Genomic DNA, 56662 nt, shown 5'->3' with positions numbered 1-56662 from the left:
CACCACCCCCCATTCAAAAACCCGCGGACACAGGCTGTCTGCGGGTTTTTTTATGCCCGGTGGCGTCTTTTGCGAGGGGCAGGTGAGGGGGGCTGACGGAGGAGGCTTCAAATCTCCCTTGCATCGCCCGCGCTTTCGCGTCATCTCAAGGGAACCTGCTCGTCACCACCACCTTGGCAACCACCGACTCCTCCCGTACACTCGTAGCCATTCCTGCCCGCTGGGGTTCCACCCGCTTCCCAGGCAAGCCGCTCCACCTCATCGCCGGAAAACCGCTGGTGCAGCATGTGTGGGAGCGCTGCCAGGAGTGCAAGCAGATCGACGATGTGATCATCGCGACGGATGACGCGCGGATCGCGGAGGCGGCGGCGGGATTTGGGGCGAAGTATGTGCTGACGGCGCCGGAGCACCCGAGCGGGACGGACCGGATCGCGGAGGCGGCGAATTCATTTCCTGAGCACCGGGTGATCATCAATGTGCAGGGGGACGAGCCGCTGATCTCGCCTGCTTTGATCGACGAACTGGCGAGGACGCTGAGGGATGATCCGGGGGTGAAGATGATCACGGCTGCGGCCCCGATCCAGGATGCGGCGCAGATCAGTGATCCGAACGTGGTGAAGGTGATCTTCGACACGCAGGGGGACGCGCTGTATTTTTCGCGTTCGCCGCTGCCGTACCAGCGGAACCCGGAGGCGTGGCCGAGGAGCTACCGGCACCTGGGGATCTATGGATTTCAGCGGAGCTTTCTTTTCCAGTTTGTGGCGTGGCCACCCTCGCGGCTGGAGCAGACGGAGTCTCTGGAGCAGCTGCGGGCGGTGGAAAACGGCACGCGGATCCGGGTGGTGCTGACGGACGAGCTTTCGCCGGGGGTGGATACGCCGGAGCAGGTGGCCGCAATTGAAAGGCATCTTGAAAAACAATCTTCTTGAACTGCAGCCCGACCCCCTCCAACCGAGAAACAATCACATGAAATACATTTTTGTCACAGGCGGTGTCGTCAGTTCACTTGGCAAGGGCCTTGCGGCCTCCTCCCTGGGCACGCTGCTGGAGCTGCGGGGCCTCAAGGTCATCATGCAAAAGTTTGACCCGTACCTTAACATCGACCCGGGCACGATGAACCCGTACGAGCATGGCGAGGTGTATGTGCTGGATGATGGTGCGGAGACGGACCTGGACCTGGGGCACTATGAGCGCTTTACCCACACGAACCTGTCGCGGCTGAACAACATCACGTCCGGCCAGGTGTACCAGAACGTGCTGGACAAGGAGCGTGCCGGAAAATACCAAGGGCGCACGGTGCAGGTGATCCCGCATGTGACGAATGAGATCAAGGCGCGCATGCACGAGGTGGCGGAGAAGATGGGCGGTGATGTGATCATCACGGAGATCGGGGGTACGGTGGGCGACATCGAAGGCCTGCCATTCCTGGAGGCGATCCGCCAGTTTGGCCATGAGGTCGGGGTGGGGAATGTGCTGTTCATTCACGCGACGCTGGTGCCATACATCAAGGCAGCGCAGGAGCTGAAGACGAAGCCTACGCAGCAGAGCATCGCCAAGCTGCGGGAGATCGGCATTGCGCCGCATATCATCCTGTGCCGGACCGAGCATCCGCTGGACCTGGATGTGCGTGAGAAGATCTCGCTGTTTGGGAACGTGCCGATTGATTCCGTGGTGGAAGTCCGGGACGTGAAGCACACCATTTACGAGGTGCCGCTGAAGCTGCATGAAGAGAGGCTGGATGACAATGTGTGCCGTCTGCTGAACCTGACCACGCCGCAGCCTGACCTGAGCCGCTGGCGGAACTTTGTGCAGCGGGTGATCCATCCGACGCATCACGTGCGGATCGGAGTGGTGGGCAAATACATCGAGCTGCAGGATGCGTACAAGAGCATCTATGAGTCGCTGACGCACGCGGGAGCCTCACACGACTGCAAGGTGGACATCATCCGAGTGGATGCGGAGAGCATCGAGAAAGCCGGGCCGGAGCTCTACCTGACGGGGCTGCAGGGCATCCTCATCCCGGGGGGCTTTGGCGACCGTGGGACGGAGGGGAAGGTGACGGCTGCGCGGTATGCGCGTGAGAAAGGAATCCCGTTCTTTGGCATCTGCCTCGGCATGCAGATCGCGGTGATCGAATTTGCCCGCAATGTGTGCGGTCTGAAGGGGGCGACGAGCACGGAGTTTGACAAGACCACGCCGCACCCGGTGATCAGCCTGATGGAAGAGCAGAAGAAGGTGAAGCAACTCGGGGGGACGATGCGACTGGGCTCCTGGGTGACGGATCTCGTGCCGGGAAGCAAGGCCTACGAACTGTATCACAGCGCGACGATCACGGAGCGCCACCGGCACCGTTTTGAGTTCAACTCTGAGTACAAGGAACTGATGGAGGAGAAGGGGCTGCTGATTTCCGGCACTTCACCGAAGGGGGACCTGGCGGAGATCGTTGAACTGCCGTCCCATCCTTACTTTATTGGCTGTCAGTTCCATCCGGAGTTCCTGTCGAAGCCGAACAATCCGCATCCGCTGTTCTTTGGCTTTGTGAAGGCTGCCATGCAGCACCATGCGGCGGCTGATCCTGTCTGCTGAAGGCGGGAGGGCTGAGTGCCTATATGGGGCCCGAGATGGCTCCGTTGCGAGGTGGGAGACGTGGTCAATTGAGTCGAAGAGGCCGATTGACCAACCCATGGTGTGTCTTGTAGGTTGTGATTGAAATCAGACTTATAAATCATGCGATCCTCCAATCCCACCCTTAACGATCAGGTCTTTGAACGTTCACGTTCCGGCAACCCTGCCGATGGCGTGATGACGCTGAACGGAACCGTTCTCAAAACAGCCATTCTGACGCTGCTGCTGGTCACCTCTGCCAGCTGGAGCTGGAAGATTCTGATGAGCGGGAGTGCGCCGGCGTGGTTTGGTTCGGCGCTGACGTTTGGCTGGATCGTCCCAGTGGTGCTGGCCCTGATCATTTCGTTCAAGCCGACCACGGCACCTGCGCTTGCTCCGGTGTATGCGCTGGGCAACGGTGTGATCGTCGGCATCATTTCCGCGATGTATGAGAAGGCCTTCGGCGGCATCGTCCTGACTGCGGTGATGCTGACCTGCGGCATTCTGTTTGCCCTGCTGGCGGCATATGCGACCGGAATGATCAAGCCCTCGGAAAATTTCAAGCTGGGGATTGTGGCTGCGACCGGGGGAGTGGCTTTGTTTTATCTCGCCACGTGGGTGCTGGGCATGTTTGGGATTCATATCCCGGGTCTGTTTGGCAATGGCTGGGTGGGAATCGCCTTTTCCGCTTTCGTCGTCATCCTGGCGGCGCTGAATCTGGTGCTTGATTTTGACTTTATCGAAAACGGCTGCGAGGCCGGAGCGCCGAAGCACATGGAGTGGTACGCCGCCTTTGGCCTGCTGGTCACGCTGGTGTGGCTGTATCTGGAAATCCTGCGCCTGCTGGCCAAGCTGCGCAGCCGTGATTGAACAGCCTGCCGACTGAAGGACTCCAACCCCATTCCAATCATGAAAATCCCTGTCTTTCTGAGCCTTTTGATGGCCGGTGCCACGCTGGTGCATGCCAATCCTGAAATCGCCACGATCATTGATCAGGAGTACGGTGCGGCCACTGCGGAGGGTGTGGTGTTGCTGCAGTCTCCCGCCAGTCCGTCTGACCCGACGCAGTGGTCTGTGTATGCGCGTGACCCATTCCGCCCGGGTGAGCTGGTGCGAGCCACGATCAGCGCCGAGAAGAGCGGCTGGGCCCCCAAGGTGAGCGGAGCTGGTACGAAGCTGCTCTCGCGGGTGCCGCCGCAGGTGATTGCCTTCAACCGGATCCGATTCCGTTCGTCGGATGTGCTGAAGATCGCGCAGCAAAATGCGGTGCTGGCCAAGGTCAACTTTGTCAGCGCTGCGTATCAGCTGGCGGCCAATGCCACCACCGGAGCTCCTGAGTGGGGGCTTGGGCTGAATGGCACGGATGGCCGTGAAGTGGGCTTCATTGTGATCTCCGCCGAAACTGGCGCGGTCATTCACCAGCAGTGGAACAACGGTCTGGCCAGCTATGGGCCTGAACCGGTCTCTCCGCCTGCATCCAAGGGCGAGAAAGCGGCTGACGACGTGAAGCGTGCCGCCCGCCGTGCCTGGGAATGGACTGGAGACACGGGCCTCGAAGTAGGCCACTTCTTCAAGCGGCTGTTCAAGAGCGGGAACTGAGAATGACTGCGGGCGGCCCCAGCCCGCAGTGAAACGAGTCAAAAGAGGGTGCGGGCAAGAGTGCCCGCATCACTTTCTTACAGTTCGACGGCCTGATTCATGACGGCAATCTGAACCTTGCCTTCGGTGTGTTTGGCATCTAGGGCGGTTTTGAGTGCTGCGGAGCGTTCGGGTTCGCCATGGACGAGGAAGACATTTTTCTTGGGGCCCTGAACGCGGTCGAACCAGCCGAGGAGTTCGTCATGGTCTGCATGGCCGGAGAAGGAGTCGAGGATCTCGATCTCTGCATGGACCTCAAATTCATCGCCGAGGATGTTTACGCGCTTTTGGCCTTCGCGAAGCTTCCAGCCGAGGGTGTTCTGGGCGCAGTAGCCGACGAAGAGGATGATGTTCTGCTCGTTGCCGACGTTGTTGCGCAGGTGATGAAGAATGCGGCCTGACTCGGCCATGCCGGAGGCGGAGATGATGACGGCGGCACCTTTGAGCCTGTTGAGGTTTTTGGATTCGTTGACGTCGCGAACGAGCTGGAGGCCTTCGAAGCCGAAGGGGTCGTTGCGCATGAAGGCGGCTTCGCGCACGTTGGGTTTGAGCTCGTCCACATGAAGGCGGAAGATTTCGGTGGCCTTGACGGCCAGAGGGCTGTCCACAAAGGTGGGGATGAGCGGGAAGCAGCCTTCGTGACGAAGCTGGTCGAGCGTGTAGAGGAGCTGCTGGGTGCGCTCCACCGCGAAGGAGGGGATGATGAGCTTTCCCTTCTGCTGAAGAATGCGGCGGATGATCCGGCAGATGTGCTCGTTGGAGTCTGTGGCGAGTTCGTGGTGCCGACCGCCATAGGTGCTTTCCATGATGACGTGATCGACGTTTTCGCAGGGCTCGGGGTCTGCGAGGAGATCGTTGTTGGGACGGCCGATGTCACCTGAGAAGAGGAGGCGCGATTTTTTGCCGGTCTCGCGGTCATTGATGTCGAGGACGACCTGTGCGGAGCCGAGCACGTGACCGGCGTCGATGAAGGTGAGCTGGACGCCGTCTGCGATGAACATGGGGCGGTGGTAGCTGACGGAGACAAACTGCCGCATGCAGTTTTCGGCGTCTGCCATGGTGTAGCTGGCCTCCAGGAGGGGGAGGTTGTCGTTTTTGCGATGGCGGTTGAGCCAGTTGATGTCGGACTCGTGAATGTGGGCGGCGTCTGGCAGCATGATGCTGCAGAGGTCGCGGGTGGCGGGGGTGGCGAAGATGTTGCCGGTGAAGCCGCGCCTGCAGAGGTGAGGGAGATTGCCGCTGTGGTCGATGTGAGCGTGGGAGAGGACCACGACATCGATCTTGGCGGGGTCAAAGGGGAAGTCGCGGTTGCGCTCGAAGGCTTCGCTGCGCCTGCCCTGATAGAGGCCGCAGTCGAGCAGGATGCGCTGGCCGTTGACGGTGATGAGGTGTTTTGAGCCTGTGGTGGTGCCGGCTGCGCCGCAGAAGGTCAGTTTCATGGTTGGTTGAAAGGGGTGGGCCAGGTGGTTTGCAACTGGCTGGCATTTGGTAACGCGGTGCTACTTCGTATGATACGCCTCGACCTCGGTGGTGAACGCAAAGGTGTTTGGGTATTCGCCGGAGAGCTTGTCATGGTGGTCCAGGTAGCTGATGCGGATGTAGCGGGCGTCGGCGTCGGGGAAGGTGAGGCTGGCACGCTCGGGCTTGCCGAGTGTGAAGGCATGGCGGCCCACCTCGCGGAAGGTCTGGCCGTCGGTGCTGACAGACACGGCCACCGTTTTGGTGGAGCCGACGGCAGGCACGCTGACACAGACGAGGTTGACTGTCTTTGGCTGCTTGAGATCCACGGTGACGTGCTTTGGAAACTTGTCGCTATTGCTGGTGGCGTAGCAGTTGGGTGGAAATTCGACCAAGGAGCCGTCTGTGAGGCCGGTGTCCCAGCCGTAGGTGTTTTTGTCGCTGCTTTCCCAGGTGCAGCCGCGGGCGAGGTTGTCTCCCAGATCCGGGTCCACGGGCCAGTGGGTGTGGAATGCGGTGGCGGGCAGGCCTTCCTTGTTCATGAGATTGGGGATGGCGATCTTGCTCCAAGCAAAGCGGGCGCGGCGGGGAGCAGGCACAGAGGCGGAGCTGATGAGGATGCTGCTGCCATCGATCTTTGCCTCGGCGGGATGGAAGATGCCGTCCTTGCCGGCGATTTCGAAATGGGAGAGAGGCTTGCCATCACGTGATGCGAGGCCGGCGCCTGCGTGGTCAAATTTGGCGCGAATCGAGCCACCTTCCACCGCATAGCCTGAGTAGAGAGGGCCGTTGGGGTCGATTTCGTTACGGCCGTAGTTTTTTGACAATGCCCAGAGGGACAGGCGGCGGGCCACCTCTTTTTTATGAGCGGGGTGGATGTCTGCCACTTCACCGATGTCCGAGATGGCGGTCATGCCGGTGTTGGGGATGTTCAGGCATTCGCGCTGGGCCTGCCAGAACTGGGGAAGGATCTCGCTGTCTTCGGCTCCGTACTGCCAAGGGGCAATCTGCACAAAGTAGAAGGGGAGGTCTGGCTGCTGAAAAACGCTGCGCCAGGAGGACAGAAGCGCCTTCGTTTTTTCGGTGTAGGCGAAGCTTTCGGTGTGGTTTGACTCTCCCTGGTACCAGATGATGCCGCGAAAGGCGTAGGGCACCAGGGGATGGATCATGGCATTGTAGAGCGTGGTGGGGCTGACCTGATTGAGCGGCAGGGCTGCGGGCTGCGCTGGCATGGGTGGCACGGCCTGACTCCGGGCCAGGGCAGCACGTGCTGACTGAGTCCAGCTCTCGATGGCGGCGAGGTGCTTTTCATTGGAGGTGCGGTAGGTTTCGCTACCTGGCAGCTTGCTGCGGATGTCGGCGGTGAAATCCTTGAGGGCTGGCACGGCTGCAAAGCCCTCCAGGCTCGTCCAGGGCTCGATGCGAGTGCCGCCCCAGGCGCTGAGGATGATGCCGACCGGGACTTTGAGCTCCTCCTGAAGACGCAGGCCGAAGTAATAGCCAATGGCGGAAAATGAGGCGGCGCTTTGCGGTGAGCTGCGGGCCCAGGCGGTTTTGACATCAGCCTGCGGTGTGAGTGCTACGGTCTTGGGAACCTCGATGAGGCGGAGGTTGGGATGGTTGGTGTTTGGGATGTCGGCGGTGCTGTCCGGCTTCATCTGCATCTCCCATTCCATGTTGGACTGGCCGGAGGCGAGCCAGACTTCGCCGACAAGGACGTCCTGAATCGTGACAGTGCCTGCTTTCAGCACCCGGGGCTCGGCGCTGGCGGTGAGGGGATCCAGCCTGACCATCCAGCTGCCATTGGCATCTGCCCTGGCTGTTTTTTTCTGCCCTGCAAACTCGACGGTGACCTCCTCGCCGGGGGCGGCCGTGCCCCACACAGGCACGGGCAGATCGCGCTGGAGGACCATGTGATCGGTGAAGATGGAGGGCATCTGCACTGCAGCGTGAGAGACCGTGATGGCGGTGAGAAAGGCGCAGAGAGTCAGCTTCTTCATGGTTGTGTGCGAATTTTGGCAGGCTTGCAGATTTGCGCCAGCAAAACGGTGGAATGAATGCGTACTCATTTTCCTGCTTGGCTTTCGCCGGGCCGTCCTTCATCGTCCCATTTCACACCATGCGCCTACTCCTCACCCTCGCTTTGCTTGTTCAATCCGTCTCTGCTGCCGAATGGACCATCTCCACCTTTGCTGGAAATGGGACCCCGGGTGGCAGTGGCGATGGCGGCCCTGCCACTGCGGCACAGATCGACAATCCTTTTGGCGTGGTGCGTGGTCCGGACGGAGCGATCTGGTTCTGTGAGTACACGGGCCAGCGCATCCGCCGTGTGGCTGCGGATGGAACGATCAGCACCATCGCGGGCACGGGAAAAAAAGGCTACAGCGGAGACGGAGGTCCGGCCCTGCAGGCCACCTTCAATCTGCCGCACGAGCTGCGCTTTGACGCCAAAGGGGACCTGTACGTGGTGGACATGACGAACCATGTGGTGCGCAAGATCGACATGAAGACGAAGATCATCACCACCTTCGCAGGCACGGGTGTGGCAGGCTACAGCGGGGATGGCGGGCCTGCGGCCAAGGCTCAGTTCAAAAGCCCGCACAGCATTCAGTTTGGGCCTGATGGCAGCCTGTATGTGTGCGACATCGGAAACAACGTCATCCGCAAAATCGACATGAAGTCCGGCGACATCAGCACCTTTGCCGGCACGGGCAAACCTGGGGTGACGCCGGATGGTGCGCCCATCACGGGCACGCCGCTCAAAGGGCCGCGCTCATTGGACTTCGACAAGGCGGGCAATCTCTGGCTGGTCACCCGAGAGGGGAACCAGGTGTTCAAATTTGACCTCAAGGCCGGCAAGATTCATCACGTGGCGGGTACGGGTGCCAAGGGGTTCACGGGCAACGGCGGTCCGGCGAAGCTGGCGACGCTGAGCGGGCCGAAAGGAGTCTCGATTGATGCTGAGGGGAATGCCTGGCTGGCGGATACCGAGAGCCACAGTGTGCGCATGATCGACGCCAAAACCGGCAATCTGGAACTGATCGCCGGCACGGGGGAGAAGGGTGATGGCCCTGAGGGTGATCCGCTGAAGTGTAAGATGGCGCGCCTGCATGGCATCTTCTGCGATGCTGACGGCACCGTGTACATCGGTGACAGCGAAACGCACCGTGTGCGGCTGCTGAAGCGGAAGTAGGCTGGTTAGGAGCGGTGGAAGGCGGAGATGGAGAGATTGGCCTGCCGGAGGCGGGAGGCGATTTCGTGGGTCATTTCCTGAAGCAGAGTGATCTTCAGGGCCGGGTTGCGCTCATTGAGGGAGTCAAACCAAGCTTTGGAAATGACGACGCATTCGACGGACTCCAGAGCGACCACGTCTGCGGAGCGTGCGGAGCCGTCCAGAAAGGCCATTTCACCGACGGTCATGCCGGCTGTGAGCACATCGATGCGTTTGCGGGTCAGGTTTTCGGTGGGGATCTGGACTTCCACGTTGCCGCTGACCATGACGAGCATTTCGGTGGCGAGGTCGCCAGTGCTGATGATGGTCTGGCCGCCCTCGTAATGACGCCGGGGGAGCTCGCTTTCGAGGAAGGCGATTTCAGCGTCGCTGCAGTTGCGGAAGAGGGTGCATGATTTCAGATGAAGCGGGACGTGAGGGCGCCAGGAGGCACCGGTGACTTCGAGGAGGAGCGAGTCTTCGCAGTGCTCCAGGGCGGCGTCCATGGTGGTGAAGATGTCTGCCTCGGGGATGCCGACTGTGCGCAGGGCGGTCATGAGCCGGGCTGGCTGGCAGAAGATGACGCGTACGCCCTGGGGGGCAAGCCGAGTGCCGAGATTGGCCAGGAGGATGAGGCTGACGGAGTTGGCGTTTACCACGGCGCGCAGGTCGAAAATGATGTGCCTGCACTCGGCGCTGAGAGATGTGGCGAGGCGGATGACGGGCTCGATGGTGGTGAAGGTGAGGCCACCCTGGAGTTCCATGACCTGGATCATGGTGCCGTTTGCGCGCAGGAGATCGCGCGTCTGAGGGGGGAGGCGCCTGCGGGAGACGACCTCGCCGCCGTGGTATTTGAGACGGATGGCGGAGCGCGGTGTGGCGGTGGGGTTCATCATGTGCAGGGCGAGCTCGCGCGAGAGATCCATGCAGACCTTGATGCCGCGGTCGCTGTTTCCCTGCTTGTCCAGCGGAGGCGAAAAGATGCCGATGCCGAGCTGCCCCGGGAGGACGGCGAGGATGCCGCCGCCGACACCGCTTTTGGCCGGCAGGCCGACGCGGTAGATCCACTCGCCGGACCAGTCATACATGCCGCAGGTGGCCATGACTCCGAGGACATTGTCCACGTATTCGGCGGCGATGGCCCGTTTGCGTGTCAGGGGCTGAATGCCCTGATTGGCGATGGTGGCGCCCATGAGCGCGAGGTCGCGGCAGGTGACCTCCACAGAGCATTGCTGGAAGTAGGTTTCCAGGGTTTCGTCCGGGTCTTCGTCCAAGATGCCGAAATTGCGCAGCAGCCAGCCGATGGCGCGATTGCGGTGGCCGGTCTCACTTTCGCTGCGATAGACGGACTGGTTGATGGTGAGGTCCCGCCCGGCGAAGCCGCTGAGGTACTCCACCACGCGCTCGATGCGGCTTTTGCCGTCTTTTTTCAAAATCTGACCGGCAGTAGCGATGGCCCCGGCATTGATCATGGGATTGAAAGGAGCGCCGCTGCCCTCCCTGAGGCTGATGGCATTGAAAGCCTCCCCCGAGGGCTCAACGCCGATGCGTGACAGGACGTGCTCTTCGCCGCGATCCTCCAGTGCCAGGCCGTAAACCAGGGCCTTGGAAATCGACTGGATGGTGAAGGGGTGCCGGGTGTCGCCCACCTCATAGACGTGGCCGTCACGTGTGGCGATGCAGATGCCAAACAGGCGGGGATCGGCCTTGGAGAGCTCCGGGATATAGTCTGCGACATGGCCCTCCATGCTGGAGGCGTAACGAGAATGCAGCTGTTCAACGTACTCTTGGATGGGAGAGAGCATTCCTGACCTAAAGCAACAGGCATGCCGGGTGAGTGTATTTCTGAAAAACGGTTTGTTTTGCCGGACGAATATCGGTTGGAAAAAAACCGGAGTTCATGAAGTATTTCTCTCCCATACCATGACTGCACTCCGAACCAGCCTGCTCGCCTTGATTCTGCCGTTGATCGCCAAAGCGGACCAAATTGTTTTGGTGGCCGGAGGCGGGACGCAGGATGCGATGAACATCGCGGCGACGGATGCTGTGCTGAAGGAGCCCTTTGGCACGGCCTTTGACTCCGGCGGGCACATGTGGATCGTCGAGATGGTGTCCGGCAACCGGCTGCTGCAGGTGGACGGGGGCGGGACGATCCAGCATGTGGCGGGACAACTGAAGCCCGGAGACAGCGGTGACGGAGGGCAGGCGCTGCGTGCGCAGTTCAACGGGCCGCACAATCTGGCCATTCTGCCGAATGACAATGTGCTGGTGGGGGATACGTGGAACGGGCGGGTGCGAGTGGTGGATGTGAAGGCGCGCATCGTTTCCACGCTGGAGGGCTGGCGTGCACCGGCGGGCAAGGAAAAGGGCAACGGCCCGTACTGCATCACGCTGAATTTTGAAGGGACGAAGCTGTACATCGCGAACCTGCTGCAGGTGATCGAGCTCGATCTGGCGACGCACCAGAGCCGGGTGATTGCAGGCAATGGCAAACGTGGCAGGCCTGAAGATGGGGCTGTGGCCACGGAGGCGCCTCTTTCAGACCCGCGTGCTGTGGCGCCGGACCGGCAGGGGAATGTGTACATCCTCGAGCGTGGTGGCAATGCGCTGCGTGTGGTGGACAAAACGGGGCATATCCGCACGGTGGTGAATGCGAGCGGCGCCAAGGGGGGGGAGGGGGACGGTGGCCCGGCGCTGGCGGCGACGATGAACGGCCCCAAGCACCTGTGTGTGGACAAGGATGACAGTGTGATCATTGCGGATGCGGAGGCGCATCTGGTGCGCCGGTATGTGCCGAGCACCGGGATGATCGAGCGCATCGCGGGTACGGGCAAGCAGGGCAGCGCAGGCGTGGGTGGCGACCCCAGGCAGTGCCAGCTCTCCCGCCCGCACGGGGTCACCATTCAGCCGCAGTCCGGGGAGCTGTACATCACGGACAGCTACAACAACCGTGTGCTGAAGGTGGTGAAGCAGTAGGGGGACAAGGTTAAAGGGCGGCGCTGCTGTTTATCTGCGCGTTTTTGTGATGGGCTCTGGGCTGATTTTGAGCACCAAGGGGCGGTGGTCGCTGGCTTTGTAGAAGTCGCGATCAGTGTGGATGCCGGAACTGCGGATGTCGATGCAAGGGCGGAGAAGACGGCTGGTGAAGCAGTAGTCGAGGCGTGAGTAGATGTCTGCGGCGTCCCAGAAATGGGTCCAGACTTCGCCGTTTTCATCGCGGAGGAGTAGGTCCTGCATGGCGGTGTCTCCGCTGCGTGGACTGCCGACGATTTCGGCCACGGCGGGGTCGTTGCGCTGAGCATTGAAGTCGCCGTAGGCGAGGATGCAGGCACCGGGCTCACGCGCGAAGATGGAGTCGATATGCAAGCGCAGGAGACGGGCTTCATTGCGGCGCATTTCGGCCTGGTCGGCCTCAGGCACGGTGCGCATGGACTTCAAATGGACGCCGAGCAGATGGAGGTCAAAGGTGGGAGTGATGGAGAGGGTGACGTCGAGGATGCCACGCTGAAAGGGGAGGGACTGGGCGCCGACCTGATAGGTGAGGGTGGTCTGGGAGTTGCGCGTTTTGATGGGGAGCCGGGAGAGGAGGGCCAGACGGCGGGAGGGGTCGCCGCCATGAGTCAGCTCGGTGTAGGGCAGGTCCACCCCGGCCTGAAGCAGGCGCTGCTGAAGCTCGGCCAGATCTTCCGCGGTGCCGATTTCGCAGATGCCGAGGATGTCCGGGTGGATGGCGGCGAGCATTTTCACCGCCTGGGCACGCTCCTTTTCCGGCTTGGAGGCGGGGGGCTGGCCGGGAGCCCGCTCCATGGTGAGCCAGTTTTTGAGGTTGTAGGAGCAGAAGGTGAGGGGCCCGGGCTCTGCTGCGTAGAGCAGTGAAGCGCAGGCAAAAAAAACGGCGGGTCCGAAGACCCGCCGCGAGAACTGAAGGAGTGGCAGCATGCCAGCGAGGGTGATCCGGCTAGGAATCTTCGACGTTGGCGACGGGCTGGCGCTTTTCCTGAGGCGGGGTGATCTTCGGACGCTCGACTTCTTCCTGGGCGTTCTGAAGCTCCTGCTCAAACTCTGTGCGTGCCTTTTTGAACTCGCCCATGCTCTTGCCCAGGCTGCGGGCAAAGGTGGGGAGCTTCTTCGCGCCGAAAAGCACGAGGATGAGGATGCCGATGATGATCATCTCGGGGGTGCCGAGAGGACCGATTGCGAGGATGGATGAGGGATTCATGATGGTACTAGGTTTGCATTGTTCGCAGTGACGTGCAACGCGGACTTTCAGTCGTTCCCAGTGGGGCCATTGTCCTTCGCGCGGGTGAGGAGATACGCCGGGCTGTGACGCCGTGGTGCTCTCTTCAATGCACTAAACGCAAGCCGAGGCTGAGAGTTAGCAGTTTTTTGAGGTTTTGAGCAAAAATGCCGGGGGTGGCTTTTTTCAAAAAGCTGGTCCCATTCCCAAACCAGACTTTGGCGATTGCACAGGGAGCCTCGGCGCGTACCAATGGGCTACCATGATTCACAACGTTTATTTCTGGCTCAAGCCCGACCTCACCGCCGAACAGCGCGCCACCTTTGAAGCGGAACTGCAGCAGCTCATCAAGATCGACTATCTGGCGCTGGCCTTTGCAGGCAAGCCTGCGGACACCGAGAAGCGGCCGGTGACGGACCATTCCTTCAGCTACTCGATCGTGCTGAAGTTTCAAAACATGGCGGACCATGAGTTTTACCAGAAGGACTGCCCGCAGCACAAACGCTTTGTGGACACCTGCAAGACCTTCTGGGAGCGGGTGGTGGTGTATGACAGTGCAGCGCTGGTCTGAATTTCACTCTTACGTTCATGTCCTACACTTTTCCAAAATCCGCCGAACTTTATGCCCGCGCGCAGCGCAGCATCGCGGGAGGCATCAACAGCGGCATCCGCAAGATGGAGGCACCGGTGCCCCTTTATTTTGACCACGGCAAGGGCTCGCGCCTGTTTGATGTGGATGGCAACGAGTACATCGACTTTCAGATCGGCCAGGGGGCCATCCTTTATGGCCATGCACCGGAGGGGATGGCAGATGCCATCGGTGCGCAGGCGCACAAGGGGACGCACTGGGCGGCACAGAGCGAACTGGAGATCGATGTGGCGGAGCGGCTGCAAAAGATGATTCCGGGTGCGGAGCGTGTGAGGTTTAACAACAGCGCCACGGAGGTGGTGCTTTCCGCGCTGCGGCTGGCGCGTGCGCACACGGGCAGGCCGATGATTTTGAAGTTTGAAGGCCACTACCACGGCTGGGGTGATGAAGGACTCGTGGGCTACGCGCCGCCGCCGGGACAATGGGGGTCGGAGGATGATCCGACGCGGCTGCACCCGAGCAAGGGGGTGATCCCGGAGGTGCTGAGCACGTTTGTGGTGGCGCGATGGAATGACCCGGCGCACCTGCGCCAGCGAGTGGCGGAGCATCACGACCAGATCGCGGCGATCATCTTTGAGCCGGTGCTGTGCAACACGGGCTGCATGCCGGCGGTGCCGGGGATGATCGAGACGATCCGCGAGCTGTGCGATGAGAACGGGATCGTGATGATCGCGGATGAGACGATCACGGGTTTCCGCTTTGGCGCCGGCTGTGCGCAGAAGTACTACGGCTTTACGCCGGACCTGACGATCCTGGGCAAGGCCATCGGAGGCGGGGTGCCGTTTGCGGCGCTGGCGGGCAAGGAGAAATTTTTTGCCAAGATCATGAGCGGCGAGGTGGTGCATGCGGGAACTTTGAATGCGAACCCGCTGTGCCTGTCTGCGGCCAAGTGGTGCCTGGATCAGGTGATTGACCTGGGGGATAAGCATCCTGAGGGGATGATCGCGCTGGGCGAGCGGCTGATGGCGGGTCTGAGCCAGCTGGCGGCGGAGAACCACATCCCGCTGCGTCCGCAAGGGGCCGGGCTGGTATTCCATGCGACGATGCTGAAGCCGGGCGCGCCGGAGGGGCCGATCACGAACTACCGAGACTATGTGCTGCGCCAGGATGCGCCGCGCTGGGCGCACCTGCGCCGCTGCCTGCTGGAGGAAGGGGTGCGTGCGATCGAGCGCGGGCTGTGGTTCATCAGTCTGGCGCACACCGAGGCTGACATCGACGAGGCGCTGAAGCGAGCGGCGCTTGCTTTTGCGCGTCATGCAGCGGATTGGAAGGCCTGATGCTGATCTCCGAGACGTTTTACTCCGTGCAAGGCGAGGGCTCGCTGGTGGGCGTGCCCTCGGTCTTTGTGCGGACCTCGGGGTGCAATCTGCGCTGCACGTGGTGCGACACGCCGTATGCCTCGTGGAAGCCGGAAGGTGTCGAGATGAGCGTGGAGGAGATCGTTGCCGTGGTGCAGCGTGAGCCGACGCGTTTCGTGGTGGTCACCGGAGGGGAGCCGATGGTGGCGAAGGGGATGCCGGAACTGCTGGCGCGGCTGCGTGAGGCGGGAAAGCATATCACGATTGAAACGGCAGGGACGATCGCGCCGCAGGGTGTGGCGTGTGATCTGGCCTCGATCAGCCCGAAGCTGGCGCACTCCACGCCAAGCGAAGCGAAAGCGGGCAAGGCGTGGGCGGAGAAGCATGAGGGGCTACGTCTGCAGCCGGAGGTGCTGAGGGCGTGGTGTGAGAGCTATGACTACCAGCTCAAGTTTGTCGTGGCGACGGAGGCCGATGTTGATGAAGTGAGGGCGGTGGTGGCGTCCATCGGTGTGCCGGTGCCGCCGGAGAAGATTTTGCTGATGCCGGAGGGGATCACGCAGGAGGCGCTGCGGGCGCGGCAGATGTGGCTGGTGGAGGTGTGCAAGCGGACAGGCTGGCGATACTCCCCGCGTCTGCACATCGATCTGTTTGGAAACAAACGCGGCACATGAAACGACGGTCAAGGGGTGCGAGAAGCCTGTGGATGCTGCTGTGGGTGGTCGTGGGGCTGCTGCAGTTCTGGCACCATTACCTGGAGAAATCGCCGCAGGCGAGGCCAGAGGCGAAGAACCGGTTTGTGCAGATTGCCGATGCCCGGCTGGTCGCGGATGCCAACAATGACGGGGACAGCTTCAAGATCTCGTATGAAGGGGGGGAGCAGGTGCTGAGGCTGTATTTTGTCGATTGTCCGGAAAAGCGGCTGTACCCGCTCATCAAAAACCGGATGAAGGATCAGGCGGCCTATTTCGGCGGGCTGAGCATTCCGCAGACGGAGAGCCTGGGACTGGAGGCGAAGGCCTTCACTGAAAAGCTGCTGAATGGCCAGCACTTCACGATTCAGACCCGCTGGGAGCGCGTGTTTGACAGCGCCCGCTCGTATGCGCTGGTGTTCTTTGACGATGGCGAAGAGCTTTCCGAAAAGCTGGTGAAAGCGGGGCTGTGCCGCATACATACCAAGGGAACCTTTATGCCGGACGGACGCCGTGAGCATGATTTTGAAAACCATCTGCGTGAACTGGAGCGCGAGGCGCGAAAGGCGCATCGCGGGGCATGGGGCAGGCCGCTGCCGGTGGAGTGAGATGCTGACTCTCATCTGCCAGTGCGATGAAGATGTGAGGGGTCGGTGCCGCTGAGAGTCGGGCGGTTTGGTGCAGAGGATGATAGAGCAGCCGCAGGCCTTGGACGCCAAACACACCCAACTTACGGGGGGAGCGCTGGCTACGCCAACGCAGCGAGCAGCGGTACGTCCGCCGGGGCGAGATTGTAGGAGGGCAACAGGGGGCGCTCTGCCCATGCCAGGGCGGTGTGCTCGTGGGGGTGCGGCTCGGGGCTGTCCGGGGTGAGCTCGCAGATGAAGGGGATCAACTCGATGCGGCCCCAGTCGTAGGCGTGAACAAAGGGGGCGAGTGTCTGAGTGATGCTCACAGTGCAGCCGAGTTCCTCCTGAAGCTCGCGATGGAGGGCGGCTTCGGGCGTTTCACCGGGTTCGACCTTGCCGCCGGGGAACTCCCACATGCCACCAAGTTTTTTCCCGGGCGGGCGTTGCGCGAGCATGATGTGCGCGTCGCGCTGAATGATGGCGCAAACGACGGGCACTGGGGCAGGGGATTCCATGAGCGGGTTCAGGAGGCAGCGATGGCGAGGGCCGCTTTAGCGGTGCGGATGGCGGCATCGGGCATGCTGATCTTGGCCATGCTGGCGCGCATGCGGCGGCCCACGGCGCTGTTGTTGGTGAGGATGCTCCCGACGGCTGCGGCCGTCTCTGCGGCGCTGTTTGTGACGATGCCGCCATCGTGCTTGGTGATCATCTCGGCATTGCCCTCCTCCTGGCCGGGCACGACGTAATCGATGACGGCGGGGATTTTTGCGGCCATCACCTCGTGGAGGATGGCTCCGCCGGCCTTGCAGATGACGACGTCATGCGTGCGAAGGAATTCCGGGATGCGCTTGGTCCAGCCGATGATCTCCAAGGTGTCCGGCGGCATGGAGTCTGTGAAGCGGCGCAGGACGTGATAGAGGCGCCGGTCATGCTTGCCGACGGGCAGCGTCATCCTGACGCCGCTGCGGAAGAGGGGCTTCAACGCCTCGAGGGTGGCGGCGACGCGACGTCCGGTGGTGGAGGGCAGGTAGAGGATGCGTGCGCCGTGGTGCTGGGGCTGCTCTGGCAGCGGCTCTGTGAAGGCGAGATCGACCGGGAAACCGGTGACGCGGATTGTGGACTCGGGCACGCCGAAGCCGATGACGACTTTTTTGGTCTCCTCATCGGCCACGCAAAAGAGGCTGCTGCCGGACATGACCCAGACGCGATTGACGCTGATGGAGTCTGTGATGACGGTGCACAGGGGCGGCACGGCCTGCTGTTTGGAAAGGGTCTCCAGCAGGATGGCGTAGAGCGGGTAGGTGCTGATGATGAGGCGTGGCTGCTGCGTCTTGATGCGCTCTTTCAGGGCGTTTACCATGGCCGTCTGCCAGAGGGCGTCCGGCCCGGTGACGGAGGGGCGGCCCATGAGATCATAAGTCATGCGCCAGCCGGCGGGCCAGTGAGTGATGGCGAACTGATAGAGGCTTTTGCAGATGCCGGAGATCAAAGGCTGGGACTCGCTGATGAGGTCGCTCATCTCGATTTTCTCGTCAGGGCACAGGCGTGTCAAAGCCTCCGCCACAGAGCGTGCGGCGGTGTTATGCCCATCGCCAAAACCTGCGGTTAGGATCAAAATCACCGCGCATCGCTGGCTGAGAAACGGGTGAAAACAAGCGAAAAGGGCGGGCAAACTCGTGGGTTGACAATATTTCGGAAAAGTTAAATACTCAGAGTTATTCATGACCCGGCAGCGCGCCAGAACCGTCAGTCAGACGCTCGCAGCCACCGTGACACTCACGGTGGTGCTGATCATGCTCACGCCGCTGCGGCGAGGCCCGGTGGGAGGCAACCCCCGCGAGGCGGGGTGGACGCCGCTGCTCAATCTGGGGGGCATGGCAGACAGTGATGCATTCAGCCGCCTGGACACGTCGCGTGCCCATTTTGCCGCGAGTGCTCAACCTCTCTTCCGCCAACCTTCTGCCAGTGAGGTGCCATGAGCGGCCGCTTCAAGCCTCCGGGGCAGTGTCCGGTGTGTGGGGAGTGGGTGCCGCGCGGAGCCGCCGCGTGTGATGACTGCGGAGCGTGCGCCAAATCCGGCTGGAGCGGTGACACGCATGAGGACGGTCTGGATCTGCCGGATGAGGAGTTTGACTATGATGACTTTGTGGCGCGCGAGTTTGGTGGAAAGTCCTCCAAGCAGAGCCTCACCACCCACGTGTGGTGGTGGGTAGCTTTGGCGCTGCTGCTGATCCTTGTGCTGGGGGCGCTGGTGCCTGCGTTGCGTTAGGGTGTGCAGTGGCATAGGAAGCTACTGCGCTGCATGCTCCCAGCTCTTGCCGTTGAGCACCGCTGTCATCGAGATGTCCAGCATGAGCTTCTGCACGTTGCAGCCGGAGGCCGCAAAGCTCTTCTGCATGTCTTCCAGTGTCTGCGGGCCATAGGCCAGGGGCTGCTGCTTGACGAAGTGATTGAACATCTGGCGGATGAAGGCGCGGTGCCCGTAGGGGCTGCCGGAGACGTAGTTCACGATGTCGCGGGGGCCGGTGAGGTGCACCTTGCGGCCTTCGTCGTCGGCGAAGTCGCCCACGGCGTTTACCGGCTTGTTGTTGTCCTGGGTGCGCCAGCGGCCGATGGCGTCGTAGTTTTCCAAGCTGAAGCCGAGAGGGTTGATGGTGGAATGGCAGGACATGCAGGCGTTGTTCTTGGTCAGCTCGGTGATCTTTTCGCGCATGGTCAGCTTGGGATTGAAGTGGCTCTCATCAAACGTGACCGCCATGGGCGGTGGGCGCAGGGAGAGGCCCACGATGTTGCGGGTGAGGAAGACACCACGATGGATCGGTGAGGTGGCGCGGCTGGTGGCCAGAGAGGCCAGCAGGTAGGGGTGGGTGACCACGCCTGCGCGCTGGTTGGGATCAAACGTCACGCGCTGGAAATCGCTGCCCTGCACGGGCTTGCCATAAAATTTGCCGAGACGGTCATTGAGCAGCAGGTAGTCTGCCTGCAGGAGCTGGCGGTAGTCCGACTGCGGACTCCACACCACCTGATCGAGGAACTCAAAAAGGGACTCCCGCAGGTCTGCCAGCACGCTTTCGTCAAAGCCGGGGAAGAGCTTCATGTCCTTGATGTTTCCCTCGGCGCGCTCCAGCTCCAGCCACTGATGGAAGAAGCCGTGAAGTTTTGCTTTTGTGCGCGGGTCCGACAGCATGCGCTGCGCCTCGGCGCGGATCTGCTCAGGCGTGCGCAGCTTGCCTGCGGCGGCGGCCTGGATCAGCCGCTTGTCAGGGATGGAGTCCCACAGCGTCAGCGCCAGGCGGGAGGCATAGGCGAAGTCGTCCGGCTTGTCGGCCTCGCGCAGCTCAGGGTAGAGAAACTGAGGTGACTTCAGGGTGAAGAGCACGACGCGCTTCACGGCCTGCTCGGGTGTTTTGGCGCTCCTGAACTGGGCCTCGATGTAGAGCTGCTTTTGCTCCTCCGTCAGTGGGCGGCAGAAGGCGGCCTCCATGAAGGTGAAGGCAAACTTGCGCAGCTTTTCCGCGCGGTCGGGGGCTCCATCCTTGGTGCCCGCCAGTTCGTTGAGGTTTTCCACCACGTCTTCTGAAACCGAGATGGCCGCCTCCGTGGCGGCCTGGTCCCAGGCCTTTGAGATGGAGGTGCCGCGCTCATAGCCCACGCTGCGGTCATCTGCCGGGAAGCTGGTGCGAACGATCATGAGCTCGCGCGGGCGCTCGGTGCGCAGCGCATGCTGAGGGATGATCTCTGCGGTGCCGTGCGGGGGCTTCCACCACAGCTCGATGGAGGCGGACTGCTCCTTGAATTTGAAATGGTCCAGCCGCAGGGCGTAGGCGCGCCCGCCCAGCAGGTAGAGGCTCTTTTTTTCCTCCCGCACCTTCGGTCCGGCGCTCACCCAGGCGTCGATGAGGGCGTCGTTTTCGCTCATGTCATTGATCCACAGCCGTGCGCCGTTTTCGGTCTTGATCATGAACTCATACACACCCGTCTCCTGCGCCACGACACTGCCGCTCCACGAGTCCTGAAACTGCTCGGCCTCCATCTTTTCCTTGTCCGGGCTGTCTGCTCCAAAGTGGAAGGCCACCTGCGGGTCCACACGCTCCAGCTTGTAGTTGGGGCGCTTGGCCTTGATGCCGTTCTTGGGGGTGGTGTCCACGACTGGCTCGCCGGGCTTTTGCAGTTCGACGCCGCGATAGGTGGCCTTGAGTCCGGTCTCGTCCTTCAGCGGACGGTCAAAGCCCGGGCCCATGCGGAAGCGGCCGATGATGTCCATGACCGAGGCGCGATACTGCGCGATGGTAAGGCGGCTGAGGTCCTGCTCCGGCGGGTGGCTGCGTGCCTGAGCGGCGGCTGAATAGAAGGACTCGTAGATGTAGGCGGCGACATTTTTGGCGTCATCGCCCACGCAGGTGCCCTCCTTGTCCTCAGGCATGGTGCGCTCGATTTTGCGCGCCAGCGCCTCCAAGGTCAGATCTCCGGTCAGCGGATCTTCAAATTTGTCCTTCACGCCTTCTCCTTTGGCACCGTGGCACTCCTGGCACATCTTTTTGTAGATGACGGCACCGGGATGCTCAGCGGCAGAAGCGTACGCCGTCAGAAGCCCCAGCGCGAGCGAGGCAAAACGAAAATGGGGGGATGTCTGAGCCATGAAAGGGGGATTTGTCTGGCAGGAGGAATAATCTCCCTGCCACCCCCGTCTTTCAAGAGGCTTCGTTTCATTCGTCTGTGCCTCTCCGTGCCCTCTGTGGTCAAACGGTGGCCATTCCCTACCATAGAGTCCGAACCGAGAAGCACAGAGGAGTTAATGGATCCATCGGCTCCTTTTCTTACTTCCTTGGCCTGTGGCTATGGAGAACCTGAACAGCCGACTGATTCAGCAACTTCCACACCCGCCGCACCTCTTTGAACTCAGCCTCTTCTCGATCTCAACTGAGGTGGGAGTAACCGCCAGTCCGCCGAGGGAGGTGCAGCGGTGCTCGCGGGGCATCCTGGCGGCGACGTTTTTGGCGGCGTCGATGACTTCATCCAGCGGGATGAGGGGATCGAAATCGGCCAGGGCCATGTTTGCACAGGAGAGGGCGTTGCTGGCGGCCATGACGTTTTTGCCGAGGCAGGGGGCTTCGACGCGATTGGCGATGGGGTCGCAGATCAACCCAAGCATGCTCTGAAACGCCATGGATGCTGCGGCGACGGCCTGATCTCGTGTGCCGCCTGCGAGTGTGACGAGTGCGGCTGCGGCCATGCTGGCTGCTGCGCCACCCTCTGCCTGACAGCCGCCTACCTCCGCCGCAAAGGTCCAGCGTGTGGCGATGAAGACGCCGATCACTCCAGCGGCAAGCATGGCCTGAGCCATGTCCTCCTCGGATTTTCCCATGGCCTCCGCCATGCCGATGACTGCGCCGGGCAGAGCCGCGCAGGCGCCTGCGGTGGGCGCGGCGACGATGACGCCCATGGAGCTTTTCACTTCCATCAGCGCGGTGACGTAGAGGACGATGCGGTTGAGCGCGCCGCCATCCAGGAGCGTGCCGGCCTGCATCAGTTCGTTAAAGCGCCCGCTCTGATATCCGAGCACGCGGTCTTCATACTGCGTGCCCGCGATGCCGCTGGTGATCGACTTGCGAAGGATGCGGACAATGGCGATCATTTTATCGATGACTTCGCGTTCGGTGAATTGTCCGCGTGCCATTTCATACTCGACGGCTAGTCGCCAGAGCGGCGTGTGGCGCCCGGCATCGTGGCAGAGCATCTCAGTGCAGCTTGTGAACGGCAGGCGCATGTCTTTGCGCGAAGGCACGGGGAGGACGGGGGAGAGTCGTTTGACGGCAATGACGGGCAAGTGATCGGTGGCTACAAATGCCGATGACTTGACCTGGAGGATGTGGCATTCGCCTGCGTCATGATGCAGGACTTCATCGGCCTCAAATTCAGCGGAAACGGCCTTCGGCAGCCAGATGAGCGTCTCATGACAGCCGCCGTCCATGGGCATGGGGACGTCATCCATGCTGAGCACCTCCATCATGCCGCCGCCGGTTGAGATGGCGACGAGGGTGTGCTGCTCATGGGCATTGCGGAGCGTGAGCCGGTAGGTGTTTGGATGCGGATCACCGACGTCCACGGTTTCGATGCGCAGATTGATCCCGGCATCTGCGAGCGCCTGCGCGGATTCTGGCAGGCGTTCATCATCGGCGTCCCAGCCGAGCAATCCGCCAAAGAGGCCCATGTCACTGCCCTGGCTCTCGTGCGTGGTGGGAAGGGAGCCGGAGCGGTCAAACTCTACCAGCACCTCCGCGATGTTTCCATCCATGAGTTCACGCGCCAGACGCCCGATGCGCAGTGCTGCGGCACAGTGGGAACTGGAAGGCCCGCGCATCACGGGGCCGATGACGTCATTAAAGATGGAAACGGCGCTCATGGTTGCGGCGGAGTGGTGCTGCGGCCTTCGCGTTTGGACTGCTCCAGGAGGGCCTTCAGCTCTGCGGCGATTTCCGGGTGTTTGAAATAAAGGTTGGTGGTTTCACCGGGATCGCTGGCGAGATCGTAAAGCTGGCCTGGTGCTTCAGGTGCGATTTCGGGCAGTGCGAAGGGTTGAAGCTCGGGGCTGGTGTAGTTGTTTCCGCCGGAGCTGCGATGGTCGATGTACTTCCAATTTGCGCGCCTGATGGAAAGCGTGCGCTGTCCGCCGAAGGCCTGCATAAGCAGGCAGGGGCGGACTGGTGCCGTTGCTTTGCCTTCGAGCACGGGCAACAGATTAAAGCTGTCCTCTGCGGCATTGATTGGCAGTTTTGCGCCGGTGATGGCGGCGAGCGTGGCCATCACATCGGTGAGACTGGCGAGTTGATCGCTGGTGCTGCCACTTTTGACATGACCCGGCCAGCGGATGATGAGCGGTACGCGGTGGCCGCCCTCCCATGCATCTCGCTTCATGCCGCGCCAGGGGCGCGCGCCATCATGATCATAGTCGCTGCGCATGTGCACGACGCTGGTGGTTTCGGGGCCGTTGTCGCTGGATAACAGGACGATTGTTTTGTCCGCGATGCCGAGCTTTTCCAGCTCCTGCAGCAGCGCGCCCACGATGTGATCGAGCTCTGCGATGAAGTCGCCATGCGGGCCTGCCTGCGTCTTGTTTTGAAACTCCGGGGCTGCAAAGGATGGCAGATGAACAGCCTGTGCGGCATGGTAGAGAAAGAAGGGCTTTTCAGGAGCTGATCTCATATGCTCCTGCATGAATTCGCGGCTTTTTTTGAGGAAGAGCAGGTCCACCTCCTGCATCGGGAAATCCGGTGCGATGATGCCTCCACGGCAGTCGTTGGCATACGGGTGTTTGGGGAGCTTTGATCTGTCCAACGGGCCCTGCGGCGGCACCGGAATATGGTCGCCATCGATGAAGGCGTAGAGCCAGTCTGTCGTAGGGCAGCAGGCGGTGCCAAAGAAACGCTCGAAGCCATGGTCCAGCGGGCCGCCTTCGATGCGGCGGGTGAAGTCGATGCGCCTTACGTCTTCGAGTCTGCCCTGGTGAATGGCTTCGCCGAGCGAATCGCGAAAAGTCAGGCCCACGTGCCATTTGCCCACAGCGGCGGTGGCGTAGCCCTGCCTTTTCAGCATGGATGGAAGCGTCAGCCGGCCGGGCGCGATCAAGCTGGGGCCGCCTGCACCTTGAAACACCGTGCCGCCACCCGGCACACGAAAGGCCATCTGCCCGGTCATGAGGCTGTAGCGCGACGGGGTGCAGACGGTGGCCGGACTGTGCGCGTCTGTGAACCGCATGCCCTCGCGTGCGAGGCGGTCGATGTTTGGCGTGGGCACCTTTGACTGCGCATTGTAGCAGCGCAGATCGCCGTAGCCGAGATCATCGGCCAGGATGAGCAGCACATTTGGGAGCTCGGCCGCCAGCATGCTGCCGCAGCCGAGTGTGATCAGTGTGAAAATGAGCCCCGGTGATTTCATGTCATGAGGTGCGCTATTTCTCCAACTCCTGACGTGTGGCGATGGGGACGTAGCCAATCTCCAGCCCCTTTGGCGGCGTGAGGATCAGGGCGGGGTCTATGTCTGCCAGCGTACCAAAATCGGGTGGGGTGAGGTAGTCGCGGTCCTTCGTCCAGGTGCGGTGCAGTTTTTCAACGCGGGCCTGGACCTGCTCGCGCTCCGCGTCGCTGAGGTCGGCGTTAAGCATTGCGGGCTGGTCGGCAAAGCGATACCAGTAATACGTCACCACGCTGCCATCGCCGAGGCGGGCTTTGAAGGGGCCGGCCACCGGTCCTGGTTTTTTCCAGCAGCTTGTGGCATCTTCAGGTGTGGTGCGTGGCTCCTGAGGCTTTTCAGCGGGTGTGATGAACTGATGCTGGGCCAAGCCTGACTCGGTGGGCACATCCTTTGGCGGCAGTACATTCCACTGCGGCCTTTTGCCGTCGGTGCCGAGCGTGAAGTACTCGGGCAGGGTCACGAGGCCCGCGCCGCTGCGCGTCAGCTGTGAATCCCACTTGTAGGCAAAGGTGTTTGGATTGGGTGCGAAGGAGGTTGCAAAGGATTTCCATGCCAGCGGCACCTTTTCCTCACGCTTGGTGCCGGGCGTATAGATGCTCCAATTTGAGCCACCACCTGAACGGAAAGGGTGAATCACGGCGGCCTCTGCCTTGATCGCACCATTGGCCGTGGGGCCACCGGCAAACCACTTTTTCACATCGTCCCACAGCGCTGCTTTTTTATATGCGGTCAGGCGATGCAGAACGGTGGAGGTGCCATCAGCACCGATGGGAAACGAGGTGGGAGCCACCCGCGCAAGCTCGGTGCCAGAGGCATCTTTGCCGAGCATGGCTGGCACGTGCTGGGTCTCCATCTGGATCGGTTTGTTTGGGCCTGAGGGGCGTGTGTCCAGCAGCATCTCCGCCCACTCCGGGTGATCGATCTTGGACTGCGACCAGAAGAATGGCGTGAAGAAAGCCGCCGGTCCTTTGAAGTTTCCGGTGTTGAGAAACAGCGTCCAGCATTGATTGCCAGTGGGGACGTTTTTGCCTGCCGTGGTGGTTTTCGGATTGGTCAGCGGCAGGGGCAGATAGCCGTAGCCAAAGAGTTCACCGCGGGTGCCCTGCTTGAGGTTCAGGCCATCCAAAGGAAAGAGCAGCCAGGGGCTGAGCTGTGCGACGCCATACTGGCCGCGCGGCCTTTCCCAGGTGCCTGCGCCGTAGCCGGGACCGTTGGCGATGAAGGTGAAGTTTGGCCCCACGCCGCCCATGATGAACTTGGGGGTGGTGGTGGGGAAGTGTGTGTCACGCCACCAACCGAGCCCGCCTTCGATGTCTGTGTAGCATTTGCCTTCCGGCTTTTTTCCCTCTTCATACTGTGGATGCATCCAGGTGCCGCAGAGTCCGGTCTGAAACTTGTGCCCTGGATAGGTGGCTACGAGCGGCCATGCCGCTGCATAGAGGGAGAAGCCGGCATTGAACTCTTCAGGCACTCTTTCCGTGGGGGCGAAGAGATAGCCGGCCATCTCGCCCTCTTGGAACTCGTCGGGGGAGGAGGACAGGAGTGTCCGCGCTCCCTTCATCTCTGATGGCTGCGGCTTAGCGGGAATAACAGACGCTTGTGTCGCGGACATCATCGAAAGACTGGCCTCGGCGAAAGCGCGGCCCATGAGGGCGAAGGTTTTGGCGCAGCCGAGGTAGTGGTAGCCGGCATTGGATGCGCCACGCTGCCAGAGGGAGAGTTCGGCAGGAGAGATCAATTTGGCTTCATACTGCTTTAGATAGTCGCGCTTTTGCTCCTCGGTCATGTGGCCGTCGGCATTGGCGTGGCCTTTGTTTTTCGAGTTTAAATAGAAGCCCATCTGGCGGACTTGAGCCCGCTTGTCGTCAATGGCTCCGAGTTCCTCAGACCAAAAGGGTGCCGTTGGTACGGCCACGACATTTCCTTTGAACTCGGGCAGGAGGGAGGGCGCGGTCATGGCCTCGCGGAAGGCCACGATTTCCTGATTGGCCTTCAGGCCGCCGACGCCCATGACACCGATGACGAAGGGCATTTTTGGTGCGTGGAGGTCTTTGCGAACATCGCGGATGAACTTGGCGAGTAGGTCGCTGTAAACCGCATATCGCCCGGGTTTGCCGCGATCAGGGTAGGTGTGGCCGTCCACCATGTCGTTGAATCCCTGCAGCCAGACGAAGCCCGCGATCTCGTAGCCCTGTGAGGCGTCGTAGGCCGGGCACACGCGCTTTGGATCTGCGAGCACACGTTTCACATGCTCGACCATGTAGCGGTAGAAGCGCCCGGTTTCCCTTTTCTTCTCCGCGAACCATTGATCCATGTCCTTCGGAACACCGTGGCCGGGCGGGCCGTAGTAGAGCTTCTTCTGGTAGTCGTTGAGTTCATACGGGCCCGCGCTCGGCGGGCGGAACTCGGTGTTCAGGCTTCTGCCGCCCCAAGCGGTCTTGATGATGAGCACCGGCTCTTTCAGCGCGGCATCCATGGTGAGGCCGAAGGTGAACTCCGGTCCGATCTTGCCGTTTGGCTTCGTCGCGTCGTCCCGCGCACCAAAGCCAGCGGTGAGCTTTCCGGTACCCTCTCCATTCGCGCTGCCGTCGTATTTGCCGGTGCAATAGGAGATCCAGGTATGATCGCATACCGTCGGGTTGCCATCTGCTGCGCGCATCTGTTTGAGCAGCGGAGCTGTGGCGGGATCATCGCCGATGTAGTCAAAGGTTTCGATCTTGGCATGACCTTCCATGTTGGACTGGCCTGCGAGGATGAAGACTTTCAGGGGCTTGGCATAAAGCTGGGAGGCCAGGAGGAGGGTGCCGAGCAGGATGGTTTTCATGAGACAAAATTTGAAGGCGGCCAGGGAGGATTTCACGAGTTGGGTCAACGGTTGTCGATGACGAAAGCAGGCCGGGAAAGAACGCCCTTGGAGAGTTTTCCATAGTGATCCGAACGCCAGAATTTATCCAAATCGCTGGAGGTGATGAGCTGGATTCCCGGGGTGGCGACGGCGGGATTGCAGAGGATGTAGAGGTTCTCATCTGCAATATAACCGCAGACGTTGAGCGTGTGGCCGGCGCTGCCGCCGGGATACTGAGGGCCCACGTACTTGAAGTCCACGACTACAGGGCGGCCGGCATCGAGTTCGGACTTGAGCATGGCCGTGGCGTGCGCAAAGCCCCTGTCATCTGGCGTGAAGGTGACGAGCGCCCACTGCTGCCCTATCTTTTTTGAAGCCTCCAGCAAATGTCCCCAGTCGGTGCCCGTGCCAAGGGGCGAGGGGCACAGTCGTTTAAAGTCCCAGCCGCCGATCTCGCTGCCTTGGAAGCGGGCGAAGATGGCGCATGCGGTGGAGCCGCAGTTGTTGTAGCCTTGATGGATGTGCGGCAGTGGAACGAAGGCAAACTTTCCGGGTTCGCTTTTGCGGCGCCGGTAGTCCATGAGCTTGAGCAGGTCCGCCGCCTGCTGGGCCGAGCTGATGTCAGACGGCTGCGAAGGATGCCCAGTAGCCCCCGTGGGGTGAAGCTTGGAAGCCCTGGTCCAATTTTCCTTCGCGGCCTCGATTTCACCTGCCTGGAAGTGCATTTCGCCGAGCAGCACCAGACCCGCCGGATTGTTCAGCTCTGCGGCGCGCTCCGCCAGGCGGCGTGCCTTCAAGGCATCCTGTTTGACTCCTTCGCCGGAATGATAGGCCATGGCTGCACTGGCAGCAGCCCGGCCATGCCCACGCTCAGCCGCTTTTTTCCACCACTCGAGTGCTTTCTCACAGTCCTGCGCGGTACCCTGGGCTCCGTAGTAGCACTGGCCCAGGTTGAATGCCGCCTGGGCGGATTCATCTGCCGCCGCCTTGAAATAAGCGAAGGCGAGTGCGGGGTTGCGCTTCACCACTGCGCCGCGCAGATACGCGGCGCCGACGAAGTCCATCGCCTCGGCGCTTCCTGCATCTGCTGCACGGTGCGCCCAGCTCATGGCATGGACGTCGTCTTTGAGCACGCCGCTGCCATCGCGAAAGCGCAGGGCGAGGTCGAGCTGCGCTTTGACATCGCCTGCAGCAGCCGCGTTGAGAAGTGTTTTCAGTGTTGTCTGAACATCGGCGGAGTGAAGAGACTGGATCATCAGGAGCAACGTGATGAGTGGGCTGAAGAGTTGCTTGCGCATCAGGCGGTAGCTTTTCGCAGGGATGGGGTTGCCGTCTTGAGCCTTCTGCCTGGCAGATCTGACAAAAGCAGCACAATGACGGGACGCGTGACGTAACCTGTGGCATCCTTTCTCTGCATGAAAATGGCCGCTTCAGCATTTCCTGGCATCTTATCCAATGAGGGCTCATTGCTCGTGGATGCGCGTGTGATCGAGCAGATGGCGGATCTGATGCATGACACGGCCTTTTTCATCAAGGATGCCGCCGGCCGCTACCTGGTGGTCAATCAATCGCTCGTGGAACGGCATGGACTCAGGGACAAATCCCAGATGATCGGCAGACGGCCCTGCGATGTATGCCCCGGTGACTATGGGCGCATACCCACAGAGCAGGATGAGCATGTACTGCGCACCGGGCAGCCCATCGTGGAGAGGCTGGAGCTTTTCTGGCGAAAGCCGAACGTGCCTGAGTGGGGCCTGACCAGCAAGCTGCCGGTGCGCGACGCCCAAGGACGCGTGGCGGGCCTCATCGGCATTTCCAAGGATCTGGCGGCACCGGTGAGCCGTGACGATGTGCCGCCCAAGGTGGCCCGTGTGCTGCGCTACCTGGAAACCGCCTACGACGAGCCGGTCAGCCCGTCATCACTCGCACGCAAGGCGGGAATGACGCCTGCGCGCTTTGCGCGTGTGATCAAGCGCATTCACGGCATCAGCCCCATGCAACTCATCACCCAAACCCGCATTTCTGTGGGCAGCCGGTTGTTGTGTGAAACTGATGATTCGGTGGCCGAGATCGCGCTAGAGTGCGGCTTTGCCGATCACAGTGCTTTCACACGCGCCTTTCGTGCAGTGACGGGGGAATCTCCCACTGAACACCGGCGGCGCTCACGGCAGGGGTGAAAGCCGGATGGCTCAGGGCTGTGGCCTGGCTCCCCAGAGTTTGGTCAGCAATGCGAACATTTCGGGATCGTGCTGCTTGAGCTCTTCTTTGGTGAAGGGGTAGAAGTCATTGCGAGTGAAGAATGACTCGCTGCATTCGGCGAAGTATTCACGCGCATTCGTCATGGCATAGGCTTTGGCGAGTCGTTTGCGACCTTCAGAGTCCTGGCGTTGCACCTTGTCGTATATGCCGGCGGCTTTGGCATGCTGGAAGGCGGCTTCGATCTCGGTATTGTCGAATCCGAGCACGCGGTCGTGATAGGCATGTGCGAGTTCGTGCAGGGCGAAGTTGGGCATGCGGCGGGTCTCCGCCTCGAAGATGCTCACGTTGGTGAACTCCACTGCTTTGGCCATCACGGGGTCGCGGCCGTTTTCCTTGAGCCAGCCGGCACCGGAGTGGTACTCCGCACGCGGGTGTGATTTGGGGTATTGGGGATTGAAGTAGAGAGTCACTTTGCGGAGTTCGTCCACCGCTTTTGGCGGAACCACGCGCACGATTTCCTGAAGCTGCTGGGTCAGCAGATGCAGCGCCTTGCCGGTCAGCTCTGCATCCTTCGTCAGCAGTTCGCGGCTGATGCTGACCTGCCAGCCTTCGATGCTGCGGATCTCGCGTGCGGTGTTGGCGTCCGCATCGCGCTTCTGGGCTTTGGCTTTGATCAGCTCCCGGGCCGCCTGCATGGTGGCAGGCCAGGTGAAGGCGGGGGCTTTTGCAGGATCATAGCCTGCCATGTGGCCGGTGAGGCGCGTGGCTGGTTTGGAGTAGTGCAGCTCGGTGTCGCCAAAGACCTCACGGCATAGTGCAGCGAGGCCGGGATCGTACTCGATGAGCTGGGAACGCAGATGGACGTGGTTGTGGTCGTGGTCGTTCACGCGGTTGTCGTCAAACCAGCTCTGAACGCCCTCGGCCCAGTATTCGTGGTGGTTCACGCTGGCATATTTGCCGCGCCATAGCCCGGTCTTCATGGCGGCATCGTAGGCGGCTTTGAGACGTGTGTCGAAAGTCGGGTCCACGTTCAAAAGGCCGCGCAGGTGGATGTTGTGTGCAAATTCGTGAATGACGATGCATTCCTTGGCATAAGGATCTCCGGGAAAGCCCAGCACATTCTCCTCGGCACAGGAGCAGAAGGGGTCTGTCTGGCTGCCGCCGAGGCCGCGTGCGCGTGTGTCCCAGTAGGTTTTGGCGGGGAGGTTTTCAAAACCCTTCACGGGCTCGTCGGCCAGGCGGGAGAATTCGGGCAGGTCGGTGGTGTACTCATCATGCGCCATGATGATCATGCGTGCGCCGCTGTCGATCATGGCCTGCCGGACGTCCGGGCGGTGGTCGAGCATGAGATTGAGCAGGTAGGCCACTTCCTTGAGTGCATAGGGATTCGTCTTGGCCGTGGCGACGATGGGGAAGCCATGGGCGCTCTCGCGCTGCGTGTAGCAGGCAGGTACGCCGTCCTTGGCCTGCGGGTCATAGCGAAAGCCCTGTATGCGCACCTTGCAAACCACCTCGGTCTCCTGCTGCTGATCGACGATGACAAAACGATGCCCCAAGGAGGTACCAAGAATGTTGTCTTTGCCCGGGGCAATTTTTCCATTGGGCACACGCCCGCCGTCGGGCTTTACCCAGAACACCTCCACCTCTCTGGGGGCGGCATTGATGATCTGAAGTCTGGGGCGGTCCAGCGCGAGTGTGGTGGTGGTGATGAACCCAAGTGCGATGATCAGTGTTTTCATAAAAAGCGGTCGGGTGACATCAGGTCGAGGGCAACGGCTGGTTTTTCTCCGTCGAGCAGATCGCTCACGATCTTTCCGGTGGCTGGTGCGAGGCTGAGGCCCATCATGGCGTGGCCAGTGGCGATGGTGAGATTTTTCCAGCGCCGGGTGCGGCCAATGTAGGGCATGCCGTCGGGGGAGACCGGGCGCAAGCCGCTCCACGGTTTTACCCCGGCGAAGTCGCTTTCTTCGAAGGCGGGGAAGTACTGGGGAAACGCACGCGTGATGCCGCGTACGCGGCGGTGGGTGATGGTCTCATTGATGCCTGCCATCTCCATGGTGCCGCCCACGCGGAGCGCGCCATCCATGGGAGTGACGGCGAGGCGTGCCTCGGTGCAGATGGTGCAGAGCTCTGGGAGCTGACGGGGGCTGGGAAGAGTGAGGCTGTAGCCTTTGCCTGCCTGCATGGGCAATTTGAGATTGAGAGAGCTGGCCAGTGCTGACGACCAAACGCCACCGCAGAGCACGAATTCGTGAGCACCGACTTGCCCAAGCGAAGTGCTGACTGAGTGCAGGCGTCCGTTTTCGGATTTGAATCCGGTGACTTCGGTGTCCCAGAGGAACTGGACGCCGAGGCGGGTGAGTTCGCACTCGAGGGCGGCGATGAAGCGGGCGGGGGGGAGGTGGCAGTCTTTGGGGAAGTAAACGCTGCCGCAGACGTCCATGGTCACGCCGGGGTCGAGTGCGGCGGTGGCGCGGGCATCGAGGACTTCAGCGGGGATGCCGAGGGCATTGGCCTGAGCTGCGGCGCGGGCTTCCTCGTCGAGGGTGTGCTGCTCTTTGCAAAGCATGAGGAGGCCGTTTTTGACGAGGCCGAAGTCGAGGCCGATGTCTTCAAAGCACTGGCGGCTGAGGAGGCTGAGGTCGCGGAGAATGGGAGCGGCGGCGGAGACGCGCTGCCTGGTGGCGGCTTTCCAGAAGTGGAGGCCCCAGGTGAGGAGATCGGGATCGAGACGGGGCTTGATGTAGAAGGGGGATTCGGGGTTCCACATCCACTTGAGGCCGAGGCTGACCATGCCGGGTGCGGCGAGGGGGATGAAGTGGCTGGGGACGACCATGCCGGCGTTGCCAAAGGAGCAGCCGTCACGTTGTGCGGGACTGCGATCAATGACGGTGACCTGCATGCCGCGCCGGGCGCAGTAGAGCGCCGTGCTGAGGCCGATGACGCCTGCGCCGAGGATGGTGACGTGGGGGGGCATTGAGGCGAAAGACAGAGGGGGCTGAGGGACTACTGGGGATGTGGGTGTGACGGGGCGGTTCCTTGTTCCGCAGGAACAAGGCTACTTTATGGGCGCAGATGTTTTACGAGGAACTCCATGCGGAGGCGGGAACCGTAGGGTGTTTCGGCGGCGCCGTGGCCGGTGCCGATGATGGGCATGAAGTCGAAGGTCTTGCCGGCTTTTTGAAGGGCCCCGACGACCTGAGTGGTGGAGGCGGGATCGACGTTGGTGTCGAGTTCGCCGACGATGAGGAGGAGGTGGCCTTCGAGTTTGTGGGCGTCGTCTTTGTTGGAGCTGCGGGCGTAGCTTTCATCGACCGGCCAGCCCATCCATTGCTCGTTCCACCAGATTTTGTCCATGCGGTTGTCGTGGCAGCCGCAGTCGGCGACGGCGACTTTGTAAAAGTCGTGATGGTCGAGGAGGGCGCGCATGGCGTTCTGTCCGCCAGCGCTGCCGCCGTAAATGCCGACGCGGGTGAGGTCCATCCAGGGGCGGGTCTGGGCTGCGGCTTTGATCCAGAGCTTGCGGTCGGGGAATCCGGCATCCTTGATGTTTTTCCAGCACACGTCATGGAAGGCTTTGCCGCGATGATTGGTGCCCATGCCGTCGAGTTTGACGATGATGAAGCCGAGCTCGGCGAGGATGTGATGGGTGAGCAGTCGGCCGAAATCCTTGGGGGCGAAGGCGCTGTGAGGACCGGCGTAGATGTCTTCGACGACGGGGTATTTCTTGGCGGGATCAAAGTTGGAGGGCTTGATGAGGATGCCGTGGATGTCGGTGGTGCCATCGCGGCCTTTGGCGACGAAGCGCTCGGGCATGGTCCAGCCTGCGGCGAGGAGATTTGTGGCGTCGGCTGTTTCGAGGGTGCAGACGAGGGTGCCATCGGTGCTGCGGCGGAGCTCGTGGACGGGTGGCAGATCGGCGCGGGAATAGGTGGCAGTGAAGAAGTCGCGGTTGGGGGAGAACTCGATGTGGTGATTGCCATCTCCTTCCGTGAGCTGCTGGAAGCCGGTGCCGTCGAAATTCACGCGGCAGAGGTGGAGGTGGTAGGGGTCTTCTTCTTTGCGAAGACCGCTGGCGAGGAACCAGAGCTGGCGCTTGGAGTCATCGACATGGAGGACTTCGCGGACGGGCCATGCGCCCTTGGTGATCTGGTTTTTGACCTGGCCGGTTTGGGTGTCGTAGAGGTATAGGTGGCACCAGCCGTCGCGCTCGCTCATCCAGAGGAGTTCGTGGGTGGCATGCAGCCAGTGACGCCATGTTTTGTGGGTGTAGTCGATGAAGGTCTTGGAGGTTTCCTCGACGATGATGCGCACGGTGCCGGTTCTGGGATCGGCGGCGAGGATGCGGTAGAGCTGATGGCCGCGCTGGTTGTAGTCGAAGTAGATCTCGCGGCTGTCGGGGGACCAGGTGACGGGCAGCTTGCCGGACTCGGTGAAGGGGTTCTCATAGAGATCCTGCAAGACGCGGATGGTGCGGCCGTCTTTATGAGTGATGATCATCTGCGGGCGGGGCAGGGGATCGCCGGGCTTGGTATAGTCGAGGACTTTGAGCTTTGGCTGCACCTGGCCTGTGGGAGTGGAGTCGACGATGGTGATCTGGCGCTTGGTCACTTTGTCCGCCTGGCTGGTGACCACGCAACTGCCGTCTGGGGCGCGGTCTTTGGGTTCTGTTTTGGGGCGTTCTTCTTTGGAAGGAGTGAGGCCTTTGCCGTCGATGATCAGCGTCTGCTCCTGCGGCCCTGCCTCGATGATGGCGAGGTGCTCTCCAGTGCGGCTGGTGATGAGCCAGACGTGGCCGTCATAGGTGTGCTGCTCGCGCTCGGCTCCGGCGCGGACGCCGCCGTAGCGGATGTGTTTGCCATCCTGGCTGATCCAGAAGAGATCGACGTCGGCGTCGAGCTGGTTGATGAATTTGAGGCCGGACTCTTCGCCGGTGCGTGTGGTGCGGCGGAGTTCGATTTTGGCGGTGGAGGATTTGAGAGCTTCCTTTTCAGGCAGGCCGAGATCTTTGAGAGATTGTGCGGTTTTGCGAGTGCCGGTGGCGGCGTCGATGAAGACGAATTCGTGGGTTTTGGGGCCGGTTTGGACGCGATACCAGAAGGTGTGATTGTCTGACAGCCAGTTGGGCTTGAGGCGGTCGCGAAAGACGAGGTTTTCGGTGCGCTTGGGGAGTGAGAGGGCGTTGTCGAAGTCTGCGGCCAGGGCGGTGGTGGAGAGCAGGAGAAAAAAGAAGAGCTTCATTGATTTAAAGGCATGGGCTCGGTTTCCAGATTCCGGCTAAAGCCTGTACTACAAAACCTGCGCTGGGTGATTTTAGATTTGAGGGATGAGAAGATTTCAGAGCGGGCTAAAGCCCGAACTACGTACTCAGAACGGGCTGCCGATGCCGAATCGAAAAGGGTCTTTGGGATCAAACAGGAGTGTGGTCTCTGCGGTGATGAAGGCGGTGCCGGTGATGGTGGGGATGATGGTGGCGTCTGCTGCCGGGGTGTAGCTGGCTTCGAAGACGCTGCCGATGATGCTTTCCTGACACCAGATTTCGCCGGGGGCGAGTTTGCGGTCGGCGGCGAGGCAGGCGAGCTTGGCGCTGGTGCCGGTGCCGCAGGGGGAGCGGTCGTATTCGGCACCGGGACAGAGGACGAAGCTGCGGCTGTGATTGGCGGGAGAGTGTGGAGGAGCGAAGAGCTCGACGTGATCGACCTCGGGGTAACCTGCGGCGTGGACAGCGGCGCGCATGGCGAGGGCAGTCTGGGTGAGCTGGGGGATGTTTTCTCGGGTGAGGTCGAGTCCGTGGTCGGATACCAGAAAGAACCAGTTGCCGCCATAAGCGATGTCTCCGGTGAAACCGCCTGCGTGCACGGAGGTGGCTTTGCGGTAGGAGGGGACGTTTTGGATGCTGACGCGACCGTCTTCGAGCAGCGTGGCGGTGACGATGCCGACGGGGGTTTCGATGCGGTGCTCGCCTGGAGTGATGCGGCCGAGGTGGCGGAGTGTGATGATGAGGCCGATCATGCCGTGGCCGCACATGCCGAGGAGACCGATGTTGTTGAAGAAGATGACGCCTGTTTCACAAGCGGGGTCTTTGGGAGGGACGAGGAGTGCGCCGACGATGACCTCGTGGCCGCGGGGTTCGCAGAGGATGGCGCGGCGGTAGGTTTCGAGGGTCTCAGGGGTGACGCCGCCGAGGACGACGCGGGTGGGCTCGCCGCCGGTGTGGGAGTCGATGATCGGGATGCGGAGCACTGGGGAGTTGGAAGTTTAAAGTTAAAGGTTTGAAGTTGGGGGAGGTGCGGAGTGGTGGGTGATGGCGGGGGCTGCGCAGGGGATTGCCTTCGGCTGGCTTCGCGTTGTGCGGACCACTATGCTGGCGCGGGTGCCGGGCGGTGAGGGTGTGCGGAGAGGGTGTGCGGGCAGGAGTGCCCGCATCACTTTTGGGGGGAGGCGTTATGCGGGGCGTTTGGCAAGGGAGTCGCGGATGATGGTGAGGACTTGGTTGCGTTCGGCTCCGGCGAGGGGGAGGCGGGGGTCTCGGCACCACTCCTTGCCGAGGCCGGTCTCCTGGCAGAGGAGTTTGATGTATTGGACGAAGTGGATGTGGGTATCGAGCTTCATGAGGGGCTGCATCCAGCGGTAGAGGGTGCGGGCTTCATCCCACTTTCCGGCGCGGGTGAGGTCCCAGAGCTTTTGATTTTCCTGAGGGAAGGCGATGCCGCTGCCGGCGACCCAGCCGTCGATGCCGAGGATGGAGCATTCGAGGATGAGGTCGTCCACGCCGGTGAAGAGCTGGTAGCGGTCGCCGACGAGATTGCGCAGCTCGGTGATGCGGCGGGAGTTGGCGCTGCTTTCCTTGATGGAGGTGAGGTTTGAGATGTCGGCGAGCTGGGCGAACATCTCGGGGGTGACGTCGGTGTGGTAGCCGACGGGGTTGTTGTAGAGCATCCAGGGCAGGGGGGTGGCCTTGGCGAGGGTGCGGAACCAGTGCTCAGTCTCGCGGGGATCGCTCTTGTAAACCATGGGTGGCATGACCATGAAGCCGGCGGCACCGAGCTGTGCGCCGTCCTGCATATACTGGATAGCGGCGCGGGTGCTCATCTCGGCGACACCGGAAAGCACGGGGATGCGGCCTTTGGCGGTGTCGATGGCGCACTGGAGGACGGCACGTTTTTCATCGGGCTGGAGGCACTGGTTTTCGCCGAGGGAGCCGCAGACGATGAGGCCGGAGATGCCGGACTGGATGAGGGCTTCGAAGTGACTGGCGGAAGATGCGAGGTCGAGGGACTGATCCTGGTGCATCTGGGTGACGACGGCGGGGAAGACGCCGGACCATTTGGGGAGAGAGGGCATGGGGAATTTATGATTTAAGATTTATGATTTGCCCAGAGCAGGAGGTCGAGGGCGGTCGGATGGGTCGACTGAGGATGATGGGAAAGGGGCAGAGGGTCTTGATTGCTTTTTGGGCGGGAGGCTGCCAATTCAGTCAAAATGATGGAGACGGGAGGGACATTCTCTGAGCATGGGACGACGGAGGCGCTGTTTGATGCGCTGCCGGATGTGGTGTTTTTCATCAAGGATGCGGCGGGGCGGTATGCGCGGGTGAACCAGACGCTGGCGGAGAGATGTGCGGGTGGGGATAAGGCGAAGCTGATTGGGAAGAGGCCGGAGGAGGTGTTTCCGGAGGCGCTGGCGGCGAGCTATGCACGGCAGGATGAGGCGGTGCTGAAGACGGGGAAGCCGGTGGAGCATCAGCTGGAGCTGCACATTTATCCCGGGCACAAAGCGGGCTGGTGCCTGACGACGAAGCATGCGCTGCGCGATGCGAAGGGGCTCATCGTAGGTGTGGCGGGGATCTCGCGGGATCTGAATGCGCCGAGCGACAAGGCGGGTGGCTTTGCGGAACTGGCGTCGGCGCTGAAGCACATGCAGCAGCACTTTGCGGAGAGCCTACGGATCGAGGACATTGCCAAGAAGGCGGGGCTGAGTGTGTATCAGTTTGAGCAGCGGGTGCAGCGGCTGTTTCAAATGAGCCCGCTGCAACTGCTGCACAAGCTGCGGCTGGATGAGGCGACACGGCTGCTAAGGGAGACTGAGCGCACGCTGGCGGACATCGCGATCGAAACGGGGTGGTGTGACCAGAGTGCGTTTACACGGCACTTCAGCCGGTATGCGGGGATGGCGCCGGGGAAGTACCGGGGATTGAAGAAGCAGTGAGTTTCCAGATGGTGCCTCTATCCGATGGCTGTCGGGTAAGGACTTATGCCTGCGAGGGGGATTTTGGCCCCTCACCCCGGCCCTCTCCCCCAAGGGGTCGATGCGTGTTTGACGATTGATTTGAGTGGGGAGAGGTAGCGGCACGTTCGGCGCGCTGATGATGGGGAATTTTTTAGACTCGACGAAAGCGGTGTTGGCGATGAGGGGGGCAAGTGATCCCCTGATGCGATGAAAAAGGGTCTGAAGGCGGAGGCATGAGCCAACGGAGGGGGATCATCTTGATCCCCGCACCTGCAGCGTGTTCGTGGATGTGCGAGGGCGCTGGGCGATGCGGAAGCGTGTGGGATCGGGACGATCCCACTCCTCCAGAGTGCTGGCGCGGCTGCGTGAGTGGTCAGGCCATGAGGGCTTTGACGGGCTTGGCGGGATTGATGCCGATGAGCTTTTGGTCGAGGCCCTGGAACTTGTAGGTGAAGCGGTCGGCGTTGTAGCCGAGGAGGTTGAGGACGGTGGCGTGGAAGTCGCTGATGTGGAGCGGGTCTTTGACGATGTTGTAGCTGAAGTCGTCGGTCTCGCCGTAGATGGCGCCGCCTTTGGCACCGCCGCCGGCCATCCACATGGTGAAGCAGCGGGGGTGGTGGTCGCGGCCGTAGTTTTCTTTGGTGAGACCGCCCTGGGAGTAGATGGTGCGGCCAAATTCACCGCCCCAGATGATGAGGGTGTCGTCAAACATGCCGCGCTGCTTGAGGTCCTCGATGAGGGCGTGGCAGGGCTGGTCGATGTCCTTGCACTGGCTGGGCATGCGGCCGCCGACGTTGCTGTGGTGGTCCCAGTTGTTGAGGTAGATCTGGGTGAAGCGGACGCCGCGCTCGGCGAGGCGGCGGGCCATGAGGACGCTGTTGGCAAAGGTGCCGGGCTTCCTGGCTTCATCGCCGTAGAGCTTGAAGATGTGCTCGGGCTCGCTGTTGATGTCTGTAAGCTCTGGCACGCTGGCCTGCATGCGGAAGGCCATTTCGTACTGCTGGATGCGGGTGTGGGTTTCGGGGTCGCCGACTTCTTTGAAGTTGATCTCGTTGAGGGCGTTGAGGCCTTCGATGGTGCGCTTGCGCACGCTGCTGGGTACTCCGGCGGGGTTGTTGATGAAGAGGATGGGGTCGCCTTTGCTGCGGAATGAAACGCCTGCGTGCTCGCCGGGCAGGTAGCCGCTGGACCAGAGGCGGGAGGAGATGGCCTGCTCCTGCTCGCGATTGGTGGGCGTGGCAATGAGGACGACGAAGGTGGGCAGGTTGGCATTCATGCTGCCGAGGCCGTAGGAGGCCCAGGAGCCGAGGCAGGGACGGCCGGTGATCTGATTGCCGGTCTGCATGGCGCAGATGGCGGGTTCGTGATTGATGGCCTCGGTGTGCAGCGAGCGCATCCAGCAGATGTCGTCGGCGTTTTTGGCGAGGTGGGGGAGGAGGTCGGAGTTCATCCACATACCGCACTGGCCGCGCTGGGCGAAGTTGAACTTCGACGGCGCGATGGGGAATCGCGCCTGACCGCTGGTCATGGTGGTGAGGCGCTGGCCGTTGCGGATGCTGGGCGGCAGATCCTTGTCATACCACTTCTGCATCTCGGGCTTGTAGTCGAAGAGGTCCATCTGCGCCGGGCCGCCGACCATGTGCAGGTAGATGACGCGCTTGGCCTTGGGGGCGAAGTGAGGGCCCATCGCTCCGCCGGATGATGCACTGGCGAATGATTCGCCGAGGAGTGATGCGAGTGCGGCGCCGCCCAATACATTCTTACCGCGCGAAAAAAGCTGGCGGCGGGTTTGGTAGAGGTCCCATTCGTGGAGGATATTCATGGCAGTGTGATTACTTGTTCAAGACTTCGTCCAGATTCATGACTTCGTTGCAAAGCATGGTCCAGGCGGCGAGTTCGGGTTTGGGGAGTTTGTCGTCGGCTTTGGATTCGCCGACTTTGAGGAGGGACTCGGCTTCGGCGGCATTGGCGGTGTAGAACTTGCGCATGTCGGCGAGGCTGGCGTGGAGGATGGGTTTCTCGGCGTCCTTGAGGGGGCGGCAGAGGAGGTGCTCGTAGATGGCGGAGAGCCTGGCGGTGTCGTCTCCTTTGACGTTTTGGAGAGTGTGCTGGGCGAGGTTGCGGGCGGCTTCGATGAACTGGGGGTCGTTCATGGTGACGAGGGCCTGCAGCGGGGTGTTGGTGCGGTCGCGGCGGACGCAGCTCATTTCGCGGCTGGGGGCGTTGAAGATGTCCATGTTGGCGGGCGGGGCCATGCGCTTCCAGAAGTCGTAAAGGGTGCGGCGGTAGAGGTTTTCGCCTTTGTCCTGCACGTACTTTTCCGTGCCCATGCCGACGACCTCCCAGATGTTTTCCGGCTGGTAGGGCAGGGTGCCGGGGCCGCCCATGCGGGGAGAGAGGGTGCCGCTGGCGGCGAGGGCGTAGTCACGGATCATCTCGGCGTCCATGCGGAAGCGCGGGCCGCGGGAGAGGAGGGCGTTGTCGCGGTCCTTTTCCAGCTTGGCGGGGGTGATGACGGCGGCCTGACGGTAGGCGGCGGAGGTGACGAGCATCTTGTAGAAGCGCTTCACATCCCAGCCGGTTTCTTTGAACTCGACGGCGAGCCAGTCGAGCAGCTCGGGATTGGAAGGGGCGGAGCCCATGATGCCGAAGTCCTCGCTGGTCTTGACGATGCCGCTGCCGAAGAGTTCCTGCCACATGCGGTTGACGGTGACACGGGCGGTAAGGGTGTTGTTGTCGCTGACGAGCCATTGGGCGAGGCCGAGGCGGTTCTTCGGAGCATCGGCGGGGAGCTTGCCCAGGGCGGCGGGCACGGCGGCCTCCACGGGGTCTCCCACCTTGTCATACTGGCCGCGCATGAGGATGTTGGCCATGGGCTTGGTGTCCATCTTTTCCTCCTGCACATGAGTCATGGGGCTGCGGGCCTTGATGGTTTCCTGCTCGGCGGTGAGCCTGGTGCTGGTGGCGAGTGCGGTCTGGTAGGCTGCATCGCGGGTGGTGAGGTAGTGCTCAAAGAGCGCCTCCTGCTGCTTTGGCCCCGGCTTTTTGGCAGCGAGCATGGTGCGCAGAGGGCCCACTTTGGAAAGGGTCATGACTTCCGCTGCGCTGAGCTGGCGGTCGTAGATGCGCACGTCCTGCACGCCGCCATCGGTGAAGTAGGAGCCGTGGCTGCGCTGGCCGATGCGTGTGGGAGTCGTCGTTTTGATGCTGCCTTTGAGTGCGTTCACGTCCGGGCGGATCTGCGCCTCCACGCCATCCACAAAAATGCGGACGCCGCCAGCCTTGCCTTTGCCGTCGTAGGTCACAAACACATGCTGCCACACGTTGGGGCGCAGGGCGGGTTTGGCGGTGCTGACCTTGATGGCGTCGCCTGGCCAGTTGCTGACGATGTGCACGGAGAGCTTGTTGTCGCTCTGGAAGAGATCCCAGCCGCGATGGCCGTTCTTTTCATCCATGCGGCTGAGAATGCTGCCTGCGATGCCGGTGACCTTGCCCGCGCGAATCCAGGCACCATAGCTGAAGGCGTGATCCTTCTCGTAGTCACCCACGTCGCCGATCTCGAAGGTGCTGTTCGGTTTCATCACAGGCGCGGGGCCCAGTTTGCCATCGGGCTTCCAGGTGACTTCGCCAGTGGCCTTGAAGGTTTTGGCGCTGCCGCAGGTGGCGTTCACTTCGCTGCCAGCGCCTTCATTGAGCGGCAGGTGCGCGGTGATGCCCTTGGTGGGCACATCCTTGTCGAGGTCTTCTGGCTTGGCGGTGGTGAGCCAGAGATCGAAAAGAGGTTTTGCGGTTTTGCGTGCGGCGTCCTGCTTGGTTTTCGCCGCGGCGATCTCCGTGGGCAGTGCGGTCCAGCGCGGGCGGTCCTTGTCCGTGGGCAGCACGAGGATGGGGCCCAGGCCGTCCTTCACGTTGCCGTCCTTGGGCTTCTGCGTGGTGTTGCGGAAGAAGGCGGCCATGGAGTAGTAGTCCTTCTGCGTGATGGGGTCGAACTTGTGGTCGTGGCACTGAGAGCAGTTGGTGGTGAGGCCAAAGTAGACCCAGCCCATGGTCTGTACGCGGTCGGAAGCGTAGTTGGCGAGGTTCTCTTCATCGATGGTGCCGCCTTCATTGGTGGTGATGTTGCAGCGCTGGAAACCGGTGGCGATGAGCTGGTCTTCGGTGGGCTTGGGCAGGAGATCGCCGGCGATCTGCTCGACGGTGAATTTGTCGAAGGGCTCGTTGTTGTTGTAGGCTTTGACGACCCAGTCGCGGTAGGGCCACATCTCGCGGGGTTTGTCAAAGTGGAGGCCGTGGGTGTCGGCGTAGCGTGCGGCGTCCAGCCAGTAGCGGGCGCGGTGCTCGCCATAGGCGGGGGATTTGAGGAGCTCGTCCACCAGCGCGGAATACTTCTGGTCGGTGAGCGGGAGGTAGCGTGTCATCAGCTCCGGGGAAGGCGGCAGGCCGGTGAGGTCCAGGGAGACACGGCGGATGAGCGCGTGATCCTCCGCCTGGGTTGCGGGAGTGAGTCCGATTGCTTCCAGTTTGGAAAGAATGAAGCGGTCCACTGGAGTCTTGATCCAGGCGCTGTCCTTCACGGCAGGCAGAGGGGCTTTCCTGGGCGCGATGAGGGACCAGTGCGGCTGCCAGGGCGCACCCTGGGCGATCCATTCTTTGATCAGCGCGATCTCTGCGGGCTTGAGCGTCTTGTGTGACTCGGGCGGCGGCATGAGGTCGTCCTCATCCTTGGTGATGAGGCGCTGGAAGAGGCTGCTGATCTCCGGCTTGTTCTTGATGACGGTGGGCTGTTCGCCCTCCTTGGCGGTGAAGAATCCGGCCTCGGTGTCGAGGCGCAGTCCTGCTTTACGCGTTCCCGGGTCCGGGCCGTGGCAGTGGAAGCAGGCGTCTGCGAGGATGGGGCGGATGTCTTTGTTGAAGCCGATGGGCTGCGCAGCAGTCGCCACAGAGGCGAGAAGCGTGAGGAGCAGGGTGAGGTTGATGCGCATGCGTGAGTGGGGAGGTTGTATGGAAGTGTCCAGGACTGGTATGAATGTGCTTACGGTGGCTGGGTGACTCATATTGCGGTCAATCAGGCGAATTTTAGGGCGGATGCTGGCGTCAGACCATGGCGCTACACAAAGCCAGGCGCTCGGCTTCTGGGAGGCTGCTGGCAGTGATGCCATGCCAGGCGGCATTGATGTCGATGCGGCTCCAGATGGCGGCGAGGCAGGCGCCCAGGCACTGGCGTTCTTTGGATGCCCTCATGTGGGTGAGGAGATTGAGTGCGAGATCGGGGCGGTGGTGTTTGACGATGAGGATGAGGTCTTTTAATTCGTCGTCACTGAAGGAGGCGACGACTTCGGCATCGCGGAGCATGGCATCGAGCAGATGCAGGTCGCGTGTGTTGCCACGGCGCAGGCTGGCGGCCGCCCGCCGGAGCCGCTCGCGGCGCTGGAGCAGGGAGTGCATGGCGATTTTCATGCTTCAGGATACGCCAGCACCCGCATTCGCGTCTTGCATGGGCATGGCATCCTTGTGTAAAATACACGCACCATGGCTGCGATTTCACCACAGGCATTTTTACGGCGCGCAGGCGGAGCGGAGCTGGCGCGGCTCTTTGACCTGCTGCCGGACATTTCCTTTTTTATCAAGGACCGAAAGGGGCGCTTCATGGCGGTGAACGGGCGCGGGTGCGACTACTGCGGGGTGAAGCATGAGAAGGATGCCATCGGCAAGACGGATGCGGACTTCTTCCCGCGCAGCCGTGCGGCGGAGTACCATGCGGATGATGAAACGGTGATGCGCACGGGCAGGCCGATCGTGAACCGGGTGGAAAGCGCGCCGGAGGCGGAGGGCTCGCCGCGACTGGTGATGTCCAGCAAGATCCCGCTGCGCGATGCGGAGGGGCGAGTCATCGGCGTGGCCGGTTTCTCGCGGGAGCTGGAGCAGGTGCGCAGCCGCAGCTCCGGCGAGGCGCGGTTTGCGAAGGTGATCGAGCAGATGCACAAGCACCCCGAGGCGGCGCTGAGCAGCGCGGAGATGGCGCGGGTGTGCGGGCTGTCGCAGAGCCAGTTTGACCGCAGCTTCCGCCGCGTGTTTGGCTCCTCGGCGCGGCAGTACCTGCTGCGTGTGCGGGTGGAGGCGGCGTGCCGCCGGCTGGCGGAGACGGAGGAGACCGTGGCCGCGCTGGCGGTGGAGCTGGGGTTCTACGATCACGCGCATTTCACGCGGTGCTTCAGGAGCATCATGGGACTTACGCCGGCGCAGTTCCGGCAGCAGAGGGTGCCGTCCTTCTTTGCCCAGAGGGCGGCGAAGAAAGGGGGATGACGTTGCGGGGGCAGGATGCCCCCGCTACTCCTCGCGAAACTCCGGGGCCCTGCGCGCTTTTGTTATCTCCTCAAACGCGTGTCCGAGCGCGAGGATGCGCGCATCCGCATGCGCGGTGCCCATGAAGGAAAAGCCGATGGGGAGGCCGTCCACAAGGCCGAGGGGCACAGTGAGGTGAGGGTAGCCCGCCACGGCGGCGGGCGTGCTGGCGACGCGGTCGTTGCTGTCGCCATGGGCGAGATCGATGAGGCCGACGGGGTCGTTGGTGGGGCAGATGAGGGCGTCGAGGCGGTGCTCGCGCAGGGCGGCGTCGATGCCTTCGGGACCGGCAAGACGGCGGGCCTCGGCGCGGGCGACTTCTCCGGCTGCGATGATCTCAGGCGTGCCGAGTTTTTCCGACTGAATGAAGAACTCCTGCGCAAAGTGCGGCATCTCGGTGTCGCGGTGCGCTTCGTTGAAGGCGATGAGTTCGGCGAGGGTGCGGACGTCGCCACCACGTTGTTCTAGGTAGGCGTTGAGGTCCTGGCGCAGCTCAATGAGCATGGCGCGCCAGGCCAGGGAGCCGGCCTTGCGCAGGGTGGGCAGCTTGACGGGATCGATAATGATGGCTCCGGCTTCGCGCAGTTTTTGCAGGGCGGCATCAAAGAGGGCCAGGACCTGCGGGTGGGTGCCGCTGTATTCACGGATGACGCCGAGGCGTGCGCCTTTGAGCGCATCAGATTTTAAGTCTGCTGTGAAATCCGCTGCCAGCACCTGCATGAGAAGCGCGGCGTCACTGACGGTGAGTGTCATGGGCCCTGCGGTGTCCTGATGATGGGTGATGGGGATGATTCCCGCGCCGCTGATGAGGCCGACGGTGGGCTTGAAACCGACGATGCCGCAGGCGCTGGCTGGGCTGACGATCGAGCCGTTGGTTTCGGTGCCGATGGCGGCCGGGGCCAGGCCCGCGGCGACAGCGGCGGCAGAGCCGGAACTGGAACCGCTGGCGCTGTGGGTGAGCTTATGGGGATTGCGGGTGAGGCCGCCGCGTGCGCTCCAGCCGCTGGTGGATTTTGGGGAGCGGATGTTGGCCCACTCGCTGAGGTTGGTCTTTCCGAGGATGACGGCTCCTGCAGCACGAAGGCGGGAGACGAGGGGTGCATCGCTTTCAGGCGGGCGATTCCGCAGGGCCAGCGAGCCTGCGGTGGTGTGCATGGTGTCGGCGGTTTCGATGTTGTCCTTGATGAGTATGGGGAGGCCGTGCAGCAGGCCGGGAGGGGCGTGGGCGGCGATGTCTTTGGCGGCGGGATTCAATTCGATGACCGAGCTGATGCGGGGACCGGATTTGTCGAGCTGCGTGATGCGTGAGAGGAAGTGCTCCACCAGCAGGAGAGGCGTGGTTTGTGCCGCTTCGAGCTGCTCGGCAAGCTGGCTGCAGGTAGCGTAGGGTGCCGGTGGGCGGTGTTGCCGCTGCGTGCATGCAGCGGGGGAAAGCGCTGCTGTGGCGAAGGACTGTAGCAGGCGGCGGCGGTTCATGATTGAAACAGAATGCTCTGACCCACCCCTGCCTTCAAGTGCGTCTCATCCATGAAATGAGAATGAATGTTGCGAGTGCTCGGGGCTGAGATTGACGTACAAAGTACAGGGCGCGTAGATTTTTGCCTTTTGATGCAGGGGAGAATGATGGCAGACCTGACTGAGCTGGTAGGCGGAGCCTTTTCCGGGGGCTTTGTACGCGGGCGCGTGTCTGTCGGCTACCGTCTGGGCATGGTGCTGGTGCTGCTGGCCCTGCTCATTTTGCCGCTGCTGTATCTGGCATTGATTGCGGGGATGGGATGGCTGCTGGTGTGGCATGTGCAGCATGATCTGGTATGGATCAGTGAAGCCTCGGGACTGGGGCGGCGGAATGGCCGGGCGGTGCTGCTGGCGGGCTTTCTGTATCTCGCTGTGGCGGTGGCGGGTGCGATTTGCATTTTGTTCATGATGAAGCCGTTGTTTGCGCCGCTGCCGAAGCAGCCGCCAACGGTGACGCTGGACCCCATCTCACAACCGGCTTTGTTTGCCTTGATCCACCGCATCTGCGACCTGGTGGGGGCTCCGCATCCGGTGGTGGTGGAGGTGGACTCGCGGGTAAATGCGTCGGCGTCGTTCCGGCGTGGGATGGCGAGTTTTTTCAGCCATGATCTGGTGCTGAGCATCGGCATGCCGCTGGTGGCGGGACTGACGGCGCGGCAGTTTGCGGGAGTGCTGGCGCATGAGTTTGGCCACTTTGCGCAGGGGGGAGGCATGCGGCTGAACTACGTCGTGCGCAGCATCAACCGCTGGTTTGCCCGTGTGGTGCTGGAGCGTGATGGCTGGGATGAAAAGCTGGATGCGCTGTGCAGCCGGGAGGGGTTCAGCGGCCTTTTGGGAACTGTGTCCCGTGTCATGGTGGGGGTGGGCCGGAAAGTGATGACTCTGCTGATGCAGCTGGGGGGCGTGATCAGCGGCTTCATGTCGCGTCAGATGGAGTATGATGCGGACGCCCATGGCGCGAGGGTGGTGGGCAGTTGTGAGATGGAGGGCGCACTGCTGCAGCTGGGGCTTCTGGATCATGCCGAGACGGCGACGGTGAAGTCCATGCTGGCCCGGCTGAAGGACGGGGAGCTGCCGGACAATGTGCCGGGGCGTATCGCCAGCCAGGTGCTGGCCATGCCGGAGGTGGTGCGCAAGCAGGTGAAGAGCAGGGGGCTGGCGGAGGATGCCTCGTGGTGGAGCACGCACCCGGCCCTGAAGGACCGAAAGGAAAGACTGGAGGAGCTGGCTGCGCCTGGAGTGTGCAGCCTGGATATGCCTGCGGAGGCGCTGATGCACGACTTTGCGGGTCTGTGCAAAACGGTGTCTCTCTACTGGTATGATGTGGAGCTGGGGCTGGATCTTAATGAATTTAAGCTGGTGGCCGAGGAGGCGCCAAACCGGCACATGCAGGACCAGCGGCGGCGTCAGGAGCAGGAAGATCAAAGTCGGCTGGATGCGCAACGGCAGGGGGAGGAGATGGAGCTGAAGGACAGGCTCCGTGAAGCGGCGGTGAGGGAGATGTTTGGACATCCGCCGTCTCCGGAGCGGCTGATGCCGCTGCCGATGGTCGCTGCGGAGATGTGGGCTGAGGCGGCTGCCGTGGTGAAGGCCTGGAAAGGGGGCTACGAGGCTGCCTGCGAGCGAGAGATGAGGCTGCGCGATGTGCTTTGCCGACGCACGCTTGTCTGCCAGCTGGTCCACGGCGGGCATGATGCCACCGGGGTGACGATGCCTGGAGTGGATGTGAGCAACGCTGCCGCCGTGATGGCTGCGCAGGCGGAGTCTCTGCGCGAATACGAGGTGACTTCAAAGCAGCTGGCGGTTTTTGAGCAGGCGGCATGGTCGCGCCTAGGGGCTGCTTTGGCGTGGCGCTTTCAGCAGGAGGGAGTCCCGGCAAGCTGGCGTGAGCAGGTGCGGCTGCTGGTGGAGGCGCAGCGTGCACTGGCTGCCGCGCAGGCCCATATTGCAGCGGTGTGTGTGGAGGCCTTGTGGCTGGAGAGTGCCCGGGGCGCCACAGCCGAGGCCAGGCAAGGTGGTGAGGTACGCGTGCAGGTTGGTGTGAGCCATGCGGTGCAGGCGCTGGCGACGGCGGCCAATCCCTATGACAAGGAGCAAAGATCGCTGGCTGCTGCGCTGGTGCCACAATCTGCCACCGGGCCGGATGTTTATGCGCGCCTGCGCAACAACCTCCGCCATTTTACCAACTCTGTGACCCGTGATCTCTGCGTGCTGGCCCATGAGGTGGAGACGGGCTGGCAGGCGTCCCCCCGGGGCCAGAAATCCGGCGAAGGCGGGACGGGCGCCTGGCAGGCTGCTGTGCTGCCGATGGCGGCGTGAGACATGGGTGCAGCAGGGAGATTTTCCCAGGCCAAGGGCAAATTCCACCCTTTCTCGTTTTTGTTATTGTCTCAGGGAAGTGGGCATGATAAAAACCGCGCCTTGTCTGTGAAATTCCCTGTTTTTTTAAAGCTTTTTGTCTGTCTGGCCTCCGCGACTGCATTGCAGGCGGAGGAGCCTATGCTGCCGCAGGCTTTGAACTCCGGAGCTTCCTTTCCTTCCGGTGGGCCGCGTGTCTTTCTGAAGCCGTCGAAGTCAATCAAGCCGCCGGTGAGCACCACCGCCGCGCAGCCTGCGCCGGCGATCGTCGAGGCGCCTACGGCGGAGACACGCCTGCGCCGTCTGGTGGTGGTGTCCGGCACGATGACGCCGGAGGCCATCCGCGAAACGATCCTCGCCTGCGGGCAGACGCGCACGCCAGTGACGACGGCCGGTGGTATGAATGCCCCTGCGCCAATGCTGTCTGATCTTGCCGGGCTGTTTGGCTCGACGGTGACTGAGGACACGCAGAAGAAGGTTTTGGAAACCGTGCGCAAAGGCATGGGGTCGTCCGCAAAGCCGCTGCAGCGTGTGGAGGTGGTCGGCTGGCTGCCAAGCGAAGGTGTGATGGCTGTGGCGGTGTATCCCGAAAGCTGAACTGCTTTGCATGACAACTGACCGGGCCGCTTCAGCTGTTCCAAGGGTGCTGCTGGCGGAGGAAAGCCTGCCTTACCGGCGAGTGATCCGCGAGGCGCTGACGGCCTTCCGTGAGTGCGAGGTGGACGATGCTCCGAGCGGGGAGCGTGCATTTGAGATGGCGCTGCGGCGTGAATACTCGCTGTTTTTGTTTTCGCTGCCACTGCCTGACATGAAAGGGGACATGCTCGACCGCCTGCTGAGCAAAGCCTACCCCATGGTGCATGCCGGGGTGCATGCGGCGCCGCCGGTGATATTTCTGATTCAGCCGACGGATGCGATGAGGTTTCAAGAGCTGCAACGCGATGTGCGAGTGCGGGGCAGCATGCCATTGCCGCCCAAGCTGGATGTGCTTTTGTCTGTGACGGCCAAGCTGCTCCCGGAGCGCCGGGGGCTGGCTTTTCCACCGTTTTCCCCACCTCCCCATGTTTCCTGATCCCAAGCGTCGCAGTGTGAAGATTTGTGGCATCACCCAGCCGCAGCAGGCGGGGGTGCTGTTTGCGCTCGGTGCAGATGCGGTGGGCATCAATCTCTGGCCGAAGTCGAAACGCCACATGCCGCTGGAGGTGGCTGTGGGGGGGCTGCAGGATGTGGCTGGAAAGAATGCGCTGGTGGCGGTGCTGGTGAATCCCGACGCGGCCCTCCTAGACGCGGCGGTCTCCAGCCAGCTTTTTCAGGCGCTGCAACTGCACGGAGATGAAACGCCTGCCGAGGTGGAGCGGCTCATGAAGCGCGGGGTCAATGTCATCAAGGCGCTGCAGGTGCGTGATGAGGCCTCGCTGGCGCAGATCGGCGAGTTTGCCTGTGACTCCATCCTGCTGGATGCCTACAATCCGGGCACTTATGGGGGAGGCGGGCACGCTTTTCCGTGGGAGCTGGCGGTGCGGGCGCGGGAGATGTTTCCGCAGAAGCAGATCCTGCTCTCCGGCGGGCTGACTCCTGACAACGTGAAGCAGGCGGTGGAGCAGACCCAGCCTGTGGCGGTGGATGTGGCGAGCGGTGTGGAGTCTCTGCCTGGAAGCAAGGACCTGCTGCAAGTCGCGCGCTTCATTGCTGAAGCACGGGATGGGTGGGTAAAGGCTGCGGGCGACAGCGCAAGCTGAGACGATGCCGGGCGTCTGACGATGTCGGAGCTTGTGCAGTCACCTGCCTTCGGCATGCTGCATTCCTCCATCTCCTCCAATCTTCACTGTCATGCAGCCCGACTCTTTCCGCCTCCGTCTTTCGGCCCTCATGGGTTTCCTCGCTATCGCACTGGGGGCTTCGGGCGCCCATGGGAAAGTGCATGACAAACTGGTGGCTGCCGGTGAACTGGCCCATTGGGAGACGGCGGTGCAGTATCATCTGCCTCATGCTGTCCTGCTGCTGCTGCTCACCTTGCTTGCGAGCGCGAAGCCGCTTGTGGTGTGGGCGTGGCGTCTTTTTTTCATGGGCATCGTGCTTTTCAGCGGTTCGCTTTATGTGCTTGCCTACACGAGCACGAAATGGCTTGGGGCCATCACTCCACTGGGAGGATTGAGCTTCATGGGGGGATGGCTTTTGATCGCGATGTCGGCCAAAGGAAAATGAGCCTGAGCAGCAATCTGCAATGAGAGTGAAAAACACGTTGCGTCATCACCAGAGCTTGCTCCTATACCGGCCCTTCAAGCAGAGGCTCGGTAGCTCAGTCGGTAGAGCAGGGGATTGAAAATCCCCGTGTCGGCGGTTCGATTCCGTCCCGAGCCACCTCTTGAAGCAATAAGCCGCCACAAGACTTTGTGGCCCACCAGCAAGCTGGTTCCGGCTTTTTAGTTGGTTCCGCACGGAAAGCGGCAAACGACGCTAACGCCGCCCCGGGCTTTGGATTTGATGGTGAGACTGCCGTCGATGAGATTGGCGCGATAGTGCATGACACGCATGCCGATGCCTGCATGTGCGTGAGGGTGCCTGCCAAGGCCTGAGCCGTTGTCCTCGATTTTTAACACGGCTTCGTTTGGTCCATGGCGCTGGAGCGAGAGCTTGACCCGAGATGGGTGCCCATGGCGAAGGGCGTTGTTGGACGCCTCCTGGGCGATGCGGTAGATGTGGGTCTCCTTCTCCGAGTCTTCGATTTTGATTTCGGGATCGACTTCGCAGGTGCAGGCGGTGCGGTGGTTGGTGCGGATGGTTTCCGCCAGCAGATGCAGCGCGCCGCCGAGGCCGCGGTTTCTCACGGATGCCGGTGACATGCTGTGGGACATGTGGCGGACTTCCTGAATGGCATCCTGTATGAGCTTGTGGATGCGGGCGGCGCTCTGGCGCTGATCTCCGGTGAGCTCGCTTTCGAGCGCTTCAATCAGGGTGGCCACCCCTGTCATGGTCTGGCCGACGCCGTCGTGCAGATTATGGCCGATGCGCGCCTGCTCCTGCTCGGAGATTTTGAGGATCTCTTTTTGCAGACGGTTGCGCTCTGTCAGGTCCGTGCCGGTGATGATGATGCGGTCCACCAGGCCTTCGGGGGTCTTGGTGATGATGGTGGAAAGCGCGACGACATGGCGCCTGCGGTCTTTGCCGATGAGAGTGACCTCGTGCTCGGGGATGTTTCTGCCTGCGAGCAGCTCCTTCAAACGTTTTTGCGAACGGGCCTTTTCTGCGGGGTCCATGAAGTCAGACTTCCATGGAGGGGGCTTGCCGATGAGGTCTTTCCGTCTGTAGCCGAGCATGTGCAGCGTGGCCTCATTGGCATGAAGGAGGCGGCCGTGCCTGTCCAGAACGATGATGATGGCCGAGGTGTGGCTGGCCAGAATTTCATTGAAGCCGAGCTCCCGGCGGTAGTTTGCCTCCGCGAGCTTGCGGCTGGTGATGTCCTCCACCATGGTGAGCAGGTGGTTGGGGCGTCCGCTCATGGTGCTGAGCAGCGAGGCGTTGAGGTTGACCCAGACCACGGTGCCATCCGGGCGGACGTAGCGCTGCTCCACCTGAAACTCGGAGGATCTGGCGGCTTTGAGCTGCCTGTGCAGGTGGTGGTTTTTTGCGCGGTCATCGGGGTGCGTGACGGCATCAAACTTAAGCTTGAGCAGTTCCTTGCGTGATCTGCCGGTGATGGTGCTGAAGCGGCGGTTCACGTCAACGAAGCGGCCTGTGGTGAGATCCACAAGACCCACGCCAACCACGGCCTGCTCAAAGATGGCGCGGAAGCGCACCTCGCTTTCTATCAAAGCCTGCTCTGCCTGCTTGTGCTCGGTGATGTCCTGAAACGTGCCGATCAGCTTCACGGTTCTGCCATTTTCGCGGATGGCAAACCCCTGGGTGCGGGCCCAGAAGCGCCGGCCTTTGGCGGTGAGCACCGGCAACTCCAGGTCGTAGGCCGTGCCGTGATCGATGGCGGCGCGGACGGCGGAGCGGATGAGCCGCTGCTCCTTCAGGGCGTAGAAGCTGACGGCTTTTTTGAGCGAGGGAGTGGTCTTGCTGCCAATCTCGAAGAGCCGGCAGGTTTCGAGCGACCAGAAGAGCTTTTTTGAGGCTACATCGAGCTCCCAGCCGCCGATTTTGGCCATCTCTCCGGTGCGCTCCAAGAGCTCTGTGGTGCGGGCCAGCGACTGCTCGACCTGCTTGCGCTCTGTGATGTCCTCCATGATGGCGATGTGCCGGGAGGGGGGCTCGCCTTTTTTCCACATGGGTGAGACGGTGAGATTGATCCATGTGATGCTGCCGTCGGCATGCATGTGGCGTTTTTCAACCGTGAAGGTCTGGAGCTGCCCGGACTTGAGCTTTTCCATGTTGTCATGGGTCACCTGCAAATCATCCGGGTGGGCGAGGTGCAGCAGGGTCGTGGCCATGAGCTGCCTTCGTGTCAGCCGGGCGATGTCGCAGGCACGCTGATTGACGTTGAGGAAGCGGCCGGTGTTGCTGTCGATCAAGGCTACGCCGACGGCGGCCTGCTCGAAGATGGCACGGAACTGCGCATTGCTTTCATGCATGGCGGCCTCGGCAGCGCGGCGTGCTGACGTGTCTGTAAGCAAGGCCATGGCGCCGACATAAACACCCTGGGAGTTGGTGATGGGATTGGTGGAAACAAATGCCCAGAGAGGGGAGCCATCCTTGCGGATGTACTTGAACTCGAACTGGTCTGAAATCCCTTTTTTGCGGTTCTTGATGTGGGTGTTCAGCAGGGCCTTGCCCTCGTCGTCGAGAAAGTCACTGATCGGGCGTCCGATCATTTCCTGGGCCTTGTAGCCCATCATCTGCGCCATTTTGGGATTGACGTAGTCTGTGCGCGAGCTGGCATCGATCGTCCAGATGCCTTCCTCTGCTGTCTGCACGATGCGGCGGTAGCGTTCCTCGCTTTCGTGCAGGGCCATCTCTGATCTGCGGCGTTTGGTAATGTCCTGGGCGCTGCCGGAAAGGTGTGTCACCCTTCCTTTGGAGTCCATAACGGGGGTGACGGAGATTTTGCCGTATTTGATGCCTGAGGGGTGGGGGTAGGTCTCGTCCCAGCGCACGGTCTGGCGGGTGCGGATCGCCTGGCGGCAGTGCTTCCGCACGCGGGTGCAGCAGGGCTCCGGGATGAGCTGTTCGATCAGCCGGCCGATGATCTGCTGAGGGCTGAGGCCTGCCGCTGCGAGGAAGCTGTGATTGGCAAAATGGAGGCGCAATTTTTGACCAGGCTCAACTGCGAGGCTGAAGAGGGCTGCATCGACACTGTTGCACAAGAGTGCGAGATCTTGAGAAGATGCGACAGGCTCACCTCCCGGATCGAGTGATGCAGCGACCGCCGCAGGTTTGCGCCTGGCTGCTGGCTGGGTAGATTTTTTCATGCGAAAAGGTGCAGTCGCTGGAATTATCAGGGCTGACCTTATCCAAAACTGGCGTTTGAGGCAAGCAGGATGGGCTGCGGCTCAGACTGCGGTGGCGCTGGCGGCAATGTCCGCAGCGAGGCCGGGGATTTTCGCAAGGGTCCTGGAGGGGGTGTCGCGCAGGGCGGGCACATGCAGGGGGTCGTTTCCCAGGCTCTGGAGGAGGCGGTCAAGCGCCTGGCCGAAGGCGCTGACGGCGGCGCTTTCCTCATCGAGGTCATGGCGCAGGCCGTTGAGCAGCGCCACGTGCTCATAGCGCTGCAGCCATTCGCCTGCACGCGGACGGTAGCGTTCGATGATCAGGCGCATGAGGCTTTCGGCGGAGCGTGGTTCGGACTCGCGCAGGACCTGGAACATGAGGCAGCGCGCGACATCTGCAGCGGCGGTGATGAGGCCGGGCTCATTCACGCCGATCTGGTCGTGAGCGAGGCTGCGGTGGCGGTGCTCAAAATGAAAGCCCAGATCCACCTGGCAGAGCTGCTCTGCCGGCAGATGGCGGAAGGCTTCGCTGAGAATGGCGATTTCCAGGCCCCAGCCGCCGGGGAGGCTGAAGCGCTCGAGGGCCTGCATGTCTGCGGCGAATTCACCGGAGAGCGGGTAGCGGAAGCTGTCGAGGTGCTCGAGCAGCGGTTTGGAGCCCAGCACGTCGCGGCAGGCCTGGATCAGGGGGAAAATCAGCAGTCGCGTGACCCGGCCATAGAGACGGTCTGAAACACGGCTGTAGTAGCCTTTGGCAAACCGGTAGGGCATGCGCGGGTGGAGGAGCGGGTAGCAGAGCCGCCAGAGGATGTCGCGGCTGTAGTTCAGGATGTCCGTGTCATGGCTGACAATGACTCCATCAAAACCGCGTGCGTGCAGGTAGGCGATGCCCATCCAAATGTTGGATCCTTTGCCTGCATGAGGGCCTGCCAGGCCTGCCTGGTCCATGCGTTGATAGGCCTGGGTGAGCTGGGGCCCGTCATTCCAGAGCACATGGGCGGCTTTGCCGCGGAGGTTTTGGCGGATGAGCATCAGGGCGCGCTCATGCTCGGCGGCGTCCATGCCGTTCATGCTGAGGATCACCTCTGAAATGTGGCCTGCCTGGGACACTTCCTCCAGGATGCGGGGCAGGGCGGGGCGCTCGCATTCGGCGTAGAGGGCGGGGAGCAGCAGCGCCACGGGCTTTTCCTTGGCCCAATCCTGCATTTCGGCTTCACGTGCGGAGCTGTCCGCGTGAGCGAGATGATGAAGGGTGGGCACGCGCGCGTGCTGGTAGAAATCTGCCATGGAGGTTGGAGGAATCCTCAATTACACAGACCCAGCGGTGCGTGAAACAAAAATATTCAAATCTGGACGGCGCTGTCGCGGTCGGGCCGGTCACGAAGTTCGCTGTCGCCGTTGAGCGCGAGTGTTTCCGCCTCGGGATCGAGCTCCACGGTTTCAGCCTCGATCTCGATTTCCTGGCGCCATTTGCGGGAGACCCATGGGCGGGCCAGGCCATAGAGCAGGTAGCTCACAAAAAGCACCGCAGGCATCCAGTGCCAGTTCATGACGGTGAAGGCGATGACGAAGATGGTCACCAGGACCCAGTGGAAGGAGCGCTTGGTACGCCAGTTCACCGCCTTGAAGCTGGGGTACTCGAGGTTGCTCACCATGAGGTAGGATAGCAGGGCCATGAGGCCGGCGAGGACGTACTTCCAGTTGCCGATCTCCTTCTCATTGCTGTCCAGCCAGATGATCAGGAGTGTCAGGGAGGAGATGACGCCCGCCGCCGCAGGGATGGGGCAGCCGCGAAAGCCCTTCATGCTGCATTTCACGTCGGCTGCCGCGAGGCAGTTGAACCGAGCCAGACGCATGGCACCGCAGACGAGGTACACGCAGGAGATCAGCCAGCCGAGGCCTTTTGGGGTGTCTATTTCCTTGAGCACGATGTCATGCACCAGCAGCGCGGGTGCGACGCCGAAGGAGACGATGTCCGCCAGCGAATCGAGCTCGCGCCCAAAGGGGCTTTCAGTGCCGCCCATGCGGGCGACGCGGCCGTCGAGCGCATCGAAAAGGCAGGCCAGCAGGATGAACACAATGGCGTAGTGGTAGTGCTGGTTCATCGAAAGGTGCCGTCCGTCAAAGATCTCCAGGATGGCGACGAAACCGCAGAGAATGTTGCCCGCCGTCATCAGCGTGGGCAGGACGGGGATGCGTGGCTCTAGATCGTGAGTCATGGGCGACAAGGTGAATGCAGAATGGCGAATGTCGAATGACGAAATGAGAGGGCGGGCGTAATGGCAGCGAGCTTGCAATGGGTCGTTTTACCATTATGGCATGCCTCCCGTCCTTTTTTCCCACCATGCCCACTGCCGAACTTCCACCGCTGACCGGTGACATGACCATGAGCCAGGTGCTCCAGGCCTACCCTGGGGCGCAGAGGGCTTTGTTTGCGCGTTACCACATCGGGGGGTGTCGCAGCTGCGGCTTTCAGCCGGGGGAGACGCTGGCGCAGGTGTGCGAGCGCAATGAAAACATTCCTGTAACGGAGGCCGTGGCGCACATCCAGGAAAGCCACAAGGGGGATGCCTCACTACAGATCTCCCCGCAGGAGCTGGAGGTGCTGCTGCGCAACGTGCCGGATCTGGTGCTGCTGGACGTGCGCACCCGTGAGGAGCATGAGGCTGTGAAGCTGCCGGGCGCGCGCCTGCTGACGCAGGAGCTGGTGCAGGAGATCTTCACCCACGGCGACAAGACCAAGACCATCGTGCTCTACGACCACACGGGCGCGCGCTCGCTGGATGCGGCGGCCTATTTCATCGGGCACGGATTTGGGGAAACCAAGTGCCTCACCGGCGGGATCGACGCCTACAGCACGGAGGTTGATCCAAGCCTCCCGCGCTATCGTATCGAAATCGAAGACTGAACCTGCCACGACCATGGACGAAGCCGCACTCCAGCAAGCCCTCACGGACACCCAGAACCTGGGCGAAATGCCCGATGCCGATGCTGTGGGCACGGTGGGGAGCCCTGACTGCGGGGACATGGTGCGGCTGTGGATCAAGTACAAGGACAAGGACGGAAAGAAGGTGATCGACAAGGCGAGCTTTCAGAGCTTTGGCTGTCAGACCGCCATCGCGGTGGCGAGCATCGCCACGGAGCTCATCCGTGGCAAAACGAAGGAGGAGGCGCTCTCGCTCTCTGCGGAAGAACTCAGCAGGCCGCTGGGGCCGCTGCCACCGATGAAGATCCACTGCGGCCAGATGGTGGAGGGTGCCCTGCGTGCCGCGCTGGAAGCGGAGCAGAAGAACTCGGCCGCCCAACCTGCTGCGGCAGTTCCCGATCAATCCGGCACCCTCGCAGACGCCCTGAGCGC

46 protein-coding genes and 1 tRNA gene (1 of these 47 only partly in view) are annotated in these 56662 nt (G+C 61.9%); 23 read left to right on the top strand and 24 right to left on the bottom strand.

The window, feature by feature from the left end:
- Positions 1 to 173: 173 nt before the first annotated feature.
- The 4 genes from kdsB (at position 174) to ACZ5WW_RS04925 (ending at position 4203) form a co-directional block, all read left to right on the top strand.
- Complete coding sequence (gene kdsB, locus ACZ5WW_RS04940; protein WP_377167150.1) at positions 174 to 929, top strand: 3-deoxy-manno-octulosonate cytidylyltransferase; 756 nt, start codon at positions 174 to 176, stop codon at positions 927 to 929.
- A 37-nt stretch (positions 930 to 966) separates the two neighbouring features.
- Entirely contained in the window at positions 967 to 2586 is a 1620-nt protein-coding gene (locus ACZ5WW_RS04935; protein WP_377167152.1) for a CTP synthase, read from the top strand.
- A gap of 141 nt (positions 2587 to 2727) precedes the next feature.
- Positions 2728 to 3474, top strand: coding sequence for a Bax inhibitor-1/YccA family protein (locus tag ACZ5WW_RS04930; RefSeq protein ID WP_377167154.1), 747 nt, complete (start codon positions 2728 to 2730; stop codon positions 3472 to 3474).
- A gap of 39 nt (positions 3475 to 3513) precedes the next feature.
- Entirely contained in the window at positions 3514 to 4203 is a 690-nt protein-coding gene (locus ACZ5WW_RS04925; RefSeq protein ID WP_377167156.1) for a hypothetical protein, read from the top strand.
- Between the two features lie 77 nt (positions 4204 to 4280).
- Here the strand turns inward: ACZ5WW_RS04925 and ACZ5WW_RS04920 are convergent, their stop codons facing one another.
- Positions 4281 to 5681, bottom strand: a complete 1401-nt coding sequence (locus ACZ5WW_RS04920; RefSeq protein WP_377167158.1) for an MBL fold metallo-hydrolase RNA specificity domain-containing protein — start codon at positions 5679 to 5681, stop codon at positions 4281 to 4283.
- Positions 5682 to 5741: 60 nt separating this feature from the next.
- Positions 5742 to 7700 (bottom strand): sialate O-acetylesterase, encoded by a 1959-nt coding sequence (locus tag ACZ5WW_RS04915; RefSeq protein WP_377167160.1) that lies wholly within the window; start codon positions 7698 to 7700, stop codon positions 5742 to 5744.
- 119 nt (positions 7701 to 7819) lie between these two features.
- Between ACZ5WW_RS04915 and ACZ5WW_RS04910 the strand changes: the two genes are divergently transcribed.
- On the top strand, positions 7820 to 8893 hold the full coding sequence (locus ACZ5WW_RS04910) for a beta-propeller fold lactonase family protein (RefSeq protein ID WP_377167162.1): 1074 nt from the start codon (positions 7820 to 7822) through the stop codon (positions 8891 to 8893).
- A gap of 5 nt (positions 8894 to 8898) precedes the next feature.
- On the opposite strand, the gene glsA is transcribed toward ACZ5WW_RS04910, so the two are convergent.
- A complete protein-coding gene (glsA, locus tag ACZ5WW_RS04905; protein ID WP_377167164.1) occupies positions 8899 to 10716 on the bottom strand; it encodes a glutaminase A in 1818 nt (605 codons plus the stop codon).
- 118 nt (positions 10717 to 10834) lie between these two features.
- On the opposite strand from glsA, the gene ACZ5WW_RS04900 reads away from it, so the two are divergent.
- Positions 10835 to 11887, top strand: coding sequence for an NHL domain-containing protein (locus tag ACZ5WW_RS04900; RefSeq protein ID WP_377167166.1), 1053 nt, complete (start codon positions 10835 to 10837; stop codon positions 11885 to 11887).
- A 30-nt stretch (positions 11888 to 11917) separates the two neighbouring features.
- Here the strand turns inward: ACZ5WW_RS04900 and ACZ5WW_RS04895 are convergent, their stop codons facing one another.
- Together ACZ5WW_RS04895 and ACZ5WW_RS04890 are read right to left on the bottom strand one after the other, a co-directional pair.
- On the bottom strand, positions 11918 to 12850 hold the full coding sequence (locus ACZ5WW_RS04895) for an endonuclease/exonuclease/phosphatase family protein (RefSeq protein WP_377167168.1): 933 nt from the start codon (positions 12848 to 12850) through the stop codon (positions 11918 to 11920).
- A 19-nt stretch (positions 12851 to 12869) separates the two neighbouring features.
- Positions 12870 to 13130 carry a Sec-independent protein translocase subunit TatA/TatB gene (locus ACZ5WW_RS04890; protein WP_377167170.1) on the bottom strand — a complete coding sequence of 87 codons (261 nt, stop codon included), beginning with the start codon at positions 13128 to 13130 and terminating at the stop codon, positions 12870 to 12872.
- A gap of 280 nt (positions 13131 to 13410) precedes the next feature.
- On the opposite strand from ACZ5WW_RS04890, the gene ACZ5WW_RS04885 reads away from it, so the two are divergent.
- Genes ACZ5WW_RS04885 through ACZ5WW_RS04870 form a run of 4 tightly spaced genes read left to right on the top strand, consistent with a single transcriptional unit; the run spans position 13411 to position 16395 of the window.
- On the top strand, positions 13411 to 13719 hold the full coding sequence (locus tag ACZ5WW_RS04885; RefSeq protein ID WP_377167172.1) for a Dabb family protein: 309 nt from the start codon (positions 13411 to 13413) through the stop codon (positions 13717 to 13719).
- 17 nt (positions 13720 to 13736) lie between these two features.
- A complete protein-coding gene (locus ACZ5WW_RS04880; RefSeq protein WP_377167174.1) occupies positions 13737 to 15074 on the top strand; it encodes an aspartate aminotransferase family protein in 1338 nt (445 codons plus the stop codon).
- Positions 15074 to 15769: a 7-carboxy-7-deazaguanine synthase QueE gene (locus tag ACZ5WW_RS04875; protein WP_377167176.1), complete on the top strand. Its 696-nt coding sequence runs from the start codon at positions 15074 to 15076 to the stop codon at positions 15767 to 15769. Before ACZ5WW_RS04880 ends, ACZ5WW_RS04875 begins: the two co-directional genes overlap by 1 nt.
- A complete protein-coding gene (locus ACZ5WW_RS04870) occupies positions 15766 to 16395 on the top strand; it encodes a thermonuclease family protein (protein ID WP_377167178.1) in 630 nt (209 codons plus the stop codon). Before ACZ5WW_RS04875 ends, ACZ5WW_RS04870 begins: the two co-directional genes overlap by 4 nt.
- A 140-nt stretch (positions 16396 to 16535) precedes the next feature.
- Here ACZ5WW_RS04870 and ACZ5WW_RS04865 read toward each other — a convergent pair whose 3' ends face one another.
- Both ACZ5WW_RS04865 and ACZ5WW_RS04860 read right to left on the bottom strand, forming a co-directional pair.
- Positions 16536 to 16931 (bottom strand): (deoxy)nucleoside triphosphate pyrophosphohydrolase, encoded by a 396-nt coding sequence (locus tag ACZ5WW_RS04865; RefSeq protein WP_377167180.1) that lies wholly within the window; start codon positions 16929 to 16931, stop codon positions 16536 to 16538.
- A gap of 8 nt (positions 16932 to 16939) precedes the next feature.
- A complete protein-coding gene (locus ACZ5WW_RS04860) occupies positions 16940 to 18037 on the bottom strand; it encodes an MGDG synthase family glycosyltransferase (protein ID WP_377167182.1) in 1098 nt (365 codons plus the stop codon).
- A 100-nt stretch (positions 18038 to 18137) separates the two neighbouring features.
- Between ACZ5WW_RS04860 and ACZ5WW_RS04855 the strand changes: the two genes are divergently transcribed.
- Both ACZ5WW_RS04855 and ACZ5WW_RS04850 read left to right on the top strand, forming a co-directional pair.
- Entirely contained in the window at positions 18138 to 18395 is a 258-nt protein-coding gene (locus ACZ5WW_RS04855) for a hypothetical protein (RefSeq protein ID WP_377167184.1), read from the top strand.
- Complete coding sequence (locus ACZ5WW_RS04850) at positions 18392 to 18685, top strand: hypothetical protein (RefSeq protein WP_377167186.1); 294 nt, start codon at positions 18392 to 18394, stop codon at positions 18683 to 18685. Before ACZ5WW_RS04855 ends, ACZ5WW_RS04850 begins: the two co-directional genes overlap by 4 nt.
- Before the next feature lie 21 nt (positions 18686 to 18706).
- Here ACZ5WW_RS04850 and ACZ5WW_RS04845 read toward each other — a convergent pair whose 3' ends face one another.
- The 5 genes from ACZ5WW_RS04845 to ACZ5WW_RS04825 all read right to left on the bottom strand — a co-directional run bounded on the left by ACZ5WW_RS04845 (position 18707) and on the right by ACZ5WW_RS04825 (position 28530).
- Complete coding sequence (locus ACZ5WW_RS04845; protein WP_377167188.1) at positions 18707 to 21055, bottom strand: DUF1592 domain-containing protein; 2349 nt, start codon at positions 21053 to 21055, stop codon at positions 18707 to 18709.
- A gap of 225 nt (positions 21056 to 21280) precedes the next feature.
- Positions 21281 to 22819 (bottom strand): L-serine ammonia-lyase, iron-sulfur-dependent, subunit alpha, encoded by a 1539-nt coding sequence (locus ACZ5WW_RS04840; protein WP_377167190.1) that lies wholly within the window; start codon positions 22817 to 22819, stop codon positions 21281 to 21283.
- A complete protein-coding gene (locus ACZ5WW_RS04835) occupies positions 22816 to 24351 on the bottom strand; it encodes a sulfatase-like hydrolase/transferase (protein WP_377167192.1) in 1536 nt (511 codons plus the stop codon). Before ACZ5WW_RS04835 ends, ACZ5WW_RS04840 begins: the two co-directional genes overlap by 4 nt.
- Positions 24352 to 24364: 13 nt before the next feature.
- Positions 24365 to 27211 (bottom strand): sialate O-acetylesterase, encoded by a 2847-nt coding sequence (locus tag ACZ5WW_RS04830; protein WP_377167194.1) that lies wholly within the window; start codon positions 27209 to 27211, stop codon positions 24365 to 24367.
- Between the two features lie 44 nt (positions 27212 to 27255).
- Positions 27256 to 28530, bottom strand: a complete 1275-nt coding sequence (locus ACZ5WW_RS04825; protein ID WP_377167196.1) for a hypothetical protein — start codon at positions 28528 to 28530, stop codon at positions 27256 to 27258.
- Positions 28531 to 28653: 123 nt separating this feature from the next.
- Between ACZ5WW_RS04825 and ACZ5WW_RS04820 the strand changes: the two genes are divergently transcribed.
- Positions 28654 to 29409, top strand: a complete 756-nt coding sequence (locus ACZ5WW_RS04820; protein ID WP_377167198.1) for a helix-turn-helix domain-containing protein — start codon at positions 28654 to 28656, stop codon at positions 29407 to 29409.
- Positions 29410 to 29421: 12 nt separating this feature from the next.
- Here ACZ5WW_RS04820 and ACZ5WW_RS04815 read toward each other — a convergent pair whose 3' ends face one another.
- From ACZ5WW_RS04815 to ACZ5WW_RS04795, 5 genes are all read right to left on the bottom strand, one after another.
- On the bottom strand, positions 29422 to 31170 hold the full coding sequence (locus ACZ5WW_RS04815; protein ID WP_377167200.1) for a hypothetical protein: 1749 nt from the start codon (positions 31168 to 31170) through the stop codon (positions 29422 to 29424).
- The gene (locus tag ACZ5WW_RS04810) at positions 31167 to 32408 is read right to left on the bottom strand and encodes an NAD(P)/FAD-dependent oxidoreductase (RefSeq protein ID WP_377167202.1); all 1242 of its coding nucleotides are present in this window, start codon (positions 32406 to 32408) and stop codon (positions 31167 to 31169) included. The genes ACZ5WW_RS04815 and ACZ5WW_RS04810 overlap by 4 nt, the downstream gene beginning before the upstream one ends.
- Positions 32409 to 32494: 86 nt before the next feature.
- Positions 32495 to 34672 (bottom strand): prolyl oligopeptidase family serine peptidase, encoded by a 2178-nt coding sequence (locus ACZ5WW_RS04805; RefSeq protein WP_377167204.1) that lies wholly within the window; start codon positions 34670 to 34672, stop codon positions 32495 to 32497.
- 126 nt (positions 34673 to 34798) lie between these two features.
- Complete coding sequence (locus tag ACZ5WW_RS04800) at positions 34799 to 35674, bottom strand: proline racemase family protein (protein ID WP_377167206.1); 876 nt, start codon at positions 35672 to 35674, stop codon at positions 34799 to 34801.
- 201 nt (positions 35675 to 35875) lie between these two features.
- On the bottom strand, positions 35876 to 36775 hold the full coding sequence (locus ACZ5WW_RS04795; RefSeq protein ID WP_377167208.1) for a dihydrodipicolinate synthase family protein: 900 nt from the start codon (positions 36773 to 36775) through the stop codon (positions 35876 to 35878).
- 138 nt (positions 36776 to 36913) lie between these two features.
- Between ACZ5WW_RS04795 and ACZ5WW_RS04790 the strand changes: the two genes are divergently transcribed.
- Positions 36914 to 37639 carry an AraC family transcriptional regulator gene (locus ACZ5WW_RS04790; protein WP_377167210.1) on the top strand — a complete coding sequence of 242 codons (726 nt, stop codon included), beginning with the start codon at positions 36914 to 36916 and terminating at the stop codon, positions 37637 to 37639.
- Between the two features lie 394 nt (positions 37640 to 38033).
- Here ACZ5WW_RS04790 and ACZ5WW_RS04785 read toward each other — a convergent pair whose 3' ends face one another.
- From ACZ5WW_RS04785 to ACZ5WW_RS04775, 3 genes are all read right to left on the bottom strand, one after another.
- On the bottom strand, positions 38034 to 39482 hold the full coding sequence (locus ACZ5WW_RS04785) for a DUF1501 domain-containing protein (protein WP_377167212.1): 1449 nt from the start codon (positions 39480 to 39482) through the stop codon (positions 38034 to 38036).
- Between the two features lie 10 nt (positions 39483 to 39492).
- Positions 39493 to 42642 carry a DUF1553 domain-containing protein gene (locus tag ACZ5WW_RS04780; protein WP_377167214.1) on the bottom strand — a complete coding sequence of 1050 codons (3150 nt, stop codon included), beginning with the start codon at positions 42640 to 42642 and terminating at the stop codon, positions 39493 to 39495.
- A 112-nt stretch (positions 42643 to 42754) separates the two neighbouring features.
- Positions 42755 to 43117: a hypothetical protein gene (locus ACZ5WW_RS04775; RefSeq protein WP_377167216.1), complete on the bottom strand. Its 363-nt coding sequence runs from the start codon at positions 43115 to 43117 to the stop codon at positions 42755 to 42757.
- A 72-nt stretch (positions 43118 to 43189) separates the two neighbouring features.
- Here ACZ5WW_RS04775 and ACZ5WW_RS04770 point away from each other — a divergent pair, with 72 nt between their 5' ends.
- Positions 43190 to 43963, top strand: coding sequence for an AraC family transcriptional regulator (locus tag ACZ5WW_RS04770; RefSeq protein ID WP_377167218.1), 774 nt, complete (start codon positions 43190 to 43192; stop codon positions 43961 to 43963).
- 24 nt (positions 43964 to 43987) lie between these two features.
- Here the strand turns inward: ACZ5WW_RS04770 and ACZ5WW_RS04765 are convergent, their stop codons facing one another.
- Entirely contained in the window at positions 43988 to 45478 is a 1491-nt protein-coding gene (locus tag ACZ5WW_RS04765; RefSeq protein WP_377167220.1) for an amidase, read from the bottom strand.
- Positions 45479 to 45622: 144 nt separating this feature from the next.
- Between ACZ5WW_RS04765 and ACZ5WW_RS04760 the strand changes: the two genes are divergently transcribed.
- From ACZ5WW_RS04760 to ACZ5WW_RS04735, 6 genes are all read left to right on the top strand, one after another.
- Positions 45623 to 47836 (top strand): M48 family metalloprotease, encoded by a 2214-nt coding sequence (locus tag ACZ5WW_RS04760; RefSeq protein WP_377167222.1) that lies wholly within the window; start codon positions 45623 to 45625, stop codon positions 47834 to 47836.
- A 108-nt stretch (positions 47837 to 47944) separates the two neighbouring features.
- Positions 47945 to 48472 carry a hypothetical protein gene (locus ACZ5WW_RS04755; RefSeq protein WP_377167224.1) on the top strand — a complete coding sequence of 176 codons (528 nt, stop codon included), beginning with the start codon at positions 47945 to 47947 and terminating at the stop codon, positions 48470 to 48472.
- A 10-nt stretch (positions 48473 to 48482) separates the two neighbouring features.
- Positions 48483 to 48947: a response regulator gene (locus ACZ5WW_RS04750; RefSeq protein WP_377167226.1), complete on the top strand. Its 465-nt coding sequence runs from the start codon at positions 48483 to 48485 to the stop codon at positions 48945 to 48947.
- Positions 48937 to 49614, top strand: coding sequence for a phosphoribosylanthranilate isomerase (locus ACZ5WW_RS04745; RefSeq protein ID WP_377167228.1), 678 nt, complete (start codon positions 48937 to 48939; stop codon positions 49612 to 49614). The genes ACZ5WW_RS04750 and ACZ5WW_RS04745 overlap by 11 nt, the downstream gene beginning before the upstream one ends.
- A gap of 91 nt (positions 49615 to 49705) precedes the next feature.
- The gene (locus ACZ5WW_RS04740) at positions 49706 to 50080 is read left to right on the top strand and encodes a DUF423 domain-containing protein (protein ID WP_377167230.1); all 375 of its coding nucleotides are present in this window, start codon (positions 49706 to 49708) and stop codon (positions 50078 to 50080) included.
- 83 nt (positions 50081 to 50163) lie between these two features.
- Positions 50164 to 50236 (top strand) — tRNA-Phe (locus ACZ5WW_RS04735).
- A gap of 62 nt (positions 50237 to 50298) precedes the next feature.
- Here the strand turns inward: ACZ5WW_RS04735 and ACZ5WW_RS04730 are convergent.
- From ACZ5WW_RS04730 to pssA, 3 genes are all read right to left on the bottom strand, one after another.
- Entirely contained in the window at positions 50299 to 53286 is a 2988-nt protein-coding gene (locus ACZ5WW_RS04730) for a PAS domain S-box protein (RefSeq protein ID WP_377167232.1), read from the bottom strand.
- A gap of 81 nt (positions 53287 to 53367) precedes the next feature.
- Positions 53368 to 54591, bottom strand: a complete 1224-nt coding sequence (locus ACZ5WW_RS04725; protein WP_377167234.1) for a glycosyltransferase family protein — start codon at positions 54589 to 54591, stop codon at positions 53368 to 53370.
- A gap of 56 nt (positions 54592 to 54647) precedes the next feature.
- A complete protein-coding gene (pssA, locus tag ACZ5WW_RS04720; RefSeq protein ID WP_377167236.1) occupies positions 54648 to 55523 on the bottom strand; it encodes a CDP-diacylglycerol--serine O-phosphatidyltransferase in 876 nt (291 codons plus the stop codon).
- Positions 55524 to 55648: 125 nt separating this feature from the next.
- Between pssA and ACZ5WW_RS04715 the strand changes: the two genes are divergently transcribed.
- Entirely contained in the window at positions 55649 to 56212 is a 564-nt protein-coding gene (locus tag ACZ5WW_RS04715; RefSeq protein ID WP_377167238.1) for a rhodanese-like domain-containing protein, read from the top strand.
- A gap of 13 nt (positions 56213 to 56225) precedes the next feature.
- A protein-coding gene (locus ACZ5WW_RS04710) for an iron-sulfur cluster assembly scaffold protein (protein WP_377167240.1) crosses the window boundary here: on the top strand, positions 56226 to 56662 show its 5' portion. The gene runs 58 nt beyond the window's last position; the window shows 437 of its 495 coding nt (coding positions 1-437); it begins with the start codon at positions 56226 to 56228; the stop codon falls past the right edge of the window.

It is taken from the genome of Prosthecobacter fluviatilis (genome assembly GCF_055388355.1).
This window is presented reverse-complemented; position numbering and strand designations above follow the sequence as displayed.

Excerpts from the sequence above, each read along its gene's own strand:
- ACZ5WW_RS04835 (WP_377167192.1), bottom strand. The coding sequence starts at position 24,351 with ATGAAATCACCGGGGCTCATTTTCACACTGATCACACTCGGCTGCGGC.
- ACZ5WW_RS04815 (WP_377167200.1), bottom strand. The coding sequence starts at position 31,170 with ATGAAAACACTGATCATCGCACTTGGGTTCATCACCACCACCACACTC.
- ACZ5WW_RS04775 (WP_377167216.1), bottom strand. The coding sequence starts at position 43,117 with ATGAAAATCGCCATGCACTCCCTGCTCCAGCGCCGCGAGCGGCTCCGG.
- ACZ5WW_RS04880 (WP_377167174.1), top strand. The coding sequence starts at position 13,737 with ATGTCCTACACTTTTCCAAAATCCGCCGAACTTTATGCCCGCGCGCAG.
- ACZ5WW_RS04840 (WP_377167190.1), bottom strand. The coding sequence starts at position 22,819 with ATGAGCGCCGTTTCCATCTTTAATGACGTCATCGGCCCCGTGATGCGC.
- ACZ5WW_RS04790 (WP_377167210.1), top strand. The coding sequence starts at position 36,914 with ATGATGGAGACGGGAGGGACATTCTCTGAGCATGGGACGACGGAGGCG.
- ACZ5WW_RS04760 (WP_377167222.1), top strand. The coding sequence starts at position 45,623 with ATGATGGCAGACCTGACTGAGCTGGTAGGCGGAGCCTTTTCCGGGGGC.
- ACZ5WW_RS04935 (WP_377167152.1), top strand. The coding sequence starts at position 967 with ATGAAATACATTTTTGTCACAGGCGGTGTCGTCAGTTCACTTGGCAAG.
- ACZ5WW_RS04910 (WP_377167162.1), top strand. The coding sequence starts at position 7,820 with ATGCGCCTACTCCTCACCCTCGCTTTGCTTGTTCAATCCGTCTCTGCT.
- ACZ5WW_RS04765 (WP_377167220.1), bottom strand. The coding sequence starts at position 45,478 with ATGAACCGCCGCCGCCTGCTACAGTCCTTCGCCACAGCAGCGCTTTCC.
- ACZ5WW_RS04785 (WP_377167212.1), bottom strand. The coding sequence starts at position 39,482 with ATGAATATCCTCCACGAATGGGACCTCTACCAAACCCGCCGCCAGCTT.
- ACZ5WW_RS04920 (WP_377167158.1), bottom strand. The coding sequence starts at position 5,681 with ATGAAACTGACCTTCTGCGGCGCAGCCGGCACCACCACAGGCTCAAAA.
- ACZ5WW_RS04895 (WP_377167168.1), bottom strand. The coding sequence starts at position 12,850 with ATGCTGCCACTCCTTCAGTTCTCGCGGCGGGTCTTCGGACCCGCCGTT.
- ACZ5WW_RS04780 (WP_377167214.1), bottom strand. The coding sequence starts at position 42,642 with ATGCGCATCAACCTCACCCTGCTCCTCACGCTTCTCGCCTCTGTGGCG.
- ACZ5WW_RS04770 (WP_377167218.1), top strand. The coding sequence starts at position 43,190 with ATGGCTGCGATTTCACCACAGGCATTTTTACGGCGCGCAGGCGGAGCG.
- ACZ5WW_RS04810 (WP_377167202.1), bottom strand. The coding sequence starts at position 32,408 with ATGCCCCCCCACGTCACCATCCTCGGCGCAGGCGTCATCGGCCTCAGC.
- ACZ5WW_RS04740 (WP_377167230.1), top strand. The coding sequence starts at position 49,706 with ATGCAGCCCGACTCTTTCCGCCTCCGTCTTTCGGCCCTCATGGGTTTC.
- ACZ5WW_RS04745 (WP_377167228.1), top strand. The coding sequence starts at position 48,937 with ATGTTTCCTGATCCCAAGCGTCGCAGTGTGAAGATTTGTGGCATCACC.
- ACZ5WW_RS04855 (WP_377167184.1), top strand. The coding sequence starts at position 18,138 with ATGACCCGGCAGCGCGCCAGAACCGTCAGTCAGACGCTCGCAGCCACC.
- ACZ5WW_RS04750 (WP_377167226.1), top strand. The coding sequence starts at position 48,483 with ATGACAACTGACCGGGCCGCTTCAGCTGTTCCAAGGGTGCTGCTGGCG.
- ACZ5WW_RS04900 (WP_377167166.1), top strand. The coding sequence starts at position 10,835 with ATGACTGCACTCCGAACCAGCCTGCTCGCCTTGATTCTGCCGTTGATC.
- ACZ5WW_RS04725 (WP_377167234.1), bottom strand. The coding sequence starts at position 54,591 with ATGGCAGATTTCTACCAGCACGCGCGCGTGCCCACCCTTCATCATCTC.
- ACZ5WW_RS04885 (WP_377167172.1), top strand. The coding sequence starts at position 13,411 with ATGATTCACAACGTTTATTTCTGGCTCAAGCCCGACCTCACCGCCGAA.
- ACZ5WW_RS04715 (WP_377167238.1), top strand. The coding sequence starts at position 55,649 with ATGCCCACTGCCGAACTTCCACCGCTGACCGGTGACATGACCATGAGC.
- ACZ5WW_RS04870 (WP_377167178.1), top strand. The coding sequence starts at position 15,766 with ATGAAACGACGGTCAAGGGGTGCGAGAAGCCTGTGGATGCTGCTGTGG.
- ACZ5WW_RS04805 (WP_377167204.1), bottom strand. The coding sequence starts at position 34,672 with ATGAAGCTCTTCTTTTTTCTCCTGCTCTCCACCACCGCCCTGGCCGCA.
- ACZ5WW_RS04875 (WP_377167176.1), top strand. The coding sequence starts at position 15,074 with ATGCTGATCTCCGAGACGTTTTACTCCGTGCAAGGCGAGGGCTCGCTG.
- ACZ5WW_RS04830 (WP_377167194.1), bottom strand. The coding sequence starts at position 27,211 with ATGAAAACCATCCTGCTCGGCACCCTCCTCCTGGCCTCCCAGCTTTAT.
- ACZ5WW_RS04825 (WP_377167196.1), bottom strand. The coding sequence starts at position 28,530 with ATGCGCAAGCAACTCTTCAGCCCACTCATCACGTTGCTCCTGATGATC.
- ACZ5WW_RS04890 (WP_377167170.1), bottom strand. The coding sequence starts at position 13,130 with ATGAATCCCTCATCCATCCTCGCAATCGGTCCTCTCGGCACCCCCGAG.
- ACZ5WW_RS04820 (WP_377167198.1), top strand. The coding sequence starts at position 28,654 with ATGGCCGCTTCAGCATTTCCTGGCATCTTATCCAATGAGGGCTCATTG.
- ACZ5WW_RS04795 (WP_377167208.1), bottom strand. The coding sequence starts at position 36,775 with ATGCCCTCTCTCCCCAAATGGTCCGGCGTCTTCCCCGCCGTCGTCACC.
- ACZ5WW_RS04730 (WP_377167232.1), bottom strand. The coding sequence starts at position 53,286 with ATGAAAAAATCTACCCAGCCAGCAGCCAGGCGCAAACCTGCGGCGGTC.
- ACZ5WW_RS04925 (WP_377167156.1), top strand. The coding sequence starts at position 3,514 with ATGAAAATCCCTGTCTTTCTGAGCCTTTTGATGGCCGGTGCCACGCTG.
- pssA (WP_377167236.1), bottom strand. The coding sequence starts at position 55,523 with ATGACTCACGATCTAGAGCCACGCATCCCCGTCCTGCCCACGCTGATG.
- ACZ5WW_RS04845 (WP_377167188.1), bottom strand. The coding sequence starts at position 21,055 with ATGGCTCAGACATCCCCCCATTTTCGTTTTGCCTCGCTCGCGCTGGGG.
- ACZ5WW_RS04865 (WP_377167180.1), bottom strand. The coding sequence starts at position 16,931 with ATGGAATCCCCTGCCCCAGTGCCCGTCGTTTGCGCCATCATTCAGCGC.
- glsA (WP_377167164.1), bottom strand. The coding sequence starts at position 10,716 with ATGCTCTCTCCCATCCAAGAGTACGTTGAACAGCTGCATTCTCGTTAC.
- ACZ5WW_RS04850 (WP_377167186.1), top strand. The coding sequence starts at position 18,392 with ATGAGCGGCCGCTTCAAGCCTCCGGGGCAGTGTCCGGTGTGTGGGGAG.
- ACZ5WW_RS04930 (WP_377167154.1), top strand. The coding sequence starts at position 2,728 with ATGCGATCCTCCAATCCCACCCTTAACGATCAGGTCTTTGAACGTTCA.
- ACZ5WW_RS04915 (WP_377167160.1), bottom strand. The coding sequence starts at position 7,700 with ATGAAGAAGCTGACTCTCTGCGCCTTTCTCACCGCCATCACGGTCTCT.